Source organism: Proteus cibi, from assembly GCF_003144405.1.
Classification (GTDB): Bacteria; Pseudomonadota; Gammaproteobacteria; order Enterobacterales; family Enterobacteriaceae; genus Proteus; species Proteus cibi.
In genome coordinates this window covers 57,672-115,342 of sequence record NZ_PENW01000020.1, presented here as the reverse complement: position 1 = coordinate 115,342, position 57,671 = coordinate 57,672, and the positions used below count along the sequence as shown (strand labels likewise).

The 57,671-nt window shown below is 38.8% G+C and carries 51 protein-coding genes and 2 pseudogenes (2 of these 53 cut by a window edge); 27 read left to right on the top strand and 26 right to left on the bottom strand.

Annotated elements, in window-relative coordinates:
• From DK865_RS12845 to DK865_RS12815, 7 genes are all read left to right on the top strand, one after another.
• Positions 1–1,987, top strand: the 3' portion of a protein-coding gene (locus DK865_RS12845) for a vWA domain-containing protein (protein WP_109392100.1). The gene continues 17 nt to the left of window position 1, outside the view; the window shows 1,987 of its 2,004 coding nt (coding positions 18–2,004); its start codon lies beyond the left edge, outside the window; its stop codon occupies positions 1,985–1,987.
• Entirely contained in the window at positions 1,987–2,679 is a 693-nt protein-coding gene (locus DK865_RS12840) for an ABC transporter ATP-binding protein (RefSeq protein WP_109392099.1), read from the top strand. Before DK865_RS12845 ends, DK865_RS12840 begins: the two co-directional genes overlap by 1 nt.
• A complete protein-coding gene (locus DK865_RS12835) occupies positions 2,660–3,895 on the top strand; it encodes an ABC transporter permease (RefSeq protein WP_036914323.1) in 1,236 nt (411 codons plus the stop codon). Before DK865_RS12840 ends, DK865_RS12835 begins: the two co-directional genes overlap by 20 nt.
• Positions 3,885–5,438: a formylglycine-generating enzyme family protein gene (locus DK865_RS12830; RefSeq protein WP_194295203.1), complete on the top strand. Its 1,554-nt coding sequence runs from the start codon at positions 3,885–3,887 to the stop codon at positions 5,436–5,438. The genes DK865_RS12835 and DK865_RS12830 overlap by 11 nt, the downstream gene beginning before the upstream one ends.
• Positions 5,439–5,462: 24 nt before the next feature.
• Positions 5,463–6,146, top strand: coding sequence for a hypothetical protein (locus tag DK865_RS12825; protein ID WP_023583180.1), 684 nt, complete (start codon positions 5,463–5,465; stop codon positions 6,144–6,146).
• Positions 6,147–6,163: 17 nt separating this feature from the next.
• Positions 6,164–6,652 carry a hypothetical protein gene (locus DK865_RS12820; RefSeq protein ID WP_228407782.1) on the top strand — a complete coding sequence of 163 codons (489 nt, stop codon included), beginning with the start codon at positions 6,164–6,166 and terminating at the stop codon, positions 6,650–6,652.
• Between the two features lie 257 nt (positions 6,653–6,909).
• On the top strand, positions 6,910–7,461 hold the full coding sequence (locus DK865_RS12815) for an Ail/Lom family outer membrane beta-barrel protein (RefSeq protein WP_023583178.1): 552 nt from the start codon (positions 6,910–6,912) through the stop codon (positions 7,459–7,461).
• 85 nt (positions 7,462–7,546) lie between these two features.
• On the opposite strand, the pseudogene DK865_RS12810 reads toward DK865_RS12815, so the two are convergent.
• The 4 genes and pseudogenes from DK865_RS12810 to DK865_RS18670 all read right to left on the bottom strand — a co-directional run.
• Positions 7,547–7,849, bottom strand: a pseudogene (locus tag DK865_RS12810) (GNAT family N-acetyltransferase); the annotation flags it as partial.
• Positions 7,850–8,046: 197 nt separating this feature from the next.
• Complete coding sequence (locus DK865_RS12805) at positions 8,047–8,481, bottom strand: hypothetical protein (protein WP_109392097.1); 435 nt, start codon at positions 8,479–8,481, stop codon at positions 8,047–8,049.
• 108 nt (positions 8,482–8,589) lie between these two features.
• A complete protein-coding gene (locus DK865_RS12800) occupies positions 8,590–8,907 on the bottom strand; it encodes a hypothetical protein (RefSeq protein WP_109392096.1) in 318 nt (105 codons plus the stop codon).
• Positions 8,908–8,928: 21 nt separating this feature from the next.
• Positions 8,929–9,081: a hypothetical protein gene (locus tag DK865_RS18670; RefSeq protein WP_162556632.1), complete on the bottom strand. Its 153-nt coding sequence runs from the start codon at positions 9,079–9,081 to the stop codon at positions 8,929–8,931.
• A 21-nt stretch (positions 9,082–9,102) separates the two neighbouring features.
• Here DK865_RS18670 and DK865_RS12795 point away from each other — a divergent pair, with 21 nt between their 5' ends.
• Entirely contained in the window at positions 9,103–9,519 is a 417-nt protein-coding gene (locus DK865_RS12795) for a hypothetical protein (protein ID WP_109392095.1), read from the top strand.
• A 97-nt stretch (positions 9,520–9,616) separates the two neighbouring features.
• Here DK865_RS12795 and chbG read toward each other — a convergent pair whose 3' ends face one another.
• The 6 genes from chbG to DK865_RS12765 all read right to left on the bottom strand — a co-directional run bounded on the left by chbG (position 9,617) and on the right by DK865_RS12765 (position 14,978).
• Positions 9,617–10,378 carry a chitin disaccharide deacetylase gene (gene chbG, locus DK865_RS12790; protein ID WP_109392094.1) on the bottom strand — a complete coding sequence of 254 codons (762 nt, stop codon included), beginning with the start codon at positions 10,376–10,378 and terminating at the stop codon, positions 9,617–9,619.
• A gap of 36 nt (positions 10,379–10,414) precedes the next feature.
• The gene (locus DK865_RS12785; protein ID WP_023583176.1) at positions 10,415–11,770 is read right to left on the bottom strand and encodes a 6-phospho-beta-glucosidase; all 1,356 of its coding nucleotides are present in this window, start codon (positions 11,768–11,770) and stop codon (positions 10,415–10,417) included.
• Between the two features lie 160 nt (positions 11,771–11,930).
• Entirely contained in the window at positions 11,931–12,788 is an 858-nt protein-coding gene (gene chbR, locus DK865_RS12780) for a transcriptional regulator ChbR (protein WP_109392093.1), read from the bottom strand.
• A gap of 1 nt (position 12,789) precedes the next feature.
• Entirely contained in the window at positions 12,790–13,137 is a 348-nt protein-coding gene (gene chbA / locus DK865_RS12775) for a PTS N,N'-diacetylchitobiose transporter subunit IIA (protein ID WP_023583174.1), read from the bottom strand.
• Between the two features lie 61 nt (positions 13,138–13,198).
• Positions 13,199–14,557 carry a PTS N,N'-diacetylchitobiose transporter subunit IIC gene (gene chbC, locus DK865_RS12770; protein ID WP_023583173.1) on the bottom strand — a complete coding sequence of 453 codons (1,359 nt, stop codon included), beginning with the start codon at positions 14,555–14,557 and terminating at the stop codon, positions 13,199–13,201.
• 94 nt (positions 14,558–14,651) lie between these two features.
• A complete protein-coding gene (locus DK865_RS12765; protein WP_006534491.1) occupies positions 14,652–14,978 on the bottom strand; it encodes a PTS sugar transporter subunit IIB in 327 nt (108 codons plus the stop codon).
• Positions 14,979–15,431: 453 nt separating this feature from the next.
• Between DK865_RS12765 and DK865_RS12760 the strand changes: the two genes are divergently transcribed.
• The 4 genes from DK865_RS12760 to DK865_RS12745 are packed head-to-tail and all read left to right on the top strand — an operon-like array spanning position 15,432 to position 19,114.
• A complete protein-coding gene (locus DK865_RS12760) occupies positions 15,432–16,391 on the top strand; it encodes a siderophore ABC transporter substrate-binding protein (protein WP_036914314.1) in 960 nt (319 codons plus the stop codon).
• A 9-nt stretch (positions 16,392–16,400) separates the two neighbouring features.
• Positions 16,401–17,363 carry an ABC transporter permease gene (locus DK865_RS12755; RefSeq protein WP_036914311.1) on the top strand — a complete coding sequence of 321 codons (963 nt, stop codon included), beginning with the start codon at positions 16,401–16,403 and terminating at the stop codon, positions 17,361–17,363.
• Positions 17,350–18,357 carry an iron chelate uptake ABC transporter family permease subunit gene (locus tag DK865_RS12750; protein ID WP_109392092.1) on the top strand — a complete coding sequence of 336 codons (1,008 nt, stop codon included), beginning with the start codon at positions 17,350–17,352 and terminating at the stop codon, positions 18,355–18,357. The genes DK865_RS12755 and DK865_RS12750 overlap by 14 nt, the downstream gene beginning before the upstream one ends.
• Before the next feature lies 1 nt (position 18,358).
• Entirely contained in the window at positions 18,359–19,114 is a 756-nt protein-coding gene (locus tag DK865_RS12745; protein ID WP_023583168.1) for an iron ABC transporter ATP-binding protein, read from the top strand.
• An 80-nt stretch (positions 19,115–19,194) separates the two neighbouring features.
• Here DK865_RS12745 and DK865_RS12740 read toward each other — a convergent pair whose 3' ends face one another.
• Positions 19,195–19,749 carry a TetR/AcrR family transcriptional regulator gene (locus tag DK865_RS12740; RefSeq protein WP_109392091.1) on the bottom strand — a complete coding sequence of 185 codons (555 nt, stop codon included), beginning with the start codon at positions 19,747–19,749 and terminating at the stop codon, positions 19,195–19,197.
• An 87-nt stretch (positions 19,750–19,836) separates the two neighbouring features.
• Here DK865_RS12740 and DK865_RS12735 point away from each other — a divergent pair, with 87 nt between their 5' ends.
• A complete protein-coding gene (locus DK865_RS12735) occupies positions 19,837–21,339 on the top strand; it encodes an MFS transporter (protein WP_023583166.1) in 1,503 nt (500 codons plus the stop codon).
• 69 nt (positions 21,340–21,408) lie between these two features.
• Here DK865_RS12735 and DK865_RS12730 read toward each other — a convergent pair whose 3' ends face one another.
• Positions 21,409–22,194, bottom strand: a complete 786-nt coding sequence (locus DK865_RS12730; RefSeq protein WP_109392090.1) for an AraC family transcriptional regulator — start codon at positions 22,192–22,194, stop codon at positions 21,409–21,411.
• 446 nt (positions 22,195–22,640) lie between these two features.
• On the opposite strand from DK865_RS12730, the gene DK865_RS12725 reads away from it, so the two are divergent.
• From DK865_RS12725 to DK865_RS12710, 4 genes are all read left to right on the top strand, one after another.
• Entirely contained in the window at positions 22,641–25,061 is a 2,421-nt protein-coding gene (locus DK865_RS12725; RefSeq protein ID WP_109392089.1) for a DMSO/selenate family reductase complex A subunit, read from the top strand.
• Positions 25,058–25,699 carry a DMSO/selenate family reductase complex B subunit gene (locus DK865_RS12720; RefSeq protein WP_109392088.1) on the top strand — a complete coding sequence of 214 codons (642 nt, stop codon included), beginning with the start codon at positions 25,058–25,060 and terminating at the stop codon, positions 25,697–25,699. Before DK865_RS12725 ends, DK865_RS12720 begins: the two co-directional genes overlap by 4 nt.
• Positions 25,696–26,595, top strand: coding sequence for a dimethyl sulfoxide reductase anchor subunit family protein (locus DK865_RS12715; RefSeq protein ID WP_109392087.1), 900 nt, complete (start codon positions 25,696–25,698; stop codon positions 26,593–26,595). The genes DK865_RS12720 and DK865_RS12715 overlap by 4 nt, the downstream gene beginning before the upstream one ends.
• Before the next feature lie 79 nt (positions 26,596–26,674).
• A complete protein-coding gene (locus DK865_RS12710) occupies positions 26,675–27,244 on the top strand; it encodes a molecular chaperone TorD family protein (RefSeq protein ID WP_023583162.1) in 570 nt (189 codons plus the stop codon).
• A 99-nt stretch (positions 27,245–27,343) separates the two neighbouring features.
• Here the strand turns inward: DK865_RS12710 and norR are convergent, their stop codons facing one another.
• Positions 27,344–28,861, bottom strand: a complete 1,518-nt coding sequence (gene norR / locus DK865_RS12705) for a nitric oxide reductase transcriptional regulator NorR (protein ID WP_109392086.1) — start codon at positions 28,859–28,861, stop codon at positions 27,344–27,346.
• Between the two features lie 190 nt (positions 28,862–29,051).
• Here norR and norV point away from each other — a divergent pair, with 190 nt between their 5' ends.
• The 3 genes and pseudogenes from norV to DK865_RS12690 form a co-directional block, all read left to right on the top strand.
• Positions 29,052–30,500 (top strand): anaerobic nitric oxide reductase flavorubredoxin, encoded by a 1,449-nt coding sequence (norV, locus tag DK865_RS12700; protein ID WP_109392085.1) that lies wholly within the window; start codon positions 29,052–29,054, stop codon positions 30,498–30,500.
• The gene (norW, locus tag DK865_RS12695; RefSeq protein ID WP_109392084.1) at positions 30,497–31,651 is read left to right on the top strand and encodes an NADH:flavorubredoxin reductase NorW; all 1,155 of its coding nucleotides are present in this window, start codon (positions 30,497–30,499) and stop codon (positions 31,649–31,651) included. The genes norV and norW overlap by 4 nt, the downstream gene beginning before the upstream one ends.
• A 25-nt stretch (positions 31,652–31,676) precedes the next feature.
• Positions 31,677–31,781 (top strand): annotated as a pseudogene (locus DK865_RS12690) (DUF542 domain-containing protein); the annotation flags it as partial.
• A gap of 127 nt (positions 31,782–31,908) precedes the next feature.
• Here DK865_RS12690 and DK865_RS12685 read toward each other — a convergent pair.
• Positions 31,909–34,116 carry an extracellular solute-binding protein gene (locus DK865_RS12685; RefSeq protein ID WP_109392082.1) on the bottom strand — a complete coding sequence of 736 codons (2,208 nt, stop codon included), beginning with the start codon at positions 34,114–34,116 and terminating at the stop codon, positions 31,909–31,911.
• A gap of 345 nt (positions 34,117–34,461) precedes the next feature.
• Here DK865_RS12685 and DK865_RS12680 point away from each other — a divergent pair, with 345 nt between their 5' ends.
• The 3 genes from DK865_RS12680 to DK865_RS12670 are packed head-to-tail and all read left to right on the top strand — an operon-like array spanning position 34,462 to position 37,297.
• Positions 34,462–35,283: an MBL fold metallo-hydrolase gene (locus DK865_RS12680; protein ID WP_109392081.1), complete on the top strand. Its 822-nt coding sequence runs from the start codon at positions 34,462–34,464 to the stop codon at positions 35,281–35,283.
• 13 nt (positions 35,284–35,296) lie between these two features.
• On the top strand, positions 35,297–36,544 hold the full coding sequence (locus tag DK865_RS12675) for an MFS transporter (RefSeq protein WP_109392080.1): 1,248 nt from the start codon (positions 35,297–35,299) through the stop codon (positions 36,542–36,544).
• 39 nt (positions 36,545–36,583) lie between these two features.
• Positions 36,584–37,297, top strand: a complete 714-nt coding sequence (locus tag DK865_RS12670; protein ID WP_023583157.1) for an MgtC/SapB family protein — start codon at positions 36,584–36,586, stop codon at positions 37,295–37,297.
• Positions 37,298–37,377: 80 nt separating this feature from the next.
• Here DK865_RS12670 and DK865_RS12665 read toward each other — a convergent pair whose 3' ends face one another.
• The 11 genes from DK865_RS12665 to DK865_RS12620 all read right to left on the bottom strand — a co-directional run bounded on the left by DK865_RS12665 (position 37,378) and on the right by DK865_RS12620 (position 48,230).
• Positions 37,378–39,360 (bottom strand): acyltransferase family protein, encoded by a 1,983-nt coding sequence (locus DK865_RS12665; RefSeq protein ID WP_109392079.1) that lies wholly within the window; start codon positions 39,358–39,360, stop codon positions 37,378–37,380.
• Between the two features lie 101 nt (positions 39,361–39,461).
• Entirely contained in the window at positions 39,462–39,875 is a 414-nt protein-coding gene (locus DK865_RS18900) for a hypothetical protein (RefSeq protein WP_228407781.1), read from the bottom strand.
• Between the two features lie 27 nt (positions 39,876–39,902).
• Positions 39,903–40,178 (bottom strand): hypothetical protein, encoded by a 276-nt coding sequence (locus DK865_RS18895; protein ID WP_228407780.1) that lies wholly within the window; start codon positions 40,176–40,178, stop codon positions 39,903–39,905.
• Positions 40,179–40,353: 175 nt separating this feature from the next.
• On the bottom strand, positions 40,354–41,244 hold the full coding sequence (locus tag DK865_RS12655) for a dihydrodipicolinate synthase family protein (RefSeq protein WP_100158564.1): 891 nt from the start codon (positions 41,242–41,244) through the stop codon (positions 40,354–40,356).
• A gap of 172 nt (positions 41,245–41,416) precedes the next feature.
• On the bottom strand, positions 41,417–42,304 hold the full coding sequence (locus tag DK865_RS12650; RefSeq protein ID WP_109392078.1) for a MurR/RpiR family transcriptional regulator: 888 nt from the start codon (positions 42,302–42,304) through the stop codon (positions 41,417–41,419).
• Positions 42,305–42,492: 188 nt separating this feature from the next.
• Positions 42,493–42,966, bottom strand: coding sequence for an N-acetylneuraminate anomerase (gene nanQ, locus DK865_RS12645; protein ID WP_109392077.1), 474 nt, complete (start codon positions 42,964–42,966; stop codon positions 42,493–42,495).
• 13 nt (positions 42,967–42,979) lie between these two features.
• Positions 42,980–44,470, bottom strand: a complete 1,491-nt coding sequence (locus DK865_RS12640) for a sodium:solute symporter (RefSeq protein ID WP_109392076.1) — start codon at positions 44,468–44,470, stop codon at positions 42,980–42,982.
• 50 nt (positions 44,471–44,520) lie between these two features.
• Positions 44,521–45,390, bottom strand: a complete 870-nt coding sequence (nanK, locus tag DK865_RS12635) for an N-acetylmannosamine kinase (RefSeq protein WP_109392075.1) — start codon at positions 45,388–45,390, stop codon at positions 44,521–44,523.
• Complete coding sequence (locus DK865_RS12630; protein ID WP_109373764.1) at positions 45,387–46,085, bottom strand: N-acetylmannosamine-6-phosphate 2-epimerase; 699 nt, start codon at positions 46,083–46,085, stop codon at positions 45,387–45,389. Before DK865_RS12630 ends, nanK begins: the two co-directional genes overlap by 4 nt.
• A 211-nt stretch (positions 46,086–46,296) precedes the next feature.
• Positions 46,297–46,992 carry an oligogalacturonate-specific porin KdgM family protein gene (locus DK865_RS12625; RefSeq protein ID WP_109373765.1) on the bottom strand — a complete coding sequence of 232 codons (696 nt, stop codon included), beginning with the start codon at positions 46,990–46,992 and terminating at the stop codon, positions 46,297–46,299.
• 80 nt (positions 46,993–47,072) lie between these two features.
• Entirely contained in the window at positions 47,073–48,230 is a 1,158-nt protein-coding gene (locus DK865_RS12620) for an N-acetylneuraminate epimerase (protein ID WP_109392074.1), read from the bottom strand.
• Positions 48,231–48,849: 619 nt separating this feature from the next.
• On the opposite strand from DK865_RS12620, the gene fdnG reads away from it, so the two are divergent.
• The 3 genes from fdnG to fdoI are packed head-to-tail and all read left to right on the top strand — an operon-like array spanning position 48,850 to position 53,490.
• Positions 48,850–51,894, top strand: a complete 3,045-nt coding sequence (fdnG, locus tag DK865_RS12615) for a formate dehydrogenase-N subunit alpha (RefSeq protein WP_109392073.1) — start codon at positions 48,850–48,852, stop codon at positions 51,892–51,894.
• A 10-nt stretch (positions 51,895–51,904) separates the two neighbouring features.
• A complete protein-coding gene (gene fdxH, locus DK865_RS12610) occupies positions 51,905–52,834 on the top strand; it encodes a formate dehydrogenase subunit beta (protein ID WP_109392072.1) in 930 nt (309 codons plus the stop codon).
• On the top strand, positions 52,831–53,490 hold the full coding sequence (gene fdoI / locus DK865_RS12605; RefSeq protein WP_109392071.1) for a formate dehydrogenase cytochrome b556 subunit: 660 nt from the start codon (positions 52,831–52,833) through the stop codon (positions 53,488–53,490). Before fdxH ends, fdoI begins: the two co-directional genes overlap by 4 nt.
• A gap of 86 nt (positions 53,491–53,576) precedes the next feature.
• On the opposite strand, the gene fdhF is transcribed toward fdoI, so the two are convergent.
• Entirely contained in the window at positions 53,577–55,745 is a 2,169-nt protein-coding gene (fdhF, locus tag DK865_RS12600; protein ID WP_109392070.1) for a formate dehydrogenase subunit alpha, read from the bottom strand.
• A gap of 613 nt (positions 55,746–56,358) precedes the next feature.
• Between fdhF and DK865_RS12595 the strand changes: the two genes are divergently transcribed.
• Positions 56,359–57,671, top strand: the 5' portion of a protein-coding gene (locus tag DK865_RS12595; protein ID WP_023583151.1) for a sodium-dependent transporter. 4 nt of this gene lie beyond the right edge of the window; the window shows 1,313 of its 1,317 coding nt (coding positions 1–1,313); its start codon is at positions 56,359–56,361; the stop codon falls past the right edge of the window.

Below are 57,671 nucleotides of genomic sequence, written 5' to 3'. Positions count from 1 at the left end.
GCTTACGCTTATTCTCAGCGGTTTAATTCTAACAGCGCCAGCCCGTGCTGAAGAGAAAAAGCCGCTATTACAAGAGGGTAAAAAGACCCTCTATCAACGTGTATTAACTTATCCGGGTTGCCAAATCGCTGACACTGTTGGCGCAAAAGGTAAAGAGCAACCTGCATTTAGCCGTTTTTATGTTTACCAACGCCAAAAACAGGGCACTAATGAGTGGCTACAAGTTGGTCCTGATAGCTTAGGTCACATTAGCGGTTGGATGAATGCAAGTTGTACCTCAGAATGGAAAATGCAGTTAACACTCGCATTTACTAACCCTGCGGGTCGTAACCCAATGCTGTTTTTCAAAGATAAGCAAACAGTTGAAAGCTTACTTGAAAGCCCAACGCCTGAAAAACAATACAAACCCTTTTTAACCGACATTAAAAACCAAAAAGTCAATCCAGCTGTTTTAGCAAAAGAGCCGGATTATATGATTGATCAGAAAAGTAATTTCTATCTACTGCCTGTATTAGGATCGGATGAAGTCTTTACTGATGCGGGCTATAAAGTGCGAGTGCTCAATGTGGCATCTGTTTCTTCACAAACGAAAGACAGCAAAGATGCACAGAATACGAACGCAACGGCAAACAGTACAAAACCAGCAACACCTAACAGCAAAGATGCTGACAATATGATGCAAGGTTTTTCTGCGGCTGTGGTGTTTGTTATCGACTCAACAATATCCATGGACCCTTATATTGATAGAACCAAAGAAGCGATCCAAAAGGTTTATGCACAAGTCGAAAAAGACAATATGTTGGATAAGGTCAAATTTGGTTTAGTGGCGTTTCGCTCTAATATCAAAGCGGTACCGGCATTGGAATACGACAGCAAGATGTTTGTAAATCCCAATGATGTAAAAGATGGTCCTGATTTCCTAAATAAAGTTAAAGAATTACGCCAAGCTAAAGTCTCAAGTAGCCGTTTTGATGAAGATGCTTATGCTGGTGTAATGCAAGCCCTTGATGATGTTGATTGGACACGCTTTGGTGCGCGCTACGTTATTTTAATCACTGATGCAGGGGCATTAACGGGAGATGATCCTCTTTCATCAACTAAGCTCGATGCAGAACAAATCCGCCAAGAAGCCGCTTATCGCGGTGTTGCACTTTATACACTGCACTTAAAAACCCCATCAGGGGCAAAAAATCATGCTTCTGCGCAAGCACAATATGAAGCATTAACGCTCAATCCGTTCTTACACAAATCCCTTTACTACCCAATCAACTCAGGGGATGTAAATAGTTTTGGTCGGATGGTCGATAGTCTAGCAACCGCGGTAACCACTCAAATTCAAACGGCTTATCGTGGTGAAGCGGCGGTGGGTAGCGCATTAAATGCTGATCCTGCTTATAGTAAAGATAAAGAAACAGATACCTTACTTAACGATGCACACGATTTAGGCTATGCCATGCGTTTAGCTTATTTAGGTGAAAAACAAGGTACAAAAGCGCCGCCGGTCTTTAAAGCATGGATAAGCGATCGGGACTTATTACAGCAAAATATCCCAACCACAGAAGTGCAAGTTTTGCTGACGAAAAGTGAGCTTAGCGATTTAAGTGATGTTATGAAAAAAATTGTTAATGCGGCTAATGAAGGTTTGATCTCACCTGACAATATGTTTGCGGATTTACGCTCAATTGCCGCCACAATGGGTAACGATCCAAATCAAATCAAACAAGGTTCAGCGACTAAATTAGGCGAAATGGGCTTACTCGGTGAATACGTCGAAAACCTGCCTTATTTAAGTGAGGTGCTTGGGTTAGATGAAGAGACTTGGAAAAGCTGGGATGGACTAGAGCAAGAGAAATTTATCCGCCGACTCAATACCAAGTTGCAATATTATCAACGTTATAACGAAGATGTTGATCGTTGGATATCCCTTGCACCACAAAGCGATCCACGCGATCACGTTTATCCTGTCCCACTGGAAAACCTGCCTTAATGATCCAGATTGAAGGCATGGCAATTACGCGTGGTGATGCGCAACACGGCTTTCGTGTTGCGCTTCCTTCATTGACCCTTGAAAAAGGGGAGATCGGCGCACTAACTGGGTTAAGTGGTTGTGGTAAAAGCACCTTGTTGGAAATGATCGGGCTAATTTTACGTCCTGATGAATTAACCCATTTTCAGCTCAATGACGATGTCATTATCACCCAAGCGGTGTTAAGTAATGAACAAACGCAACTCGCATCATTACGTGCTGAAAAATTGGGTTTTATGCTCCAAAGTGGCGGATTACTTCCCTTTTTAACCGTCATGCAAAATATTCAATTACCTCGCAAGATGCTGGGATTAACACCGCACTCCACTTGGCTTGATCACGCCATTGACCATCTGCAATTACGCCCTTTACTTAATCGCCTTCCTCGCCAACTCTCCATTGGTGAACGCCAACGTGTAGCATTTATTCGCGCAATCGCCCATGAGCCTGCTTTATTACTTGCCGATGAGCCTACTGCCGCTCTCGACCCTCATAATGCACAAGCGTTGTATACATTAATAGTGGAGATGGTAAAGCAACTCAATATCTCTGCGCTGGTCGTTAGTCATGATTGGTCTTTAGTCGAGCGTTTTGAATTTAGTCACTATCATGCACAACTACAAGGGGGCGGTAGTGTCTTTATCAAACAATAATACCCGTCCTAATCGCCTTGGCTTACTCAGCTCTCTTGCTTGGCGTGACTTAATTTATGATCGCAAAGTCGCGCTCTGTATTGTGTTCTCTTTAGTCTCCGTGATTGCGCCATTGTTGCTACTGTTTGGGCTAAAAAACGGCATTGTGACGCAGCTTCACAACCAACTGCTAAATGATCCTCGTAACCTTGAAATTCGCATGTTAGGTAATGGCAACTACCCTCAAACTTGGTTTGATGAAATTGCGCAAAAAGAAGAAGTCCGTTTTGTTATTCCGCTAACTCGTAGCCTAAATACACAAGCCGATATTGTGATTGATGGGCAACGTTTTATTGATAATGCTGAAGTGATCCCAACCGCAGAAAACGATCCTTTATTAGAAGGTGTTACTATTCCCGAAAATGCAGACACCTTAGTACTCTCTGCCAATGCGGCACAAAAACTACAGGCGAATGTAGGCGATAATGTACGCTTATTTATCAGCCGTAAGCTTAATGGCGTCAATGCGCGAGCCAAACGTACCTTTACTGTCGTTGCCATTATCAGTGATAGCAAATTTCCAAGAGCCGCCGCTTTTGTTTCTCTTGATGTTTTAGTGGCAATGGAAGATTACCGAGATGGTTATCAAGCACCTCTTTTTGGCGTCACACAAGGCACTGAAGCGAAACCAAGAACTCAGTTTGCCAAAGCACGCCTTTATGCAAAAAATTTAGATGCTATTGCACCACTCGATGATTGGTTTAGACAACAACACATTGATGTGATGACACAAAAGAGTCAAATAGAGTCTGTAAAAGCTATCAGCTACGTCCTTAACGTTATTTTTTCTGTGATTGCTTGGGTATCACTATTAGGCTGTATTGCCTCATTAATTGGCGCATTCCTTGCCAATATTGACCGTAAACGAAAAGACATGGCGGTATTACGCCTATTGGGTTTTCATCAATTTGCAGTCACTCTATATATTGTGTTGCAAGCGCTGTTATTAACCAGTGTTGCCTTTATTTTAGCCCTTGGGCTTTATGGCGTCGGTAGCACCTTATTTACCACATTATTAGGCACACATTTACCTGAACAAGCCTTTGTCTGTCAGTTAACATTTTGGGATTTATTCATCGCTATGTGCAGTGCCTTACTTGTGGCATTACTAGTGGCAAGTATTGGCGCATTACGTGCCGTTTCGATTGAACCTGCGGAGAGCTTACGTGAAATTTAATTTATCGCTTCTAACTTTATCATTCGCGCTGTTATCTAGCAGTTTTACCGCATCTGCCAAATGGGATGATAAATTCGTTAACCCAAAAGCCCTGCCTGATGATGTGATCTTGCCTTTCCCTTGTGAAGGCTCAATGGTTTTTCGCCAAGTCACCATCCCTTTAAGCCAGCCATTACAAGATTACAGTGTAACCCTAGGGCAAGAAGGCGATGAATGGGGCTATTTAGAACAATCACGAGCAGAACATATTGCGGGTAGTTTTCCATTAAAAGGTAAAGAAAAAGGCCGTTACTACCTTATGGCAAAATACCCCGTTACCGATCTGCAATATAACGCCATGCAAAGCGTGAGTAACGGCAAAGAGTGCCCTGTTGCTTCCAATAAATTACGTTTACCAAAGGTGAACATCAGTTGGTATGAAGCGATGCAATTTGCAGATCAATATAACCAATGGTTAAGAAGCAAACATCCTGAAGCACTCCCTGTTGAAGATGGCGCAAAAGGTTTTGCTCGATTACCAACAGAAACGGAGTGGGAATTTGCCGCCCGTGGCGGTTTAAAAGTCTCAGCCTCCGAATTTCGTGATGTGCGCTTTCCAATGCCAGAAGGCACCAAAAACTATATTTGGTCAGCAGGTAGTCAATCCGCTAATGGTTCGTTACAACTCACCGGTTTGTTATCACCCAATCCTCTAGGCTTACATGACATGTTGGGTAATGTCGCTGAAATGATGTTTGAACCTTTTAGACTCAATAAACTCGATCGCTTACATGGACAAGCGGGTGGCTTTATTGTGCGTGGTGGTAGTTATCTCACCCCAGAAAGCGATATGCGCAGTTCATGGCGTCAAGAAGAGCCTTATTACACCAACACCGGTGCAAATAAAAACAAATACACAGGCTTCCGTTTAGCGATTGTTGCCCCAGCATTAACATCACGCGACAAAATCAAAGAGATAGAAAAAGAGTGGCAACAATTAGGTAATGAGAAACCCGCTAATAAATCAAAAACCCATAGCGATAATTCCATTAATAGCCTGAATACGCTATCAACCCAAGTCCAAGATGAAGCATTGAAAAAACAATTAGCTGAATTGAAAAATACATTACGAGCAAATGCACAACTGCGTGATGAACAACGAGATCAAGCTATCCGTACTTCACTGCAATTAGGTGCTTTTTTATGTACCAAATTAAAAGATGATGGCGAGTTCTATGATCGATTAATCGCACTACATGAAAAAAATTGTCCCGCAGGCACCAAAGATGCCACATGTGAACGACGTCAAGAGCAAGTCAACGAACATAAGAAAACCCTCGACTTTGTCGTGAGTTATTACGCAGACACATTAGTGGATATGGCAACAACGTATGATGCTTCTTTAGTAAAACCTCAGATTGACGTTGTACGTCAATTGATGGAGGCAAGAGGAAAATCAAATTTAAATACGTATCTTTCAACGTATATGCAAGGACTCCAAGGATATTGGGCTAACGGTAAAGTTTCACGGAATGAATGGCTTGAAGCGTGCAAAAAACAATAACAGAGACTTTGAGATAGGTGTGGTATGAACAAACAACTCATGGCGGTACTTAGCATTAGTGCATTACTTGCCTTATCAGGATGCCAAAGCAATAACGGTACAGATCCTCGATTAAAAAACAACAGTGACATGGAGTTTTTCAGCAAATCAGGTATTACGGCTTGTGCGGGTGGTGCGGCGATTGGTGCATTAGGCTGCTTAGTTTCAAATTCCAGCAATAAAGGGGCATGTATGCTCATTGCTGCGGTCGCAGGTTGCGGTGTTGGTATTGGTGCAAATGCCTATTTAGACAACAAACGCCAAAATTACGCGACAAAAGAAGAGATGCTCAATTCTATGATTGCTGATATTCAAAATGAAAATCAGCGCTTACAAAGTGCCTCTAATACAGCGAAAGCGGTTATTGCTGATGATAAAAAAGCGATTGCAAAAATTCAGCAAGATATGAAACAGCAACGTTTAAATAAAGAAGCGGCAGAGAAACAACTCAAAGGTATTGATGCCAATATTGCAGCACTTCGCTCGCGCTTAGCAGATATGAAAAAACGTGAAGCTGAATGGCGTGATATTGCAGCTCAAAGTCGTCAAGATGGCTTAAAAACAGCACAGCTCGATAAACAAATCAATGGGATGAAGCAACAAGTTGCCTCTTTACAAGAAGAGCTTGATAGTCTTTATACTCAACGCACTGCAATAAGACTTAGTTAAAATTAAAAAGGACGATGATGAAATTTTTACCACTTTCCCTTGTAGGAATGACCTTACTTCTAAGTGGATGTGTGACTAATCCAGCGGATTGTGATCCGACAGCCGGTGATGTCAGCATTATCACAAAATTTAATTGTAATTACTCAGGGACTTACGATAACCGTATTGAGCAAAAAAAAGCGATTCTAGGTAACGAACAAGCATTAAATAAAGAATTTAAAGCTGTTTTAGCTGCGATTGAAAAAGAAAAGCAACAAACTAATGCGAGCCTCAAAACCCAACAAGCAAACCAACGCGCATTGAATCAATCAATGACCAATCTGTTAAATCAAATTCGCCAAAAAACGAAAGGGCAAAATGATATTCAAAAACAGATCAATGACATTGACAAACAGATGAAAGCGGCACAAAACAATCCATCAAAATCAGTGATGGAAAAACAACTTGAATTAGAAAACTTACAAAATCAGGTTATTAGCTTACAAAGCGATTTAGGCCTTAAATAAACCTAAAAAGGCTCTCTATTATTATTTAGAGAGCCTTCTTTTTTATTTTCATTCTTATTTTCTATTTTTTACATAATCATTTATATTACCAAAATATTATTATTCATATAACATCAATAACAATCAATAGACCTTTTTAATAAAACAACCGTATTTAAGCTAACGTGTTATTTTTTATTCCATTAAAAATAGACTCATTATTATAATCCCCTCGCTTAATAACACATTCTTATTATTTAAATTATGGGATATAACTAATGAAAACAAAATTACTATCAACTTTATTTATAACTGGTTTATTGACGACTTCTTCTGTTTATGCTCAAAACGATTTTAAATTAGAGAAAACCACGCTTTCAGCAGGTTATGCACAAGTCAAAATGGCGGGGCAAAACCCAATGCACGGTGGTGTTTTTTCTATTCGTCAAGAAATTAATTCACAATTTGGTATTTTAGCAACAGCAACTTATGCCCAAAATGAATATGATTTAAATAAGCCAGTTAATACTTTCTTTAAAGATGTAAATGCGCGTTATTACTCTGTTATGGCGGGTCCAACAGTACGTTTAAATGATTTTATTAGTGTTTATGGCACCGCAGGTATGAGCCAAATTCAATTTAAATCTGAAAGTTCAGAATTAAAAAAATTAAAGAAAAATGCATTTAGTTGGGGTGCAGGTTTAATCATTAATCCAGCAGAAATGGTGTCTATTTCTCTCGGATATGAAAATAGCCGTTTTAAATTTAAAGATACCGATAACCGCATTGTTTTAGATGGTTTCGTAGCTAATATTGGTTATCGTTTTTAATTAAATTGAAGCACATATTATTTTATAATATGTGCTTATTTTCTAATGACATTAGAAGAAAAGAAGTATTTTTAATTTCCAATTTTTATCTTAAATTAAAAAACAATTCTGTACTCTCTGGTCTATACATTCCTTTAATTGACGCAGTACAAACAAAACCTTTTGATTTTAATATTGGCGCTAATTCTATCAACTTTTCTTGTGCAACCGTAATAAGTACATCTGGTGAATCAAAGTATTGCAATGATAAATCGACCAATTGGCTACCTATCCCTTGCCCTTGATGAAATGGTGAGGTGTAAAGGGTACAAATCTTATTTTCATCATGACTTTTTTTCAGTAAGGCTACACCTAAGAGCATAGTACCATTATGAGCAATAATAATTTTCCGCTGACTTTCATAAGATGGTTGATAAAATTTATATTAAAGCCAATCATTAAAATTAGGATATAACGCAGAGATGTTACTTAAAAAGTGATTGATCTGTACCCCAAACACTTGATTATTGCATGAAAAAAAAGAAGAATAATTTATATTTCTCATATCATTCTCCTTATTTATATAAAACCAGTTTTAAATAGCATTTATCCAAGTCTCCATACTTTAATACATCGATATAATACGTCAATGATATTGATGAGACTTGTCGCGATTAAACTAGAAAACACCCCTAAGATAATAATAAATAGTATAACGTATATAATTTCCTTCAGCCCTACTTTTCTTGTCGAAAATCTAGCAAAAGCAGAAAAATACTCTATTTTTTTATCTGATTTCGTTTTCCAATGATAGATCAACATTTTTGTTTTTACTTGTGTATCTTTATTATCACAGAGATAGGTATCCCACAGCTTATCTTCTAATATTCGACAGCGATCATAAGTTGTATGCCCTATTTTAAATTCTGATGATTCATTTCTAATAAGAAAAAAATGGACTTTATGAACATTTCTACATATTGCTACTTTTTCTCTAATTGTTTTCGGTAAATTACGTGATTCATTAACTCTAAAATCCACTACTTCACTTTTTTCAAAATAATACGTGATTAGTGAATCTTTTGATTTATACTCTCTCGAAATATTATCTATATCTTCTTTTTCTAAAACATATCTAAATCTTAAATACTAGTTTTTTTCTTTATATTCTTCTGAGCAATTAAATATTTTATTAGAAAATTTTATGATTGTTCCTACTTTATCTCCTTCACAATGTTCTTCAATTAAAACTCTATTCTCTGATGTTCCATAGGATAAATTAGTAAAAAAAACGATACCCTCACTATCTTTTTGTTCTGAAAAAACAATATACTTAGCACTGCATTCTCTTATTGGTTTTATCTTGCTTACATCATTATTAAAAACAGTTGAAATTAATTCTTCACTTTCAACAACGTTATCACCTAAAGTTGAAATATAACTTTTTATATTATACCTAAAAGGCAAGTAAACATTGATTGAATCAAATTACTTATTTTTCCCACTAATTAATACACCAATATCTAAATAATTTATTTTATCATTAGGAAGATGCCAATAATTAAAATGCAATTCTAGCGCCACACTGCTAGGTGCATCTTCACTTGAGTTTTCAACCCAAAAAGCTAAACTTTGTGTCATTTATAATCATTCCTGATCAAGATGAAAAAAATTATTATCAGTATCAAACCTAAATATGTTCAGAAAATCTATGATGGAAATAAAATCATTGAGCTTCGTAAATCGATTGGATTGAGTTTTATACAAAACAATAAAATGTATATTTATAGCTCTTCCCCTAAAAAAGCGATCACTGGTCATGCTTATATCGATAAAATAGAACGAGTAAGTAAAGATGAGATAAAACAATATTATTTAGATAAAATTGCCATATCAAACGAAGAATTAGAAAACTACCTTACTGATGGCAAAAAAGGAATGATGATTTGGTTAAAAAATATAGTTGAATACCAAAAACCGATCTCACTCGCAAAACTTAAAGAAACGGGCTTCACTGCACCACAATCTTATTGTTATGTTTCAGATGCACTGACATTATTACTTAATGAAAACACTTAAAAATAAAAAGCCTCTGTTTGATTAAAACAGAGGCAAAATAACGCAATAAAAGACTCACACCAGGGAATAACACAGACTCCGATTGTCTCAAAACCCTCTACATTAAATCTTGATACGTGCCTAGCTGATAATCTCTTTCCAATATCTCATGTTTTAATGCGCTATCTGTTAATACTTCAAGCTCCGTTAAACGCTGAAAACAATAACCACTTGCACGCAATGGATTATCCACAAAAGCAGGATGTGTCATCACTTCAATAGAATGTTCATGGCGCGCTTTCGACTCATCAAGTACCTTTAAAAACAATGCTTGAGTGATTTCATCTCCATAAAATTGACTATCAAAACCATCACTGCTTATCACACCTTGGGTATTAATCCCTTCTTTATGCGCTAGCAGTCTATCAACACGCACTGGTAGCGATTTTTCTTTAGCAAACTCCGCCACAATAGGAAAAATTTGTTTAAACATATGCACATGATGGTGACTATCAATATGGTCTGGCTCACAACCAAAAATCTCAATAAAACGCTGATATTGTGCTTTAAGCTCAACACGAATTTCATCAAGTGGCAAATTGCCCTCATCTGCCATTTGCCATACCCATTTCCCTAGTACACCTTCACGCGTTAAAGAAGGCAAAGGAGACAGCGGTTTACCCATCGTCAGCGTAAAATGAAGCCCAACACCTAACCCAGGCAACTCATGACGTAATTGTGCTGCGTGTTTAATTCCTTCAGCATTGACAAGTGCTGTTGTTGAGCTAACTACGCCATAACGAAAACACTCTGCAATACCGTAGTTTTGCCCTTTACTCAACCCGAAATCATCCGCATTCACAATTAATAAACCAGCCATTCTGTCTCCTTATTACTTATTTTTATTCGCTGACAATTAATGAGAGGCTTTTTCTAACTCAGCAATTGCTTTAGCAAAATTAGGTAGATGTGCTTTATGCGCTAATAACATTTCACGCGTAAGGACTTCTGCATCTTTATCTGAAAGTACTAACGGTGTTAAGTTCATTGCTAATAAAGCATCATTTAATTCACCACTCATAGCCGCTTTGCTAGCAGCTATTTCAAAGCCTTTAATGGTATGAATTAATCCCATCACTTTCTCATCAAAGTGTGTAATACGTGGATGTGGTTTTGCACCATCACGCCCTAAAATAGCGGTCACCTCAATTGACCAATCAGCGGGAATATTATCGATATGACCATGATGAGGAATATTCACATAATGCTCAGTTTGTTTATCATTATAAATAGCATTAATCACTTCACAGGCAGCATCAGAGTAATAAGCTCCTCCACGTAATTCCAACTCTTTCGGTTTGATATTTAAATCTGGATCTTTATATAATTCAAATAGTTGTTTTTCGACTTTTTGTACTACTTTAGCGCGAGCGCCACCTTTATAGTATTCCCCCATTTCAATCGCTAACATCTCTTTTTGCTTGAAGTAATACAGTAAATAAGAGCACGGCAGCATATTAAGAGAGCGGATCAACCCTTCACTAAAGGGTAGATCAAAAATATTTTTCACAGAGCCCGCAGTTAATGTGCCTGAAGCCACACCGTCCAATAATTCAGGAAAACGGGATTGACCATTTACGATAACGTCTTTAATAAACACCATGTGATTTAAGCCAAATAAATCAATAGAGAGTTCATCTTTATCCGTTAACTTCAACACATCTGTAATAAACATTTTCATACCAATTGGAATATTACAAACGCCAATAAACTTCTTAAACTTGGTATGACGGTAAACGGCTTCTGTTACCATGCCGGCTGGATTCGTAAAGTTGATGATCCACGCATTAGGGCAAATTTCTTCAACATCCTTAATAATATCGAAAATAACAGGAATAGTACGTAAGCCTTTAAATAGCCCCCCTGCACCATTGGTTTCCTGTCCTAAATAGCCGTGACTTAAAGGAATAGATTCATCAAGTTCCCTTGCTTTCAATTGACCAACACGCAATTGTGTTGTGACAAAATCAGCTTCTTGTAATGCTTCACGACGATTAAGGGTTTTATAAATGGTTAAAGGAATACCCGCTTTTTTTACCATGCGCTGGCAAAGCGCAAAAATAATATCGAGCTTCTCTTTTCCTTCTTCGACATCCACCAACCATAATTCAGTGATCGGCAGTTCATGATAACGTTTAATAAAACCTTCTAATAATTCAGGCGTATAACTGCTTCCACCACCAATGGTAACGACTTTTAATTTATGACTCATAAAACACTCCCATACAGCGTAATAGTGCTGTTATTTGTGTATTAATGGCGAAATTAAGGCGTAAAGAGCCATGAAGGAAATAAGGTTATTTTCTTCTTTCTCTCTATTTTCAATAAAATTAATCTTTATTGTTGATTAATTTCTTTCGCTTAATAATGAATTAGTTTGTTTCTTTAATACTGTATAAATTTTTCCGATAACTATTTGGGGTGAGCGAGGTTATTTTTTTAAATGTCTTAATAAATAAACTTGGGCTACTGTAACCTGCATCAAAAGCAATATCTGTTATCGAATAGTTTGTAATTTCCAATTGTTTTTTTGCAAAATTAATTCGAATATCATGAATAATTTGCATTGGTGTTTTATCGTAATAACGCCGAGTTGCTCGGGTTAAATATTCTTGAGATTTCCCTGATAACATCACCATATTAGCCAGTGCATTTTCACCAAACTTTTGTTTGTCATGCATCTCGCTTACCGTGTCTCTCAGCCATAAGGGAATATCATCTTGTGTTCTATTTTCTCGATGGTGTCGTAATCTATTCACCACATTAAAGGTGACAATTTCAATAAATTCATTAAATTCGGTATGGCGGAAATTCAATGAGCCAATAACGGATTCAATATAGGACAGAAACTCATTTTTTAATTCATACACTTGAGATGCGATAAAATAAGAAGGCAATAACGAGAGGTAATGTTTATCAAAAAAGGCTTTACTAATTCCCACATTTAAAATGCGTGTTGCACCAAAATCATAAAAACTTTGATGATGAGAGCCTATAGGGATAAAAACAAAATCTCCTCGCTCTAATAAAACCTTTTTACCATTAATCTCTTGATAATAACGCCCTGTTAAAACAATGGTGAATTCATAATAATCATGTTGATGCAGACCACTGACACTTTCTGTTTTATTATAAATAAAGACATGAAAGTTTTTGCCATTAAATAGCTGATCTTCATAGACCATGCGTATTTCGCTTTGTGCTCTCAATGACTCCACCACGATATTCATCTTATTTTATCTTCTCATGTAACTCGATTAATTCTGTCACTAACTCTCTGGCTAACATCGATGTCATTAAATGATCTTGCGCGTGAACTAAGACCAAGCTGACTTTCGTTTTTCCAACACCTTGGTCATCACCAATTAAACGTGTCTGTATTTTATGTGCTTCATTTAATGCTTCGCGAGATTGTTCCATTAATTTTCTAGCGCCTTCAAAATCACCTTCTTTGGCTTTCTTTAATGCGCCATAAGCCACACTACGAGCTTGTCCTGAGTTAATGATAAGTCCCATGATGATCTCTTCAAATTCATCATCAGTTGCACTGCTATCAACAGCATTTTCAATATCTAACATCTTATTTCCTCTTTGACACTGACAAGTGCAGAGCCGCCTCTGCACTTGTGTTTTCTATGACTTAAAATTTCAATGCATTGGCAATATCTTCTTCACTTTCTTCTTTTTCAATTTCAGTTTGAGCTTTATTTGAAATAATCACGAAAGGAAGATAAATCAGTGTAGCAACCCCCAAGTTAAACAGTGCTAATAACAGCGCCGCAATACTACCGTTGGTATTAAAGAAGGCACCTAGCCCAGTAGGCATTGTCCACGGTGCAATATTTGTCACTGGTGGGATTATCCCTAAGTAATAAGCAGTCACAGTAATAGCGGCAAGGATAGGTTGAATAAGAATAAAGGGGATAAACATCACTGGATTCATAATCACAGGCAGACCAAAAATAATCGGTTCGTTAATTTGGAATAAACCTGCTGGTAATGCCAGTTTTGCCACTTGGCGATGATCGGCGCGACGCGATGCGATAAAGATGGCCAGAATAAGCCCCAGTGTTGCCCCTGTACCCCCTAAGAAGATAAAGGAATCTAACATTGGTTTTGCCCAGAGGTGGAACGTTTTACCTGCGGCGAGCGCCGCTTCCACTGAGCCATATTCAGTATAAATTGAGACGTTCTCTAATGCCCAAGGCGTCATAATACCACTATCGAGCGCAGCCAGTGCGAGCGAACCATGAATACCAAAGAACCACAGTAGAGACGTGAAGATAACGTAAGCCCAACCCACTACAGAGCCCATGGATGCTAATGGTGTCGAGATAGAATCTAAAATAATTTGATGGAAGTTCGTTTCATACGTTGCTAATCCCCAAGAAACTATCCCCATCACGGATAAGATAATAAAGCCGGGAATTAATGCAGAGAATGAACGTGAAACAGAGGCTGGTACGCTATCTGGCAAACGGATAACCCAATTGCGACGCACAATAAAGGTAAACATTTCAGCCACAACAAGACCAATAATGATACCAGAAATAATATTGGCACCACCTAACCAATTAGCGCCTACTGCATAGGCACCACCTGCATTATAAGGTGTGACTGTCATAAAGGCCGCAATAGAAAGTAAACCTGCCGCAATCGGGTCAACTTTACGTTCTTCTGCTAATGCCATTCCGATAAAGAACGGCGCCATCAACGACATAATACCCAATGTACCATTATAGACATTCCCCCCTATGGCTTTAAAACCATTGAGCGTTTCTATTGTTGATGCATCAAGGCGGATACCTAAAGAATAAAAGAAGGAGCCATCACCAAAACTAAGAAAGACGTTATTGATAAGTACAAACATTGCCCCTGCAAGGGTTAACGGCATTAAACGAATAAAGCCATTTTTAATCGCATTAACGTGAGGTTGCTTTCCAATTTTAACCGCAAAAGGAAGGAGTACCTTTTCAAGTGAACCAATAAACTTACTCATAGAAAAATACCCTTAAAATGCCGCTAATTGCTCGGCTTGCTGAAAAATTCACTCTTTGACTGGAATAAAAATAATAAAAAAATAAAAAATAGAATTAATTTGTTGTTGCAGATGCTTTTTTAATAGAGGCGACAGCGGCTTTTAACACACCTAAGCCATCTACTTTTCCGTATAACAAAGAATCGATCACTTCGACTGGTTTATTAGGGAGTAATTTTTGGATATCAGGCAACATCCAGCTAATTTGTGGACCCAGTAAAATCAGATCCGCATCCTGTCCTTTTTGTGCCGCTAAAGTTTCAGGAAATGCTTCAATAACCACAGGCACTTGATATTTTTCTGCTTGTGCTCGCATTTTGGTCACGAGAAGAGATGTTGACATGCCAGCAGAACAAAATAAGTAAATATATTTCTTTTGCATAAAACCCTCTTGAGTTGGCAACGATTTACCCTAGAGATAACAAGGCTTTCTCTTGTGCATTCATTACTGTGTCAGTACAGAAACCGAAGTAAGATTAAAATAAGGATTGTTTCTGCTTGAATGAAGTATACGCAATGATACTAGTTAACGATATTTCTTATCGCTTCAGAATTGTCTCTCCTTGACCTACTCTTTTGACACTCTTCACAAATTGAGCAAATAATCTGAAGAGTTCTTTCACGTCACGAAATTTGTCTTCCTTATCAATATCTATGACCCTTCGTAAAATTTCGCCATTTTAGTCAAGTTAATCCTTTATTATTATGAGAATGTGAATTAGTATCATTACTCTTTATGTTTTTGATGGTATTATCGTCTTCTTTGTGGATCGAGATTTAGGCCATTGCTGTGAAGATCCGTATTATTTCGTGTTGCAACAATATGGGAAAAAGAATGTTTAAAAAGTCATTAAGCCCACTGTTTTTACTGCTTTCTTCACTTGTTATCGCAGGTTGTGATAACGCTCAAGACACATCAACAGCGCAATCAGCAGAGAAACAAACTCTCACGATTGAACATTTCCAAGGGACAACTGAAATTCCTGCACATCCACAAAAAGTGGTTGTGATGAATATGGAAACGCTCGATATTATTGATGCACTAGGCGTTTCTATTGTTGGTCTTCCACAAACGAATGTTCATTTACCAAAATTCTTAGAGAAATACACCAATCCGAACGACTATATCAATGAAGGCGCATTATTTGAGCCAAACTATGAAAAGCTCAGCACAACCGCACCTGATTTAATTTTAAGTGGTAGCCGTGCTCGTGATGCGTATTCAAAATTAAATGAAATTGCACCTGCAATTTCGATGGATATCGATCCTAAGCGTTTCGTTGAAAGCCTTGCTGAACGCACCACAACATTAGGTCAAATTTTTGGCAAAGAAGAACAAGCTAAAAAACTACTGGCTGATTTCAATAGCAAAATTGATACCGTAAAAGCCAAAACCCCAGACGCAGGTAAAGCCATGGTCGTTTTAGTCAGTGGCGGTAAAATCTCAGCTTATGGTCCAAGCTCTCGCTTTGGCTTTATCTATGATGTATTAGGTTTTGAACCGGCTTATGTTTTTGATAGCCCAGGCTCACACGGCAACATCGTTAACTCTGAATTACTGTTAAAACTAAATCCAGACTGGATGTTTGTCATTGACCGAGATGCCGCTATTGGTCGTGAAGATTCACAACCTGCTCAACAAGTTCTTGATAATGCTCTGGTTAGAAAAGTAAATGCTTGGAATAAAGACCAAGTTATCTATCTTGATGCAAGTTCCATTTATATCTCTGGCGGGATCCAAACCTACTCTCGCTTAATGGATACAATTAATCAGGCATTAGATCAAAAAAAATAAAGTAACTGAATGAAAACGTTCCATTTATCATTGGGGATAGGTGTTATCGCTATCCTCTCAATGATCAGTCTATTTGTCGGCGCAGGAGATATTACTCCTGCTTCGCTTTTTTCTGATCCCGATATGCGCGATATCTTCTTTATCAGCCGTGTTCCAAGAACCCTATCATTATTACTTGCCGGCGGTGCCATTAGTGTTGCAGGTTTAATCATGCAACTGCTCACTCAAAACCGCTTCGTTGAACCCTCTCTTGCTGGAACAACACAATCTGCAAGTCTTGGATTATTAGTCGTCATGCTGCTCTTTCCAGCAGCGAGTATCTTTACCAAAATGATGGTCGCAACTGTTTTTGCCCTTATGGGGACCTTGTTGTTTATGTTGCTTCTGCAAAGGATCACCTTAAAAACAACCCTGATAGTTCCTTTAGTCGGCATTATGCTCAGTGCGGTTATTGGCGCGCTCACCATCTTCTTAGCCGTATATTTCGATTTACTGCAATCATTAGATGCATGGACAAGTGGCGATTTCTCAAGTGTATTACAAGGCCGTTATGAGCTGTTATGGCTTGTGGGGGCGCTTGCTTTAATAGCATGTTGGGTCGCTGATAGTTTTACTGTTGCCGGAATGGGACGTGAATTTTCCATTAACGTAGGACTAAATTACCGCAAAGTGATGATAATAGGATTATCGATTATCGCGCTGATCAGTGGCGTTGTGGTTTCTGTTGTTGGTGCATTGCCTTTCCTTGGTTTGATTGTGCCCAATCTGGTGAGCTTAGTGATGGGGGATAACATCCGCAAAACCATCCCTTGGGTTTGCTTAAGTGGTGGGGCGATTGTTTTACTGTGTGATGTGATTGGTCGCCTTATTCGCTACCCATTTGAAATTCCTGCCAGTGTTATTTTAGGCGCTGTGGGTGCCATTATTTTTCTTTTCTTACTACTAAAGCAGCAACGTTATGCAAAAAGTTAATTCATCCATAATTAGCAAATGTACTGGCGCTGTCGAACATAAGAAAACGCGCCTCTCACCCATGTCTCGTATCTGGTTATTATTAGGGGCATCGTTATTATCTATTGTGCTATTTATGACGATAAACCTAAACGGTAATATCTCGTATATTCTGACTCACCGCGCTTACATTATTCTTACGATGATTGTTGTGGCTTTTGCCGCCGGTGTTTCCACAATATTGTTTCAAACTATCGCGAATAACCGTATTTTGACACCTTCACTCATGGGGTTAGAAGCCCTGTTTGTGTTGCTGCAAACCGTGTTTGTCTTTTTTGAAGGCGATATGCCAGCCTCGTGGATGCTAAACCTATCAAAGTTCTTCTTAGAATCGACATTGCTGGTCTTGTTTTCAGTTGTGCTTTATCGTTGGTTATTTAGCTCAGTGCGCTTTAACATTAATTTAGTCCTGATGATTGGGATTATTTTAGGAACGCTATTTCGTAGTTCAGCTACGCTATTACAACGCTTGATGGACCCTAATGAGTTTTCCATCTTACAAGGTCGCATGTTTGCGACTTTCACTCGTGCCACTCCTGATCTTATCTTTTGTTCCTTAGCCATTATTGTGGTTGTTGGTGTTTTACTTTGGCGTATGCGTTATAGCTTTGATGTCATGGCATTAGGACAAGCCAATGCCATTAACCTCGGTATTAATTACCGCAAACAGACCACTTATATTCTATTACTGATTTCTGTTTTAGTTGCCGTTTCTACCGCTTTAGTCGGACCGCTAACCTTCTTAGGGTTAATTGTGGCTAACCTTGCTTATCATATCAGTGGCAGTAGCCAGCACCGTTTTTTGATGCCCGTAGCCTTCCTACTGGGGACTATCGCCTTAATCGCTGGGCAACTGGTTTTAGAATATGGCTTAAAAATGACAGGAACACTTTCTGTTGTGATTGAGTTTGTCGGTGGGATGTTCTTTATCTATTTGGTGTTAAGAAGACTTTAATATGATTGAAATCAGCAAAATATCAAAACATTATCAAGACACAACGGTTCTCGATAATATTACAACAACCATTCAACGTGGTGGTATTACTTCGATCATAGGCCCTAATGGCGCGGGTAAATCCACACTACTTTCAGTTATTGGGCGTTTATTACTTCCTGAAAGTGGCATGGTGAGCGTTAATGGTATGGATGTTGCCGCAACTGATAGCGATGTTCTTGCCAAAAACCTCTCCATACTGCGTCAAGAAAACCAGTTTGTTAGTCGTTTAACCGTAGAAGAATTAGTCAGTTTTGGGCGCTATCCTTACAGCAAAGGACGTTTAACGCTCGATGATAAAAAAGTCATTGATGAATCATTAGCCTTTCTAAATTTGACTGAATTTCGTCATCGTTATCTAGATGAATTATCGGGTGGGCAACGCCAACGTACCTATGTTGCGATGGTGCTATGCCAAGACACAGAATATGTCATGCTTGATGAACCACTGAATAATCTTGATATGAAACATGCAGTGATCATGATGAAACTTCTGCGAAAAGCGGCAGATCAATTAGGAAAAACCATTATTATCGTTATTCATGATATCAATTTTGCCTCTGTTTATTCTGACTATATTTTAGCCATGCGTAACGGACAACTGTATTATCATGGTTCACCTAAAGAGATCATGAAAGCGGATATTATCGAAGATATTTTTGATACTCCTGTTGACGTTAAAGAGCTCGATAATAAGCTCATCGCTATGTATTACTGATGACAAGGTATTACTCATTCCATTTAGCGCAATATCTTCAATAAAAAGCATGTTGTTCTTCTCATTAACAATATGCTTTTTTATTGCCCTTTCCCTTGCTGAAGTAACTCCGAATCAATATCTTCAAAGATAGATTGCCATTCATTATCATCAATATCCATTAATCCAAAATAACGCAGTAAAAAGGTACCTTCTGTCGCTAAAAATGCCAATCGTGCACGTTTTCCGGCTTCTGTTGTCGTATCTACACCCGTTAATCGTTGCTGATACCACTCTTTTGTACTTTGTAGATATTCAGGCGTTTGTAGCAATGCTGCCATCAAACTGGCACCTTTGGCAAAAGAGACTTTGTCATGATGATGTGTGGCGTGAATATGCGCAACGACACGATTTTCAGGTGAGTTATCATTTTCAACGATTTTTTTAAATTGCGTTTCATAACTGCCTTCCCAGTGTTCAAACATGGCATCAATCATTGCCTCTTTACTACTAAAACAGTATTGAACCCCTCCTTTTGAGATCCCCATTTTTTTGGCAACAGTATCAATCGTTAATGCTGCTGCTCCTTGCGCCATGACAATGTCGAAGATCGCTTCTAACAGTTTTTCTCTATCAATGGTTCTTTGACGTCCCATAAAAAAACCTCTTTTCAATACGGTCGTATGGATTTATATTGTAGCCGCTAGTAAAAAATAATACACATAAAAATAACTGAGATTTCTATGATAAAAGATTATAAACGTTGGATAGTATTACTTCTGGTATCTAGCATGCTATTTCTCATTGTTGTAGATGTAACAGTGCTTTATACCGCATTGCCACGTTTAACTCATGATTTAAATGCAAGTGCTTCAGAAAAACTTTGGATAATGAATGCTTATCCATTAATTGTTGCTGGATTATTACCTGCCGCAGGTATGCTTACAGATAGAATAGGTCATAAGACATTATTTATTGGTGGATTACCACTATTTGCGCTTGCTTCATTGTGTGCCGCATTTTCACCTTCAGCTACCGCGTTAATTGCTTCTCGAGGCTTTTTAGCCGTAGGCGCTGCAATGAGTATGCCAGCAACGCTATCAATAGTGCGCCAAGTTTTTAGCGATCCACAAGAGCGTGCGGTTGCAATTGGTATTTGGTCTGCAGTTGCTTCTGGCGGTGCAGCTCTAGGACCTTTAATTGGTGGTATTTTATTAAATAACTTTTGGTGGGGTTCGGTCTTTTTAATTAACGTTCCCATTGTTCTTTTTGTACTACCATTTTCTATTTGGCTTATCCCTAAGTTTTCGGGACATGGTGATCATAAAATTGATTATTTAAGCTCCGTACTTATTTTAGTGGGGTTGATCAGTGCCATTTATGCCTTAAAAGAGATAGGAAAACCTTATACACAGTGGAGTGAAGCGACGATTGCCACCATTATTGCCGTTGTCTTTCTCACTCTATTTACTCTACGACAACGTAAACAAACTCACCCAATGATTGACTTTAGGCTATTTAAAAACCGCTTTTTTAGTATTGGTATTTTAATGGCTGTACTTTCTATGGTGATCATAGTGGGCATTGAATTATTGCTTAGTCAACGTTTACAGCTTGTTGCCGGTTTTACCCCTCTTAATGCAGCGCTGGTCATTTTACCTATTCCTATTGGCTCTGTACTGGCTTCTCCATTGGCAGGTTATTTTTTGGTACGTTTAGGTGAAGTTCGCTTAATTATTGCTGGATTTATACTTACTTTAGTGGGAAATCTGTGGTTAATTGCCGTTTATCAAACAACCTCACCCATGGTGTTAATAGGTAGCTTATTCTTAATTGGCTTTGGTTTAGGTATTATTTTTACCACAGCATCGACGTCAATTATGTTGAGTGTAGCCGATAGGCAAGCTGGAATGGCGGCATCAATCGAAGATGTCGCTTATGAGCTAGGTAGTGTGATTGGCGTGACATTTATGGGCAGTTTGATGAGTACGGTATACACCTTAAAACTGATGTTACCTAATTCATTAACCGTTGATGATGCGGTATATGACAGTTTAGATGAGGCTCTTATTGTGGCAGAAAGATTGCCAATTGACGTGGCTTCTCTTGTGATATCTCAAGCGAATATCGCCTTTGAAAATGCCTTTTTTGTCGTGTTAACTGCAACTGCAATTATTACCGCTCTCAGTTTACTCTTTTTGCCTTATTGTTTACGTAATGCAGTGAGGAAAACCAGCTTAAATTAACAAAGATATTATGCAAAATAAACGCGCCGAAATGGCGCGTTTTTAATGACTAACGAATATCTTTATAAACTAAAATCTATCAATATCCAGTGCATCCATACTGAAGTGCGATGGCGATTGCCCCATCTGTTTTTTAAACATGGTTGAGAATGAACCGGCACTGTTATAACCCAACTCAAAGGCAATTTCGGTAATACCGCGTCCTGATAAGATCTGTGTTAATGAATTCAATAAACAGACTTGTTGTCGCCATTGTGAAAATGACATCCCTGTTTGTTGACGGAAAAAACGACTAAAAGAGCGCTCACTTTTATGTAACTTATCTGCCCACTGTTGGGGTAAAGAATCTATTTTAGGATCACGAATAAAATCACGGCATAATTTCGCTAATTTACTGTCTTGTGGAATAGGCGCAAAAAACGGTAACGGTTTTGCTTTCGCTAATTCACATAAGATTAACTGCATTAAAAGACCATCTCGCCCTTTTTTATCATATTCTGCGGGCACATCTACAGCTTCAAGCAAGAGTTGACGAAGAAGAGGAGAAACATTGACTACTTCACATTGTTTGCTATGACGAGGAGCAGCTGAAGGCTCGATATACAAGCTTCGAGTACTCACATCTAACATACGTGTTTCGTGACCCGTTTGCGGTGGGATCCAGACACCGCAAGAAGGTGGAATAACCCATTCACCATCGTCAGTGCTGACTTCAATAAGCCCTGTTGCAGGATATAAAAATTGCGCTCGACGATGTTGATGCGTTTCTAACAATGTATTGGGCAAATAGTCTGTACCCAGCGCAATAACATCTCGGTCAAGTGAATCAACGCTTTTTAAAGGTACATTTCTCACAATTTAGGTCACTCTCTTTTTATTTTCGTCCTTTTAATATAGCAGTTATCCCATGCTCGACACACTGGCAAATAATGACCTATATAACTAAAATCGCTATATATTCATATAAATAACGAATGTGACTTATGTGAAATTTAAACCTTCTTGATATCTATTTAACAAACCTTATTAACAAACAAAAAACGCACTTTTAACACCCTTCATAAATAGGCTGAAATTCAAATGTCATTGTCTGGTTTTAGAATGTTGGCAAAAGATTAATCAACTACTATCCCTCTCGCAGAGGTGATTTCGAGCGCTCTGCAATTATCTATGCATTCAATAATAATGCAGCGGATACCAGACATTCCCTTTATTCATAGCCTAGAAAAATCACGCACATTCTTTATATCAAGTATCGGGTATATCGGGATCCGCCTATTATGTTTAAGGTAGAGTTCATTATGAGCAATCAGTCCGATCACGATAGTGATACAAAGAGTATTCTCAGCGATGTTAGCCGCCGTCACTTTATTCAAGCGAGCTCAGCATTAGTCACCCTTCCTTTTCTCGCATCAAACACTTTTGCTGCGACAACAGATAGCAACATCCCAGTAAAATCAAGAATAAACGATGATGGTGAGCGTGTTGTTTCAACTTGTAGTAGCTTTGACTGTGGGGGTAAATGTGATATTCGTGCCCATGTAAAAGATGGCAAAGTCACCCGTATCAGCACACGCCCAGATGCTGATTTAGATGAAGATATGCCAATCATGCGAGCCTGTGTTCGTGGTCGTGGCTATCGTAAATTTGTCTATCACCCAGACCGCTTAAAATACCCAATGAAACGTGTAGGTAAACGAGGTGAAGGCAAATTTGAGCGCATTAGTTGGGAAGAAGCAACCACGCTTATTGCACAAAATATGCAACGTATTAATGATCAATACGGCCCTGCATCGCGTTTTGTTAGCTTAAGTACGGGTGTTACGGGGGGGATTTTCTCTGGCGCTAATATGCTACGCCGTCTATTTAACATCACGGGTGGATTTCTCGAAAACTATCACTCTGTCAGTAATGGTAACACCATGGCGGTTACCCCTTACACTTATGGCACCGCCGCCAGTGGTAGTACACTCGACACGTTAGAAAATACCCCTCTAGTGATTTTATGGGGTCATAACCCTAACGAAACTATTTTTGGTCATTCAAACCACTTCTTCCAAAAAATGAAGAAAAACGGCACTAAATTTATTGTCGTTGATCCTCGTTATTCTGATACAGCGTCTTCATTAGCAGATCAGTGGATACCTTTATTACCAACTACAGATAACGCCATGATGGATGCGATGATGTATGTCATCGTCAGTGAAAATCTGCACGATCAAGCTTTTATCGATAAATACACGATCGGCTTTGATGAACACCAAATGCCTGAAGGCGTGGGTGAAAATGAGTCTTTAGTCGCCTATTTAATGGGTAAAAAAGATGGCATTAAGAAAACACCTGAATGGGCTGAAACCATCACTAAAGTACCCGCAGATACGATTAAACAATTAGCTCGTGAATACGCATCGACAAAACCGGCGGCATTAATGCAAGGCTGGGGGCCTCAGCGCCATATTTGTGGTGAACGGACGGCGCGTGGTGCAACATTACTTGCGACTATCACTGGTAATGTGGGTGTTCGTGGTGGTTGGGCTGCTGGTTATGGGATGGCATTAAACGCCGAACTTCGTAAAACCATCGCAGGACCAAGCTTATTAACCAACCCAGTAAAAGCGAAAATCAATATCACCAACTGGGTACAAGCATGTGAAGATAAAAATTTAGTTACACCACAAAATGGGTTACTGAATGCAGAGAAACTGGATACTGAGATCAAGATGATTTTCTCAATGGCCGGTAACTACATGACAAACCAAAATACCGATATTCTTCATGCTGCGAAAGTCCTTGAAGATGAATCGAAAGTTGAATTTATTGTTTGTAGCGATCTCTATCTGACACCAAGTGCAAAATACGCCGATATTTTACTGCCAGAAACCAGCTTCTTAGAACGCTGGAACATCGGTGGTACATGGAGTTATGGCGACTACATTATTCTTTCTGAAAAAGTGATTGAGCCTGAATTTGAGCGTCGCACTGACTACGATTGGTTACGTGAAGTTGCCGATAAATTAGGGGTAGGTGAACAATTTAGTGAAGGTAAAGAGACTGACCGCGATTGGATTGAATATTTAGTCGATGACGCGAGTGTTAAACGTCCTGAAGACGGTATTCCAACCTTTAAAGAGCTATTGGTGAAACGTCGTCATCTATTAAAACATCGTCCGCATACTCAAAATGTAGCGTTTGAGAAAAATATCCAAGATATCGAGAATAATCCATTCCCAACGCCATCAGGTAAAATTGAGATTTTCTCTAAACGCTTATATGACATGAATAATGTCGATATTCCTGCACTCTCTCATTATGTACCTGCCATTGAGGGTCCTGAAGATACGTTAACGGATAAATTCCCATTACAACTTATCACATGGAAAGGTCGTAACCGCGCTAACTCGACACAATTTGCTAACCCTTGGTTACAAGAGGTTCAGCGCCAAGAGTTATGGATCAACCCACTTGATGCACAAGACAGAAATATCAAAGAGGGTGAGAAAGTCAAAGTGTATAACGATCGTGGGATCACGGTGGTTCCCGTCAAATTAACACAACGAATTATGCCTGGTGTCGTCGCCTTGCAAGCAGGTGCTTGGTGGCAACCTGATGCAAAAGGTATAGATCAAGGTGGATGTGCCAACGTATTAACATCATCCCGTAGCACCGCAATGGCACACGGCAATGCTCACCAAACATTATTGGTCGAGGTAGCAAAAGCATGAGTAAATTTATCGTTTATCCCGCTGTGAGCAACAAACAGTTAGGATTTTATATCGACAGCGCTCGCTGTTCAGGTTGTAAAGCGTGTCAGGTGGCTTGCAAAGATAAAAACAATCTTGATGTTGGACGCAAATTTCGTCGTGTCTATGAAATCACGGGCGGTGGTTATACCCGTAATCCTAAAGGCGCACTGATCAATAATGTCTTTGCTTACACATTATCCATCTCTTGTAATCATTGTGACGATCCGATTTGCGTTAAAAACTGTCCAACAACAGCAATGCATAAGCGTGAAGGTGACGGCATTGTCATGGTAGATACAGATAAATGTGTCGGTTGTGGTGCTTGTGCGTGGTCTTGCCCTTATGGGGCGCCACAGATGAACCCTGAAACCAAACAGATGTCAAAATGCGATTTTTGCATCGATTTACAACAAAAAGGTGAACAACCCGTTTGTGTCGCCACTTGTCCGCTAGGGGCAATCCAATTTGGCCCTATTGATGAACTTCGTGAACGCTATGGTGATTTAGATTATGTCACGGGTTTACCTTCCCCTGAAATAACGCATCCCAACCTTGTTATTAACCCACATCAGGGTGCCAATAATGACGGAATTAATAATAAGGGAGAAAGAAAATGAATGAATGGTCATTATTAATTTTCACATTTATGATGAATGCGACCATTGGTCTTGCACTAACAACAGGGCTTTTTGCTCGTCGCCTTTCTCATTATCTCAATACAGAAAGCTACTATCGCTTTATGCTATTGGCCTTATTTATTATTTGTGGATTAGCAGGTTTAGGCTCTATTGCCTCAATCACTCACTTAGGTGTGCCATTAAATGCCCCTAATGCGATTAGAAATATTTTTTCTGCTTGGCTAAGTCGTGAAGTCGCCGTCACAGCTATTTTTGTTGGTTGTCTAGGCTTAACCTTTTTATGGCTCTGGCGCACTCGCAAACTCTCAATGCTGTTATTAAGTACCAGTATTCTGATTGGGCTATTTGATATTTACTGCATGGCATCGATTTATCGCCATACCTCCATTTTGACATGGATGGACCCAAACACTTACGTGATGTTCTTCGGGGCAATGTTAACACTCGGTGCTGCTATTTTCTTTTTGCTGATCAAAGTATTACAACGCATAGGCAGTAAGTTAGGTATTGAAATACCACAAGCCTCTTTCCCAATGCGCTGGAAATGGCAATTATGGGGAATAATGGCATTTAGCTTAATCGGTCGACTACTGTATCAACCTTTTTATGAGCAATATTTGACTAGCACGCTCTATAGCCAAAAATCGGTGACATTTCCGTTATCACCTATTCAAGTCTATTACTCCATGGGTTCGTTACGGACGACATGCTGGATCTTAGCCACCTTTGCAGTATTGACTTGTGGCTATAGTTTAGTGAAATTCCTAACACCCAAAAACCAAGATAAATCAACTGAGTCAATCTTTGCACTTGGCTGTGTGATCGCAATTATCGCTGACTTTATGTTGCGCTATGTTTTCTACTCAATTCACTAGTTGTCATTGAGCAAATCGTTTAAATAATAAAAAAACAAACCTCATTCATTGGGGTTTGTTTAAGGAAGTATCAAAAATTATGAGCAGACTCTCTTATTATGCGGCTGCATTTAATTTATTGGGAATTTGTTATTTATTCCCACCTGATGATGATACCAATAAAACTGCACTCAACTTTTTTAAAACTGGGGATTTTGCAGCGCAGTGGCCTTGTAAAATTGAAAGCCGTCTGTGTGAACGTTTAATTGATTCCGTTTCTATCGAGACAGAGCAATTAAAAATCCAATGGCAAAATCTTTTTGTTGGTCCTAATGCGTTACCCGCTCCTCCTTGGGGGTCGGTCTATTTAGATCCTGAAGGTTTATTACAAGGGGATTCTACCCTTGCACTGAGCGAATTTTTAAAACGAGAACGTTTAAAAGTAAACACACCTTTTCCTGAGCCTGTTGATCATATCGGTTTGATGTTATTTCAAGCGGCAGTATTGGCATCAGAAAAAAGAGAAGACGCGGTTAATGAATTATTATCCCTTCATTTGACCACATGGCTACCTCACTATTTAAATAAATTAAAAATGAGTGGATATAGTCAATTTTATAGCACGTTAACAGAACTGGTAACCATCACGGTGAACGCATTCAGAAAATAGAAATTTATTAACAACTTATCATCCTAACATAATTATGTAAGGTAATTTGGACCACGCACCCAAATTACCTTTTTTCATTTAAGACATTCCTTTTTAAAATTAGGATAATTTTAATCCTAAACGTTTTGTTAAACGACGTAAGTTAGCCGGATCAAGTGATAATTCTCGCGCAGTTGCCGCCCAATTTTGATTATTACGTAGTAATGCTTGTTTGATTAAGTCTCGCTGAAATTCATCCGTTGCTTCTTTTAAATTTTTTTCTTCAGAAGGTAACATTTGAGAATCCGAATGAACTGAGTTTTCAGCCCCCAAAGCAAAATGGCTGACTTGTAAAATAAGACTATCAGTTCTATTTCCCGCTCTTGCTAAAATAATTGCTCGATGAATAGTATGTTCTAATTCACGCACATTACCCGGCCAAGAATAGTGCAATAAATAAAGACGTAATTCAGGACTAATAATGACTTGAGTCAGATTAAAACGTTGACGATATTGCTCACAAAAATAACCCACTAATAGCAAAATATCTTCGTCTCTTTCTCGTAATGGCGGAACATGTAAAGGAAAAATACTTAATCGATGGAAAAGATCGGCTCGGAAATTCCCTGCCAAGACTTCTTCCCATAAGTCACGATTGGTTGCTGCTAATACACGCACATTAACACGCAAATTACGATCATCACCAATCCGTTGAATATCGCCATATTGTAAAACACGTAGCAGTTTCGCTTGGAGTGATAATGATAACTCCCCTATTTCATCAAGAAATAAAGTACCATTATCTGCCATTTCAAATTTACCACTACGATGACTAATTGCGCCGGTAAAAGCGCCTTTCACATGCCCAAATAATTCACTTTCCGCTACGCTCTCAGGAAGTGCAGCGCAATTTAAATAGACTAATGGATTATCTGCACGATGAGACATTTCATGAATGGCTTTTACCACCAGCTCTTTACCGGTTCCGGTTTCACCACTCACTAAAATATTCATCTCTGCGGGTGCAACAATGTCTATCTCTTTTTTCAGTTGCATCATCGAAGGCGATAAACCAATAATTTCTGTTTTTACTGTCGGCTTAAACGTATTGGTTGGCGTCAATAACATATTTTGATTTTCGAGTTGCTCAATCAATAACGCATTATTTAATGCCCCAGCCGTTAATGCTGCAATTAAACGTAATTCTTCATCACTAAAGGTATCAAACTGATAAGGGTCCATACCATCAAGCGTTAACGTACCGATTAAATCTTGCCCAGCAAATAATGGTAATCCGACGCAAGCATGCACTTTTAAATGTTCTCTCTCTGGAATAAGCCCATCATAAGGATCGGGTAAATCACTATCCGCTGGGAAACGAACCACATCACCTGCGCGCGCTATCGTTTCAAGGCGAGGATGCCCCTCAAGCAAAAAACGACGCCCTAAAACATCAGGTACCAGACCATCTATGGCTAATGGAATAAATTGGTGAGGCTCATAACGAAGTAGTGCTGCGGCATCGCAATTTAGCACTTGTCGTAGTGTCGTCACCAACCGCTGAAACCTATCTTGATGACCGACATCTTTTTGTAATTCAATGGCAATTTTAGCCAGCACATCAACGGAAAAACCCATAAAAACACCTCATAGTCATTATGACTGTTATTATGGTCATTTTGACATGATAAAGATAGTCATATTGACAATATACAAATAGCCAACAAAACAAAAAATGTTATAAAACAAAAAGTTAAAAACTGGCACGCTTCTTGATTATATCAATACATATCCCTATGAAAAGATTAATGAGAAGGAACAATACAAAATGGCTATTCATGTTAAAAATAATGTTAATTGGGTTGGGCAACGTGACTGGGAAGTTCGGGATTTTCATGGCACTGAATACAAAACATTATTAGGTAGCAGCTATAACAGCTATTTAATTTGTGAAGAAAAGAATGTGCTTATTGATACTGTTGATCATAAATTTAGCCGCGAATTTGTACAGAACCTACGCACACAAATTAATTTAGCAGATATCGACTACATTATTATTAACCACGCAGAAGAAGATCACGCTGGCGCACTCACTGAGCTAATGTCTTTTATTCCTAATACTCCAATTTACTGCACAGCAAACGCCATTGATTCAATCAATGGTCATCACCATCATCCTGAATGGAATTTTAATATTGTTAAAACAGGCGATAGTCTAGATATTGGCAATGGTAAGCAACTCATTTTTGTTGAAACGCCAATGCTACATTGGCCTGACAGCATGATGACTTATTTAACAGGTGATGCGATTTTATTTAGTAATGATGCCTTTGGTCAGCACTATTGTGATGAACGTTTATTTAACGATGAAGTTGACCAAACGGAATTATTTGAGCAATGCCAACGCTATTACGCCAATATCTTGACGCCTTTTAGTCGTCTGGTAACACCGAAAATTAATGAAATTTTGGGCTTCAATTTGCCTGTCGATATGATTGCCACTTCTCACGGCGTAGTATGGCGTGACAATCCAACCCAAATTGTTGAATTATATCTAAAATGGGCAGCTGATTATCAAGAAGATCGTATTACTATTTTCTATGACACTATGTCTAACAATACCCGCATGATGGCTGATGCCATTGCGCAAGGTATCAATGAACTTGATCCTAACGTGTTTGTAAAAAGCTACAACGTCGCCAAAAGTGATAAAAATGACATCATTACCAGTGCATTTCGTTCTAAAGGCGTGCTTGTTGGTTCATCGACAATGAATAATGTAATGATGCCCAAAATTGCTGCGATGTTAGAAGAGATGACGGGCTTACGTTTTCGTAATAAAAAAGCCGCTGCTTTTGGCAGTTATGGTTGGAATGGTGGTGCAGTAGATCGCATTCAAACTCGCTTGATGGATGCTGGATTTGAAACCGCACTGGCGCTAAAAACGAAATGGCGTCCAGATATGCAAGCACAAGAGATTTGTCGTGAATATGGTCGTGAAATTGCACGCCAATGGGCTTTAGCACCACTGCCTGCCACTCAATCTCATTGTACAACCTCATCACACTCTGAAGTTGCCATAAATGTTGAAGCGGTCGATTTAGGTCCACGTATGCAATGCAGTGTGTGCCAATGGATTTACGATCCGGCAATAGGTGAACCAATGCAAAACGTTCAACCTAATACGCCATGGTGCGACGTCCCTGATAGCTTCTTATGTCCTGAATGCTCATTAGGAAAAGATGTCTTTGATGCGCTTGCAACGGAGGCAAAATGAGTACAAACCTTCTCAATCATGGGGTTGTAATTATTGGTGCAGGCTTTGCGGCGCGCCAATTAGTCAAAAACATTCGCAAATTTAATGCCGATATTCCCATTACCCTCATTGCTTCAGACAGCATTGATGAATATAACAAACCGGATTTAAGCCATGTTATTAGTCAAGCTCAATGTGCGGATGATTTAACCAAACAAACAGCTCAAGAGTTTGCACAGCAGTATCAATTAGCGATTTTTCCTTACACGCAAATTATTGATATTAATACGGATGAAAAACGTATTCAGAGCATCCAAGGTGAGCAATGGTATTACGATAAATTGGTATTAGCGACAGGAGCCAAAACTTATTTCCCAGCGATTTCGGGTCATGAGTTGATGTTTACGCTAAATAGCCAACAAGAGTACCGGACTTATGAAGCACAACTTCATCACGCTAAACGTATATTAATCTTAGGTGCTGGATTAATTGGCACTGAATTAGCCATGGATTTTAGTCGCGCAGGTAAAGAGGTGATCCTTGCCGATATTTCAGGGCAATTATTATCCTCCCTGATCCCCGCCGATCTTAGTGGTCGCTTACAATCGAGCCTCGCTGAGATTGGTGTTCGTTTAATGCTTAAGTCACCGTTACAGTCATTAACACAAACAGACAATGGTATTTTAGCCATATTTAATCAACACCATCAATTAACGGTTGATTGTGTGATTGCCGCAACAGGGCTCACACCGAATATAGAGCTTGCTCATCTTGCAGGTTTACATACTGATCGTGGGATTATTGTGAATGAATATCTGCAAAGCAGTCATCACGATATTTATGCCTTAGGCGATTGTGCACAAATCAACGGTAACTTATTGCCATTTTTACAGCCAATACAATTAAGTGCGATGCATTTAGCAAAATCACTTATAGGTGAAAACCATGTGCCACTTAATTTACCGCCAATGATTATTCGGGTGAAAACACCGTTAATGCCTCTCCATCTTGCCGGTGAAACTGCGCGTAATGACTTAACGTGGAATATTAATACAACACAATTGGGTGTTATCGCTAAAGGCTTTGATGAAAACGACGTATTACGCGCCTTTGTGGTAACAGAAGCACAAATCAAAGAAGCTTTTACGCTATTAAGAGCGCTGTCCGCTTAATTTAAATAACAGACGAGATATCAATATGAATTTACGCGACAAACCTCTCGGTCAACTAGCCCTGTCTATGTCTGGCGCCAGTGCCATATTCCGTCAATATAACCTCGACTTTTGCTGTGGTGGAAAAAGAATATGATAATGCAGGAGAAATTGTTGCAGTAATTAAGTTTATTACCAAAAACGTCACACCACCGCCTGAAGCATGCACCACAGGGGATCTCATCATCCCCTGCTATTTTTATAGTGACCCGTAAAACCTACCGCTCACCTTGTGTATCGATTAACAAGCGCTGATTTATATATTCGATAGTCTCGTCTATCGTCATAATATTATTAACAACATTAGTAATGCCTTGTCCGATAATAATTTCGGCTTGGCGTAAATTAAATAACTTACCATTAGGTACCGAAGATTCTCGTATTCCCTTATTAATTTCTTGATAAGCCAATGTCATCCATGGATAACGATGACTAATTTCTTGATTATGATTGAAATTTTGATGATTACTGTTTCCACCTAATAAAATAAGGTGATCCATAACTATTGGGGAATAAAGCCAACGATAAAATTGCTCTGCATATTGTGATTTTTGGCTATAACGTGAAACCCCTAATACGCCACCACCTAGTTGTGGAATACTTCCGGGTACAGGTGCAAAACCTATTTTAGGTAAAATATTACTATGAGCGACATCGTTAAATAAATTCATATAAGCGATCAGCATTGCAAGATGCCCTTGCTCAAATTGCCTAACCGACTCACTCCACCACTTATTATGAATATTCTCAGTGATCGACAACTGTTTTAAATATTCTTCTAATATTTCACCCGCTAAAGGCATTTTTAATCTAGGAATATTATCGTTTCCTATTAAACACCCACCTTTGGCGTAATAACGTAATAGATACTCTGTTGCAATCAACCCCGCACTGCCCAATGTTGTTGAAGCGCCCATTGGTCGACTTAATTGCCCTTCTTCATGTTGTTCAGTAAAAAACTGCGTCACATTATCATATTCTTCAAATGTGGTTGGTACAGTTAGCTCATTACCTGTTTTCTCGTAATACATTCTTTTTAAAATAGGATCTTCAAACAAGTCTTTTCGATAAAACAGCAGTTGCGCACTGGCATCAAAAGGCATCGCATAAGCAACATTATTCACTAAACTGAATTTCTGCTGAGTAGGCAGTGAAAAATTATTTAATAAGTCCGTTAGTCCATTACCGATCTTATCTAATGGCTGTAATATTCTTTCGGCAAACCAAGGGAAACAGGCCATATCAATACGCAATAAATCATAATAAGGATGCAAATGTAACTGGCTTAAAATCTGATAAACTTCATCGTAAGGATGTATCGCTAAATTAACTTTAATCCCGGTTTGACGATAAAAATGAGGCAACAGCTTTTTTAATGCACTGGTTGAAGGACTAGGTAAAATCAGTAAGTTAAGACTTATATCTGCTTTATCCTCACTCATAACTGCTGGCGTTAAAGTATAAAGATGGTCACTTTGATTACGCACACAAGTCACATTAATTTCAGTTATTTCACTTTCATCTTCTACTTGCATTAATGCATCTACGACTTCTAATCCAAGTTGAGCGTAATTCATTGGAAAGTAATACAACCCTTTTAATACAGGGGGAATATTATCGCTTAATGCAAAAATAGGAGGACAATCATTATGACTACCGAAATAACTCGCTTGCGTTAAATAACATGCTTTCTCTATATCTTGAGCAATAAATATGTCTGGGATTTGCTCCAAAGAAAAGAAATCAAACGCAATTTTATAACTCTCTTCATCTGATGCACAAAGCACCACATTTTTTTTATTGGGCGCATTCTGTAAAAGTCGATTTTGTAATTCATTGGCAAAGTGTTGATTATTTAGATAATCGCTACTCCCCATAAAAATGCCCACTAATTTTCCTGGCGTTTTTGCAATCTGCTGGCAAATAGCGTCGACGGCTTGAGCAAAATCGAGTGTAAAAAAACGTTGTGCATTGAGTGGTTGGCGATAAACAAACGCAACTTGGGCAGGGGCTAATTTTAACGTGTCAAAATAGATATTCGCATCTTTGAGACAGCTAACGGTGATCACTTGTTTATAACCCCCCGCAGCAATTTTCTGTAATGCCTCTAATTCTGTTGTTTCGAGATCGTCCGTTAAAAAAAGATCGTAAGTGACCTCAGGAAAATGAGCAATAGACTGCCTTAACGAATTAAAGAAAACTGCATATTTTTCAGAAACGAGTTGAGGTAAAAGTATCGCAATTTTATGGCTTTTACTGGTTCTTAACAGTTGAGCCTGTGTATTTAATTGATAGCCCATTTGTTTGGCGGCTTGATACACAGCTTCAATTTTCTCAACGCTCACATTTCCACGTTTATTCAATACGTTAGAAACCGTTCCATGAGAGACACCTGCTAGTTTTGCAATATCTTTAATCGTTGCCATTGGCCTTTTTCCATCTCAATTTCTGCTTTCACTAGCATACCTGAATTATTTATCGCGACTACTGCTAATTGATTTGAACGTTCCATTTTAAATTTGTTTATAAAACAAGCATTTGTCAATTATCACAAATAAATAATTATCAATCTCAATTAAAAATTATAATCATATTAATCAACCATATAGCAAATTTAATTTGAATAAGATCACTGATCTGATCTTCATTTATTGGCAAACGATCTTCATCATTTTATTATTGGAACGTTCAAATTTATCTATACTTTCTAGATAGCCAACACCAGATAATTAATAAAATCATAATAAAACAATAGGATAAGGGGATTTCTTATGAAACTTCATTTTTTAGGGACGGCTGCCTCAGAAGGCATACCCAATCCCTTCTGCCGTTGTGAACACTGCCTGAAAGCAAGAGAAGTTGGTGGGAAAGAGATCAGAACTCACTCCTCTGCCATTGTCGATGACATTATGTTAATCGATGTATCACCGACATTTAGTTACCAGTTAATGCGTGATGGAATGGATGCCACTCATTTTGAAAGCCTTCTATTCACTCACACGCATCCTGATCATTTCAATGTTGGCGATCTGTTTAGCCGAATGGAAGGTTATGGTTTTGAGATAAATCATCCTCTTCATATTTTGGGTAATGATCGCGCTATTAATGGTTGTATCGAAGTTTTACCCGGTTACAGCAAAGAGCGTTTTGCGTTTCACTGCTTAATTCCTTTTGTTACTGTCGAAAGAAACGGTTATAAAATTACGCCATTACTTGCTAATCATGCGAAATGGGAACTTTGCTATGTTTATCATATCGAGAAAGATGGCAAGGTGATTTTCTATGGTCATGATTCTGGTTGGTTCCCTGAATTAACCTGGAAATGGTTAGAAAACAAACCTCTTGATATCGTTGTTTTTGAATGTACTTATGGACTCAATGGTAAAGATCGTACTGATAATCATATGAGCCTAGAAACCGTATTTGCAGCGAAAGAAAAACTGCAACAGCAAGGTTGTTTACATCAAGATACACAAATTGCCGTTTCACATATTTCACATAGCGGTAAATTGCTTCATCACGAATTAGAAGCTGTTTGTGCTCCTCACAATATCCGCGTTGCTTACGACGGGTTAACGTTAGAAACACATTAAGAGGAGAACGATGATGGATATGAAAATAACCTCTCGCTTACTGATTATGATGTTTGTGCAATATTTCATGCAAGGTGCATGGAATATGACCATGGGGCTAGTATTAAGCAGCTATGGTATGGCAAGCATTATTGGTAATGCTTACGCTTTATTAGGTGTCGCAACCATTATCTCCCCATTATTTATTGGTATGGTCGCTGACCGTTTCTTTGCTTCACAAAAAGTCATGGGCATTCTTCATTTAATTAATGCCGCAGTCATTATTTGTGTTCCTCAATTTATTGAAGCACAAAATAGTGGTATGACTTTATTCTTAATTTTCATTATTGGATTATTGTTTTATCCAACGACTGCGCTTTCAAACAGTATTAGTTTCTCTCATATTAACGGCGTGAAATATTTCCCTATTATTCGTGTATTCGGTACGTTCGGTTTTATGGCTATCGGATTTATATTAGGAGAAATGGGTTACTCTGGTAGTACGATGACTTGGTATATCGCTTCGGCTGTAGGTGTTTTATTGGGTTTCTACTGCTTTACATTACCTAATACACCACCTAAAGCGAAAGGTAAGCCATTCTCTGCACGTGATATTTTATGTTTAGATGCACTTTCATTATTTAAAGATCGCTACTTCGCTATCTTAATGTTTAGTATCTTTATTTTAATGATCCCTAAAACAGCTTATTCCGCTTATATTCCGGTATTTATTAAAGCATTAGGTTTTAATAATGCAGCGTCTATTATGCAAATAGGTATTGCCTGTGAAGTGCTGTTTATGTTTGTCTTGTCATTCTTCTTAATGAAGTTTGGCTTCAAAATCACCTTACTTTTAGGTGCTGTTAGCTGGATCATTCGCTCAATATTCTTCTCTTATGCAGCGGTAAATACAGAGTTTTATTTTATCGTTATCGGATTAATGTTGCAGGGATTATGTTGGGACTTCTTCTTTACTGCTGGTGATATCTATGTTGACCGCAAAGCCAAACCAGAAATTCGTGCTCAAGCACAAGGTCTACGCTTTATTGTCTCTAATGGTTTCGGCTTATTATTTGCTTCCACTATTTGTGGTCAAATCTTTAATTCAACCGTAACAGAAACAGGCGATGCCGCTTTACCGCAATGGTCAACATTCTGGATATACCCAGCGATTGTTGCCGCCGTTGTGACGATATTCTTTATCTTCTTCTTTAAAGATGATGTGAGTAAAAAGAAAAATAACGAAGATAAGAAAGCACAAGAAAGTATTGCAACACCGTAGTTTTAAAATAAAGGAACAAGCCAACGTTAGGAGCAAACCATGGACGCATTAATACAGTTTGTTGACAGCATTGGCCCTTTATCACTTTCAAGTATCGCTAAATTACTGGCCGCCTTTATTTTAGGCGGCCTTATTGGCTTAGAGCGTGAATCAAAGGGAAAACCTGTCGGTTTTAAAACGTGTGTCATTATTGCTGTTGCCAGTTGTTTATTAACTATCGTTTCTATTCAATCCGCGGAATATTACGCCAATATCTCCGATAATATTCGTAGTGATCCCATGAGATTAGCGGCACAAATTATCAGTGGTGTTGGCTTTCTTGGCGCGGGTGTTATATTGCATCGGCGTGATGATGCCATTTCAGGTCTGACAACAGCGGCGATCGTATGGGCGTCCGCGGGTGTTGGTATTGCTTGTGGCTCAGGTTTTTATTGGCATGCCATGATTGTCACTGTTCTCTTTTTTATGGCTATTCAACTTAGCCCGCAAGTGGTGCTCTTTCAGATGAAAAACCAACGTTTAGGTAAGATAAAAGTGCGTATGTTATTTACTCATGAAAGCGGTGTTCCTCTGTTAATTGAGTATTTAAAAAGCCATAAAGATGTGATTGAAAATCTGACTATTCGCGATATTAAAAAAGAACGCGTTGAAGTGAATTTGAAACTGTTAGTGAGACAAAAAATTACTTTACCTGAATTTTATTGTTCATTAAAACAGCTTGAACATGTTCATTCTGTTTCTCTAGATCATTAATATATTTAAAAATAAAAGGTGCGCTTTATTTTAGATAACTGCGCACTTTTTATTATTTTGATGGCCGATTAAGGGTCATGTTAAGGATTGTCTATCACTAATGGATTACCAAAGCGTTCTAGATACATCATGCCAAAGATTGTTGAAGCATAATCTGTAATATGCCCTACATCACGATAAACTGGGACACCGTCTATATCGGTTAAGCAGATGTTTTTATCACACTGCACATCTTTAGGATCGATGATAATTAAAGTGGGATAGTCTTTTTTTAATTTAGCAAATAATTGATTCATCCATGTATTCCCCTCACCTTTATAGTTTTTGGGGTTACAGTGATTATCCGCAAAATCTTTTCTTAATTTTGCATTTTCATAAAAACAGGTCATAAAACCACTTGGCATTGAATTAACTGTTTTAATAAAAACAGGTTTAGCACCTGTGGCAATAATAATATCAAGTGCTTCACGCATCGCTTTTTCAACACGTTTACGAGACGCTTCGACGGTTCTAATATCACCTAATTTATTAATGACATGATTTGACGCGTAATTATTCCAAACTTGCCCGAATATGACATAATCAAAGTGGTTATTCTTGATAAGTTGATAATATTTCGCTGTTTGATCGTAACAACGTTGATAAACTGTATTTTTATGATTAGACCAGTCATAAAGATAAATATTAGGAAGTGTAATACACGATGACGTTGCTTGTGCATATACATCTAACTTGGCGTCTTTACCTAATATATCCATAAAGCCCCAATAATGATTCGCATGAGAATCACCCAATAAAAATGCTTTTCTCTGACTTCCCACTTCACCAATATGGCACATTTTATCTGGATCAGACGCTTCAAAATTCATACATTTCGTTCGATTAGGATAATCAAACTGATTCAATTTAGCTTCTAAATTAACGTAGTTTTGCCCAAGCCTTGCTCCAATACCTTGATATTTTTCATTAAGTGCATTTAACCCAAAAGCACATAAAATAGGAATAATTAATAAAAGTGTAATGGAATATTTAAAGGCTAAGCGCTTTCTTCTAAGCGGTTTTTCAATAAGTAAATAAGAGGTCATTGAAAGCAATAAGGTTAATGCTAATAGTGATCCTTTTTGTAGTTCTGTATTAAACACACCAACATAACGCGCAACTGCAAATAATGGCCAATGCCATAAATAGAGTGAGTAAGATAATAATCCAACGATCACGATTGGCTTTAATGAAAGTATTTTTTTAATAATACTTTCATGCTGTCCAGTATAAATAATAAGTGCGGCACCAAGGCAAACATACAACGTATTAAGGTTAGGATAACCTGCAATAATATCGTTTTGAAATGCCACCCAAACAATCACACCTAACGCAATTAAGCTAATAACATCATTTATTCTTCGATTAGGTTTTATCTTTGTTGGGAAGTAGGCAACACATGCACCCAACATAAATTCAAAGATCCGCGTACTAAAATAGTAATAATTTTTCGGTTGGTCTTTCTGGTAATAAAATACCAAAATAAATGAAATAGCGGTGACTAACACCACCGGATAAAAATGTTCAACTCTTTCTTTTACATTGATTTTATGTAGCAAATAAAGTGCAAAAGGCAAGAAAAGATACCATTGCCACTCTATCGCCAGAGACCATGTATGCAATAACGGTAAAAAGAGTGCATCTTGTGCTGCATAGCTGGTTGTTGCTCTCGCAAAATATTTATTAGAGAGAAAGGCTGAGGCGTATTTTTCACTATTTGTAATATCAAGATAATCACTAGGGAGATAAAACAGTCCGGATATCACTAAAACCGCAATTAGAACAACAAGGTAAAGAGGTTGTAATCGCCATAACCGACGATGATAAAAATCGCAAAATGAAAAATGACCTTGTGATAATGACGTTTTAATTATCAGCGAGATCAAAAAACCAGAGATCACAAAGAAAATATCGACGCCAATAAACCCTGAAGGAATTAAGCGATTATCCAAGTGGAAAAGGATAACCAAAATAACGGCAACAGCTCTTAAACCATCTATATCAGCACGATATTTTACATTCATAATTCAAGTACATTATCCAAATAAAAAGAATTGCCGGATTATATACCAATTAGCCATATCGCTTTAGTCACAAAAAGAAAAAGACTATTTAATATTGCCTATTAATAACATCTAAATGGCCATAACTGATTAAATTCCATCGTTAACCCCAATTTCACCTCGGATGAAAGCGAACCTTTACTCACCACAAATTTTGGATGTCGAATAACGATAGAGGCATTAATATCATAAAACATTAATGATGATCGGCTCTGTGCTAACTCATCATAAAGCGTCTTCATTTCTGCTGATGACGCATTCTCACATAATCGCCCTAGCGTAATATGAATAATATTTTTATGAAGAGTGTTATCAATGGGGATCTGCTGGTAAACCTTTTGTCTAAATTGTTCTAACTCCTTTGAAATCCCCGTTAATATCACACTACCATTAGACGTTAACACAACGTTATTAAATAAAATTTCAATGCATTTTGTTTGATTAAAGATTTGAGCAATCTCATGACACCATGCCAATAATACAGGTCGTTGCAGTTTAAACTGTTAATTTTGTTGATTAAAAATCGTTAATAATGTGGAATGAAATTCTTGTGGCTGAGCAAATTCAATAAACGGAAACTTAACAGCAAGCTGTTCACAATAAGCACTTAGTTTCTGACTAAAGGGAATAAAGCTTTCCTCAATTTCAGGCTGACAAATCATTAATTGCCCCGCATTTAAGCTGACATCAAAAATACGTTCATCATTGATTTGTCGTTGCCAAGTTTCGCCCGTTGACAATTTTTTGAGTGTTGCTTGTGTCAGGAATTCGCATGCCATAAATACACCTAAGTAAAGAATATAATTATTGCTATTACTTTGGTTGGAGTGAAATTTAAAATCAAGTTGCAGAGTGAATAATAAAAAGTGGCTTTCATCTAAAAGCCACTGTCACATCAATGGGGGAGATGTTAAAAATGGGCTATCTATAAATACTCAATCAAAATCAAATCAATTACAGAAAATTAGCAGCTTTAAACTTCGCGAGAGCATCTGCTGTTTGCTCTGCGGTCATTGGGCGTAATGGGCGACGAGGAGAGCCCACATCAATACCATGTAGTTGCATTGCCACTTTTCCTGCCGCAACGCCACCGTACTCGACTAACACACGAATAATCGCAATCACTTTATCCATGCAAGCGGTCACACCTTCATGATCACCCGCTTTGAATTTTTCAATGATTTCAAGGTATAAAGGAGCTGCATAGTTATAAGTACTGCCGACTGCGCTTAATGCACCGCAGGCTAATCCAGCAGGAATAAATTCATCAACACCAAATGGGATGTCATATTTTCCACCATCTACACGTAAGCAACGCTGGAATTCATACATATCAGGAGAGTTAAATTTCATACCTGATAGATTTGGAATAGCTTTACCCGCAGCTTGTAAGAATTTTTCCATATCAATGCTTAAGCCTGACATCGTGGAATGATAATAATAAAAACCTTTTGATGGCGCACTGGCGGCGGCTAAACGGCAATATTCAACCAAATCATCAACATTGCCTGGCTTAAAGAAACAAGGACCAATCACTGATGTTGCTTTGATATCTAATGTCTCAGCATGGCGAGCAAGTTCTAGTGTATCCGCAATGCTTAATGCACCCGTGTGAATAATAAGGTCTAGTTTACCCTGACTGGCATCAACCCAGCGTTCGGCTACCTTCTTGCGTTCTTCAACAGAGCAATGAATACCTTCACCCGTTGTTCCTAATACATAAGCACCCGTCACACCGCTTGCTATAAGGTGTTTTGCTATCTCATCAATGACAGGATAATTAACGCTACCGTCAGTCGCAAATGGGGTATGAGGCGCGGCAATCAGTCCAGAGAGTTTGTTCATGATCACTTCCTTTGGAGGTTAATTTCTTTATTGTTTAATTTATGGAGTTTGACTCTATATTAGAGAGCTACACTTCAGAACGCAATAACGAAATGAGCGTTAAAGGAAGAGAAAAATGAAAGTGTGATCTTTCGCCAATTTTCGCAAAAAATCACACATTGCAGAAATGAGCTTACGCGGAATGAGTCTGTTTTAACGCATTCAGTGTTCGTAGTTTTTGCTCCTTGACCATTTCTGGTTGAACTTGAACTAACAAGGTATAGAGGAGATCCAACACAAAGAGTTGTGCTGTTTTTGTACCAATAGAGTCGCCTTGCAGCTTCCCTTGTCGATTACCATTAATCAAATGGTAGTCCGCATGTTCCATAATCTGTGAACCCAAATTATGAGTCAGTGCAATGGTATGGGCTCCCGCTTCTTTTGCCAGTTTAAGGGAATGAACCGTTTCTGGTGAGTTACCTGAGTGGCTAATACCGATAGCAACATCACCCGGTTTTAATAACGAGGCTTGCATATACATAAAATGGTTATTTGTCACTGCATCAACACGATAACCAATTCGCATTAATTTATTTTTTAGATCTTCCGCCGTTATACCTGAAGAACCAACACCACAGATAAAAATATAATTTGCTGACAATAAAGCATCTACAGCGCCTTGAACTTGCTTCATATCGAGCAGATTCAATGTCTCTGATAGTACGTTATTAATCGTTGCTTGAAGTTTTAAACCAATGGTATGGATATCGTCTTGATGAGTGACTTCTGCATCAAGAATAGGTGACTCTTCATTATCAGAGGTCGCCATTTCAATCGCCAAATCCATTTTAAAATCTTGAAACCCTTTATAACCCAATGTGCGGCAAAAACGCACAACTGTCGCTTCACCCGCTTTTGTCGCTTGTGAAAGTTGGGCAATAGAAAGTTGAGTAACTTCTGTAGGATGGAACAGGATATAGTCTGCAATACGCTGTGATACTCGCGTTAGACTATTTTTCATTGCGCCTAGCGTATCAAGTATTTTACCCGGCTTTAATCGGGTCGTTGCCTGTTCTGTCATGGAGATTATCCTTGGTTGCAGAAGATACACGGAAAAAAATTCTGCTAACAAGAGTACCAATTCCAACAGGTTAAAAAAAGCCTTGCTCATACAATAATGTGATAATAAAAAACGCTTTATTCCTTATGTCATCAGAATACAACTTACTGATACATCAGAAATAAAGCGCTTAATAAAAACAGTAATTGTTAGTCAGTCAATGCGGCGACATCCAACTTAACGACCACTTTCTTCAGTGTATTTGCACCCTTTTCAGCCGAAATTCCCGGTTTATGAGGTTCATAAGGCATAAAAACAGCAAACATGCTTGGTGTAAGCGTTAAGGTCTGTTGACCTATTATTGTATCGGTTAGTTGATAATCATCAGCTTCATTATAAGGTGTCGCATCTTGAGCTGAGCCTTGTAGGCCAAAATCGATGATCTCTTCACCAGATAGTAATATCTGAATATCAATATAACGCTGATGTAACTCTGCACGTTTTTGCTCACGAGGCTGCGTGTCAAACGTCATCACATTCATAAACAACGTTTCACCGTCAATTTTATAACTACCCGGTGCGAGAGATACAGGATCAAGTGCGAGTGCTTTTTCCATCGCGTTACGTAGTGCTGAATTCATTTCTGGCATCAAAGCCAAATCTGATATGTGTCCAAATAACATAGGTTATCCCCTATTAATTCCTTGATGTTTCATTGTCATCTAATGAAATTTGTTTTGCTGAGGCGAAAAGAGGCGCTGTGATTGTTCCTGCTATTACCACAGACATTGCACCGATCACGCCGTAAAAGAAGAAGTTCAGATCACTGCCATAACGAGCCGCTAATACCGCAATAATACTGACGATAATACCCACCACGGCACTGCCTGCATTGGCACGTTTAACAAAAATACCCAGCATAAACAGACCTGTCATTGGGCCGCCCATTAAACCAATCAGGCTGTTAAAAGCATCCCAAATTTCAGACTCATCAGATAAAACTAGCCAAATGGCTGCAAGGCTGCTGAATACACCCGCTACGATAATCACTAATCTCGCGACTTTCATTTTTTGTTCAGCACGGCGTTCAGACTTACTTAAACGTGTGTAAATATCAGAGTTAAAACAGCTTGAGATACTGTTTAAGCTACTCGAAATACTCGATTGAGCCGCAGCAAAAATAGCAGCGATAATTAATCCAGCAATACCGACAGGCATTTCGGTCACAATAAATAGGGGTAGAATACCACCTGTATTAAAGCCTTCAGGTAAGAAGCTAGGATTCTGTTTGTAATACACAAACAAAGCCGAGCCGATAGCGAAGAAGAAAATAGGAATAATGGCAACTAATTTAGCGTTTGTTATCAGTGTACGCTTAGTTTCTTCAATGGAATCCGTCACAATATAACGCTGTACGACATCCTGACTTGCAGTAAATTGCTGAATATTCGCGAATAAAAATCCGATCATCAAAACAGGAATGGTGCTATCAGTCCAACTCCAACGTAATTGTGTCGCAGGGAAGAATTTATCTGCCTGTGATGTTGCTGTGAAAATTTCACTAATTCCGCCATCAACTTTAAAGCAGATCATAATAAAGATAAGCACTGCGCCACCTGATAGTAATAACCCTTGAATAACGTCAGTCCAAATAACGCCTTCAATGCCACCCATCCAAGTATAAACAATACATAGCAAGCTAATCAGCACAATTAATACAACGGGATCGATACCCATAAAAGGACGCAAAGCAAGTACAGTTAAATAAGTAATAATTGCCACTCGACCAATATGGAATAACATAAATGAAAGGCTGGCAAATAAACGGCTGCGTATATCAAAACGCGCTTCTAAATATTCATAAGCCGAGGTGATTTTTAATTTTCTAAAAAACGGAATATAGAAATAAAAGACTAATGGCAAAATAGCGATAGCTAAATATTGCCCAATAATGAAAGTCCAGTCTGAGGTATAAGCCTTTGCAGGAATAGACATAAACGTAATTGAGCTTAATGTGGTTGCAAAGACGGAAACACCCGCAGCCCAACCTGGAACGCGACCACCGCCACGGAAATAATCATCCGCAGTTTTTTGACGTTTAGAGAAATAAACACCAACGAGTAGCATTGCTGCTAAATAACCAAACAGCACTGCATAATTAATGAAACCAAAATCATGTAATTGCATTTTTTAGTCCTGCCATATGTAGGGTAAAAGGTAAGTTTTACGACAGTTTTTTATTGCTCTCTAGCCCACAGGACAGCGCCCCAGAGCCCGGCATCATGATGGTAGTGAGCCGATAATATCGGCACTTGTAATGCTAATGGCTGTTGTGTCATGGCTGCTTGAACGAGTTCTATATACCCTTTCGCTAACCCAACACTACCGCCAAGAACGACACAATCGGCATCGGTTGTTGCTTTAATATCTGTCACCAAATTTGCAATTGTGTTTGCTGAGTGCTTAATAATTGATTTTGCTTGTGAATTTCCCTGATGAAAGGCAGCAAAAATCGCTTTAGCATCTTTTCCTGCAAGCTCTCCAGTTGCCTGTGCGGCAATCGCACGACCTGAAGCGATGGCTTCAACGCAACCATAGCGACCACAGCCACAACGTGGACCATGAGGATCTGCTAAGGTATGACCTAAATGGCCAGCAATACCTCGTTTTCCTGTAAAAAGTTGTCCTTGTTGAATTACGCCACCGCCAACACCTGTCGATACAGTGATAAACGCCATATCAGAAATAGTTTCTCGACGATAATCATATTCAGCCCATGTTGCGGCTTGAGCATCATTCAGTAACCAACATGGCAACCCCGTGATCGCAGATAACGTTTCTTTTAAAGGAAAATCCTTTAATCCGCCTAAATTATCTGGATTCAGAGCCGTTAAAATGCCATTACAAATAATGCCTGTTGATGCAACGGCAACACTATCAGCATGGTTTTTTAGTGGTGTCGTAATAGCAACGAGTGCTTCATAAAGTTGTGTTGGTGATGCACTTGCGGGTGTAGTGATCTGCGTATGTTGTGTCAATTGGTTATCTCGGCTAATTAATGCTGCCGAAATTTTTGTTCCTCCAATATCAATGGCTAATGTATTCATTTATCTAACTCCTGCTGCCACTTTAATGCTTGAGTGAACCAATCACAGACATGCTCAAGACGTGTTAATGCAGAGCCCACAGTGACAGCCCAAGCACCCGCGTGCATACCTCTTGCTGCCATCATCGGTGTGTTATAACGCCCTTCAGCAATCACTCGGCATCCTTTTTCAGCCAATGCAGTGACCAGCTGTAAATCAGGCAGCTTTGGTATTTCGCCACCGGTATAACCCGACATCGTTGAGCCAATAAATTCGGTGCCCAACTCTTGGCAATACATGCCTTCGTCAAAGGTGGCGCAATCCGCCATCGCCAATTTTCCTAAACGATGAATATGAGCTAATAACGTTTTCACGGGTACAGGACGCACACGATCAGTACCATCAAAAGCAATAATATCTGCACCTGCGGTGGCTAATTCTTCAATATCACTGAGCCACGGTGTGATCCTTACAGGGCTATCAGGCAAATCACGCTTCACAATGCCAATAATCGGCACATCAATAAGAGGACGCGTTGCTTTTAAATTATCAATTCCCTCAATACGTACTGCGATTGCACCTGCATTTACTGCGGCTTGAGCCATAGCAGCGACAATTTCGGGCTTATCCATTGGACTATTATCAACTGGCTGGCAAGACACGATTAATCCGCCCTTTTGCTGAATATCCTTAGTCATTTTTTCAATTAGCGCCATTTTGAACTCACTGTTCTCTTCTTTTGAAATGCAACTCCAAATTATAATATTTTACGGAGTTTAATTTCTCAATCAAAAAAACAACAATTTGTGAAGAAGATCAAACAATGACCACATCCATATAACCAACTGATAAATAAACAAAATAAAAAGGAAGAATGATGTTTCCACCACTCTTCCTGTTTTTTTACTTTGTTTTCATTAAGTAAAATCAGAAATGGAACTGCAACCCAACACGATAACGCGTCTGACGAGCATCACTCAGTGGGCTTACTGCCATGTTGCCAATTTCAATATAAGGCGTGAATGTGCTGTTGATTTGATAAGAGAAAGCGACGTTATGCTCATAATTACGTTTTTTATTATCGTATTTTATGGCATCGCTATACATTTGCGTGTAATCATATTCCACTTTAAATTTGTTATATTTATAGCCAATAAAACCATCAAAACGATTTGTCTTTTCGTCATCAACACCTTGTTTTGTTTTACGGGCATAATCAAAACGATAACGCCCTGCAATATATAAACCACTATCAAAATTATATTGTGCTTTTAAATAAGGTTTATATATAGAAGTATCGGTCACTGTTTCGAAAATAAGACCGGGCTGTAATGTGACATTATTATTTAATTTATGGTTGTAGCTTAATCCCATTTCAATGGCATTATTAACAACATCACTAAATAATTTATCTTTTTCACCATCAACACCACCTGATTTGACACTCGCATCAATATAAAAACCAATGCCATTTGAAAAAGAATGAATAAATGCAATTCTATCTTTATTAATTCGTGTCGAATCTGCATATTCATGACGGAAGTCTAATGTAGTCGCATATAATTGAGATGACATTAATAAAGTACAGCATGCCAATAAAAGCTTTTTCTTTTTATTTGCCATAATATTTACCTAAATAGGTAAGACTCCCTGAATAAATCAGGAGTCTTAATGGGTTATTTTAATTTATATGTAGGGAGAGATTATTCAATAATTAATTGTTTATCTTTCATCGTTAAAGTAATAACTGAATTAACAGCTTCACCTTTATTTGTTTCACCTCCAATTAAATAAAGTGAATTATCATGTGAGATAGTGACACCATAGCCAAGAGGAAGCGGTAATTCGCCAATGACTTTCCATTGATTATTAATAAAGCCATAAATTTCTTTATGCCACGTTTTTTCTAGTCCTTGATGCGCAAAATAATGTTGCTGTGCATAGTTTGCCTGAGAACCCGGAAAATTTGCCCCTCCAGCAACCAGCAAGGTGTGCATGCTGTAACCCGCAAATGCACCTGCTAAGCCGTCTTGTTGCTGATCAGGTGTAGGATTTGGTAGCTTTTGTGCTACCGTGTTCCATTGTAATTGGTTGTTTTTAAATATCGCTGTTTGCACTTCACTGGTTCGTAATCCCGGTTTTATTTCACCATTTATTAAGATGATTTTATTACCATCATAAGCTAATGCCGAACCCGCCGTTCCATTAAATGGCATAACACCTAATAATCGCCATTGATTATTTTCAGCGTTATATTCCATTATATTTCGATTAAAGAAGTAACCTTCCGCAGGTTTATTAAAATAATCACTGATGACTTTTTTATTTTCAGATCCATTCTCTTTGGTACGGTTTAAATCAACAAAGTAACCATCAAAAATTTGTTGATTAACACCACCAAGAATAATAGCTTCATGGTTGTTAATATTGATACCAGCATGCCCAACTAATCCGTAAGGCGCTCGCGTATTCACTTTTTCCCATTTATTTTCTTTAGGTAAATAACGATAAACTTCTGTGAGCGCACTAATAGTTTCACTCTCTTTATTTTCTTTTCCCGCACCACCAAATACATAAATATCGTTATTTAATGCTAGTGCAATGGCCTGATCTCTTTGTGTACCAGGAAAGTCTGCTATTTTTTCCCATTGTTTTGTTTGATTATTAAGATCAAGCTTATACCAAGATTTTCCTGCTGTGCCTAAACCAATATAAATAACATTTTTGTTGATTGTTCCTGCCCCACTTTTAAATGTGACAGGTAAGTTAGGAAGTTTTTCTGCAAAGCTAGTAGAGGTGAATATTGCTGACACTAGCATTACAGAGAGACAGGCGTAAGATATTTTCTTTATTCTGTTCATACTTATTAGCTCTTATTTTTGTCATCAAGGAGGGTATTTTTTGTATATTGAAGATCACTCCAATATATAATTATTTTCGGAGTTAAACTTCAAATCAATCTTTTCTGAATTGTGAAGACGATCAAAATGTCTATTTTTTAGCCTTATATTTTTATAACTTTCTTTAAATCAAATTTAGGAATAAAAATCTGACATTAGAATAAAAGTAGTCATAATAATTTATTATTGAGATTTTATGCAGAATATAATGTCACTTCTTTTACAGTAAATTTTTTTATAAAAGAGATAAAAATGGAGTTTTATTTCAAGAGCCCTTTTAATCGATTTAATCCCCATTTTCACCTTGTGTGCTAATTGAAAAATTGGTTATTTAACATGATGGAAATCAAACTAAATTGTTATTTTTTAATATAATTTGTATCCGCATTGTTAGTATGGATTTATTTTTTTTCCTCGTTATAATCACCAACGTCATTTTAAGTAGTAGTTCATCACATTGAGTTCACAAAACGATACTCAGGTCTGTCTTGAATGATTGAAAAATGAATTCTTATCCTTTACTGGACGTTTTTTAAATGCCCGGTACGGATGTTATTTATCAATTAACAAGGAGACTCTGATGCAAATCAGTCGGAGGTCGTTCTTTAAGATCTGTGCTGGCGGTATGGCTGGCACTTCTGCTGCATTACTTGGTTTTTCGCCAGAAGTTGCGGCAAGCTCTCGCCAATATAAATTATTACGTTCCGTTGAAACCCGTAATAACTGTACTTATTGCTCTGTGGGTTGCGGTATTTTGATGTATAGCCTTGGGGATGGCGCGAAAAATGTGGATAAAAGTATTTATCACATTGAAGGTGACCCTGATCATCCTGTAAGTCGTGGCTCTTTATGCCCGAAAGGGGCTGGGCTTGTCGATTATATCCACAGTGAAAATCGCCTGAAATATCCTGAATATCGTAGACCTGGTTCAGATAAATGGGAACGTATTTCATGGAATGAAGCGATTGATAAAATCGCCCGTTTAATGAAAAAAGACCGTGATGAAAACTTTGTCACCCATAATGAAAAAGGGCAAGAAGTTAACCGTTGGCTAACAACTGGGATGCTTTGTTCTTCTGCCGCCAGTAATGAAACAGGCATTTTAGATAATAAATTTTCTCGCTCATTAGGCATGATTGCTATCGATTGTCAGGCAAGACTTTGCCATGCGCCAACCGTCGCCGCATTAGCACCAACCTTTGGTCGTGGTGCAATGACCAATAACTGGGTTGATATTAAAAATGCTAACGTTGTGCTGATCATGGGTGGTAACCCTGCTGAAGCACATCCTGTGGGTTTTAAATGGGTTATCGAAGCTAAAATTAAGAATAATGCGAAGGTTATCGTTGTCGATCCCCGTTTTAACCGTAGTGCCGCGGTTGCTGATCTCTATTCCCCTATTCGTGCTGGCTCTGATACTGCGTTCTTATTAGGGGTGATTAATTACCTTATCGAACACAATAAAATTCAGCATGAGTATGTGAAAGCCTATACAAATGCGCCTCTCATTGTGCGTGAAGATTACAGCTTTGATGACGGTCTTTTCAGTGGCTTTGATAAAGAAAATCAAAGCTATGATAAAACCTCATGGCATTATGAACTCGATGAAAATGGCTTGGCATTAAGAGATGATTCTCTGCAACATCCTCGTTGTGTGTGGAATCTTTTAAAACATCATGTCTCGCGCTATACCCCTAAAATCGTTACTACTCTTTGCGGTACGCCATCAGAAGACTTTGCCTATATCTGTGAAGCGCTTGCGTCTACCAGCGTAAAAGACAGAACCTCTACCATTCTTTATGCCTTAGGTTGGACTCACCATACGGGTGGTGCGCAAACTATTCGTGCAGCAGGTATGATCCAGTTATTACTAGGTAACGTAGGTATGCCGGGCGGTGGTGTCAACGCATTACGTGGACACTCTAATATCCAAGGTTATAGCGATCTGGGTTTATTATCATTAAACCTACCAGGTTATATGCCGCTTCCTAATGAAAAACAGACTTCATTAGAGAATTATTTATCCCAAGTGACACCCAAAACCGTTGTTGCAGACCAAGTTAACTATTGGAAAAGAACCCCTGATTTCTTTATTAGCTTATTAAAAAGCTTTTGGGGAGATAGCGCGACAGAAAGTAATGAGTGGGGTTATCACTGGTTACCAAAATGGGATAAAAGCTACGATATCATGGCGCAAACCCAGTTGATGATCGATGGCAAAATGAATGGCTATATCGTTCAAGGTTTTAATCCATTAGCCGCGTTTGCGGATAAAAATAAATGCAGTGCCGCATTAGCCAAACTGAAATATATGGTTGTTATCGATCCGTTAGTGACCGAATCTTCCAATTTTTGGCAAAACCACGGCGAGATGAATAATGTCTCACCAACAGATATTCAAACAGAAATTTTCCGTTTACCTTCATCGTGTTTTGCTGAAGAAAATGGCTCGATTGCAAACTCAGGTCGCTGGCTTCAATGGCACTGGGCTGGTGCTAAACCACCTGCACAAGCATGGCATGATGGTAAAATTTTAGGGCATTTATTAATGCGCCTGCGTGAACTTTATCGCGAAGAAGGCGGTGTTTGCCCAGAGCCTGTGATGAATCTCTCTTGGAATTACGTTGACCCTTACGATCCTCAGCCTGAAGAAGTGGCGAAAGAAGCTAATGGTCAAGCAATGCGTGATATTTACGATGATTCAGGCAAATTGTTGTTTAAAAAAGGACAACAACTTGACGGTTTCCACCAGCTTAAATCCGACGGTTCAACCGCCAGTTTCTGTTGGGTCTATTCTGGTTGCTGGACTGAAAAAGGCAACCAAATGGCGAACCGCGATAACGCCGATCCTTCAGGATTAGGCTGTACACCGGGTTGGGCATTTGCATGGCCTCAAAACCGCCGTGTGTTATATAACCGCGCATCGGTTGATCCACAAGGTCAACCGTGGGATGAAAAACGCCAATTGATCAAATGGAATGGCAATCAATGGGTTGGTCCTGACGTACCAGATTATAGCAATGCAGCACCTAATAGCGGTGTAGGTCCTTTTATTATGCAACCCGAAGGTATGGGACGCTTATTTGCTGTTGATAAAATGGCAGATGGCCCTTTCCCTGAATTCTACGAGCCATTTGAATCACCAACAGAAGAGAATATTCTACACCCGAACGTCTCTCGTAACCCAGTCGCACGTTTATACAGTTATGATGCAGAACATTTAGGCAAAGCCGATGAATTCCCTTTTGTGGCGACAACCTATTCAATTACTGAGTTATTCCGTCATTGGACAAAACATTCATTAATCAATGCCATTGCACAGCCTGATCAGTTTATCGAAATTGGCGAACAACTAGCGTTACGAAAAGGCATTGTGGCAGGTGATGAAGTCAAAGTCAGTGCCAAACGTGGCTATATCAAGGCTAAAGCCGTTGTCACTAAACGTATTAGACCGCTGACGATTAATGGCAAAGTAGTCGATACTATCGGTATTCCGTGTCACTGGGGCTTTGAGGGCGCGACTCGCAAAGGTTTCCTTGCCAATACATTAACACCATCAGTGGGTGATGCAAATTCATTCACACCTGAATATAAGGCGTTTTTAGTCAATATCGAAAAGGCATAAGGGGAAACTGATGTCATTGCAATCTCAAGATATTATTCGTCGTTCTGCCACTAATTCCCTCACGCCCGCACCACAGGTACGTGATTTTAAAGAAGAAGTGGCAAAACTTATCGACGTTACTACCTGTATTGGCTGTAAAGCCTGTCAGGTTGCCTGTTCTGAATGGAACGATATTCGCGATAAAGTCGGTCTTAACGTCGGTGTTTACGATAACCCAATGGATTTAACGGCTAAGTCGTGGACAGTGATGCGTTTTTCTGAAGTAGAAGAAAATGGCAAGCTGGAATGGTTAATTCGTAAAGATGGTTGTATGCACTGTGCTGATCCGGGCTGTTTAAAAGCATGCCCAGCAGAAGGAGCCATTGTGCAATACGCTAACGGTATTGTCGATTTCCAATCAGAGCACTGTATTGGTTGTGGCTACTGTATTGCCGGTTGCCCTTTCGATGTCCCTCGTATTAATGAAGAAGATAATCGCGCTTCCAAATGCACATTGTGTGTTGATCGCGTTGAAGTCGGTCAAGAGCCCGCCTGCGTGAAAACTTGCCCTACGGGTGCCATTCACTTTGGCTCTAAAGAAGCAATGACGCATCTTGCAAATGAACGTGTTGCTGAACTCAATACACGGGGTTATGACAAAGCGGGTTTATACGATCCTCAAGGTGTTGGCGGTACGCACGTCATGTATGTCCTCCATCATGCGGATAGACCTAACTTGTATCATGGCTTACCAGAAAACCCAGAAATTAGCTCAACAGTGAAATTCTGGAAAGGTATTTGGAAACCGTTAGCCGCAGTGGGTTTTGCTGCTACCTTTGCGGGTGCCATGTTCCATTATTTAGGTATTGGCCCTAACCACACCACCGAAGAAGATGAAGAAGAGGCACAAAAAGAGATGGAAGCATCACAACATTCAGTGAATAAAGAGGAGCAGAAATAATGAAGAAGAAAAGCGATAAAATCCTTCGTCATACTGCCTCAGAGCGAATCAATCACTGGGTTGTGGCGATTTTCTTTGTCTTTACCACCTTTAGTGGATTGGGCTTTTTCTTCCCATCTCTAAACTGGTTTATGAATATTTTAGGCACCCCACAACTTTCGCGTTTACTGCATCCATTTACGGGTGTTGCGATGGTATTTTTCTTTATCTTTATGTTTTTTAGATACTTCAAGTATAACTCTGTTGATAAAGATGATTTAGTGTGGGCAAAAAACATCCATAAAGTGCTACAAAATGAAGAAGCAGGCGATATTGGGCATTACAACTTAGGCCAAAAAGGAATTTATTGGACATTAAGTCTCAGCCTTATTGTTCTGACCATTAGTGGGATAATTATTTGGCGACCTTATTTTGCCGATTATTTCTCTATTCCTGTTATTCGCATTGCTTTACTGGCTCACTCACTGTCCGCCATCTTACTGATCATTACTGTGATTGTTCATGCTTATGCCGCGTTTTGGGTAAAAGGTTCAATTCGTAGCATGATTGAAGGCTGGGTAACGCGTGGTTGGGCGAAAAAACATCACCCGCGTTGGTATCGTGAGATTTTAGAAGAAGAGAAAAAAGAAGCAGAAAGCCAATTAAACAAAAAATAATAAACTACTTTTATTTCTATAAAATAGATGTGAGAAAAAAATGGAGGCTTAATTGCCTCCATTTCTATTTTTAATCTACGCTCAACTTAATGTGTTGCTGTTTTTGCTTGTTCCACTAAGTTAATTAAACGGCTTCTCATGGTGTGATAATGTTGAGAAACTTGGCTTTCAGCCCATTTTTGGTCATCTATTTTAATCACTTTAGCCGCACAATATTTGGTTTCAGGTGTTTTTGAAACAGGATCAAGATTATCCTGAGTCAGTTCATTACACGCACCAATCCACCATTGATAGGTCATATAAATCGCTTGCTTGTTAATTGTCTCATTCACATTACAGCGTGACATCACCTTACCGCGACGAGATTCAACCCAGACAATTTCCTGATCACGAATACCCGCCTCTTTAGCAATCTCTGGGTGAACTTGAACATAACCCGGTTCATCCGCAAGTGATGCCAATGCTTTACAGTTACCCGTCATCGAGCGACAAGAGTAATGCCCGACTTCACGCACTGTCGATAGAATCATTGGATAATCCGCATCAGGTAATTCAGCGGGTGCGCGCCACGGTGTCGCAAACAACTGCCCTTTGCCTGATGGTGTGGTGAATTGGTTACCTGAATATAAATAAGGTGTACCCTTATCTTCAATATCGGTACAAGGCCATTGGATATGTGCTAAACCTGCCAGTTTTTCATAAGTGACACCAAAAAATAGTGGGCATAATGCTCTCACTTCATTCCAGATCTCTTCGTTATTTTCATAAGACATCGGGTAGCCCATTTCTGTGGCGAGTAAACTGATAATTTCCCAATCACGTTTGACATTACCTTTAGGCTCAACCGCTTTTTCAAAACGTTGGAAACCTCTATCAGCGCAGGTAAAGATGCCCGCATGTTCGCCCCAACTGGTTGAAGGTAAAATCACATCGGCTTGCTCTGCGGTTTTGGTCATAAAGATATCTTGAACCACCACAAAATCGAGCGCTTCAAAACCTTTTCTCACTAACCCTAAATCAGCTTCGGTTTGGAGGGGATCTTCACCCATGATGTAATAGGCTTTTACTTTGCCTTCAATGGCTAAATGAGGCACTTCAGTAATGCGATACCCAACTTCTGGATCAAGTTGTTCAACAGGAATATTCCATGCTTGTGCAAATTTTTTACGTGTTTCTTCGTCAGTTACATACTGATATCCCGGAAACATATTCGGTAAAACCCCCATATCACAGGCACCTTGCACGTTATTCTGTCCACGCACAGGAGCAACACCAACATGCGGTTTACCTAAATTACCCGTTAATAAAGCAAGACCTGATAACCCTTTTACCACATCAACCGCTTGACCAAATTGTGTTACACCCATGCCCCACATAATCGTTGCGGTTTTAGCGCCAGCATAAGTACGCATTGCTTTACGAATTTCAATAGCAGGAATGCCAACAATATCTTGCACAGCTTCAGGGCTATATTCTGCGAGTTGTTTTTTATATTCTTCAAAGCCTTCTGTGTATTGGTTCACATAGTTTTTATCATACAGATCTTCATCAATTAGCGTGTATGCGAAGGCATTGACTAACGCCATATTAGTGCCGTTTTTTAACGGTAAATATTGGTTAGCAATTTTGGCTGTTTCGATTTTACGAGGATCACAAACAATAATTTTGGCGCCCTTTTGTTTCGCTTTAACCACTCGACGCGCCACAATAGGATGAGAATCTGCACAGTTATAACCAAAAACTAATAAGCAATCTGAATCTTCAATATCAGCAATTGAGTTGCTCATGGCGCCATTGCCTAATGTTTCTTGCAAACCTGCAACAGAAGGGCCATGACAAACACGCGCACAACAATCGACATTATTATTACCTAATACGGCGCGCACAAATTTCTGCATCACAAAGTTAGTTTCATTCCCTGTGCCACGAGAAGAGCCTGTACACATGATGGATTTCGCACCGTATTTTTCTTTTATTTCCAGTAATTTTTTTGCCGTAAATTGAATAGCTTCATTCCAACTCACAATTTCAAAATCAGCCCCTTTTTGTCGGCGGATCATCGGCTCATGAATTCTGGCTGTCAGCAATTTGTTGTCATTAAGAAAATCCCAACCATAGAGCCCTTTTAAGCAAAGTTCTCCTTGATTGGTGACACCATTGGCACCTTCGGCTTTGATTATGCGACCATTTTCGACACAGAGATTGATTTTGCAGCCAGCGCCACAATAAGGACAGACGGAGTTGATTTTGTTCATTTGATATCCTTTCCCCTAACTAGGGAGTAAAAGAGTCATAAAGAACTTTCAACTAAGCAGGAATTATGCCAATTAATAATTTAATAATTATCAATGAGATATAAAAGCAAAATGACACTTAATTATCGTTTCGACATTTTTGCCGACACTATCTTACACAAATAAGATCCATACCATAACCTATTACTTCTTTTATCATTAGCACCAGAAAAACATTTTGAAATAAAAACCAACACCCAATTCCAATAAAATTTATTTCTTTAGTTTGCATTTATGGTATAAATAATAAATACGCATTTTGAAACACAAGATTTCATACTGCATTGCGATGATATCCATTTCAATAAAGAGCAAAAAGATGAACATAAACACTAACAACCGACTTTTAGGCCTAAACCTACTACTACTTCGTTAGGTGGCCGCGCTTATTCATCTTTTGCAAAAGCCACCAGTAAGGTGGCTTTTTTGTTTGTAACCTACTGGTGGAACTGATTTTTTAGGGGAGTTCTATGATGTTTAGTGTCACCATTAGGATGATGAGTTACAACGCCTTACCAATAAGCCACTGTATGGCAATAGCCTCTATCACACATTCAATAACTCAGGGGGCAAAATGAGCCAACAATGGACATCACGAATTGGTCATATCTTAGCAGCCGCAGGCTCTGCAATAGGTATTGGCGCAATCTGGAAGTTTTCTTATGTCGCAGCCAATAATGGTGGCGGTGCATTTCTAATTGTCTTCTTGTTATTTAGTTTTGTGATCGGGCTTGCGGTATTGCTGGCTGAGAATATTTTAGGAAGTAGCACACACGCTGAAGCCGTTAACGCATTTAAAAAAATGATGGGACGCAATTGGGTCATCATTGGCGTTATTGGTGTATTCAGTTCCTGGTGTATTTATAGTTTCTATAGTGTTGTCGGTGGTTGGACAATTGGCTATACCGTTATGGCAGCAACAGGTCAGTTGAATATTACCGATAGCGCTGAATTAACAGGTATTTTTACTCGCTTTATTAGTGATCCTTTATGGCCTATTTTGGCACACCTTACTTTTGCTGGATTAACCTGTTTTGTGGTTTTAGCCGGTGTACAACGCGGATTAGAAAAAGCCGTTAAAATCATGATGCCAATGTTGTTTATCATTATGATTTTATTGATTATTGTCGGCATCAGCTTACCCGGTTCTTCCGAAGGTTTAAAATTATTTTTATACCCTGATTTCAGTAAGTTAACACCGCAAGGCGTATTAGATGCGTTAGGGTTAGCTTTCTTCTCACTGTCTATCGGTTTGGGTATTCATATCACTTACAGTGCTTATTTAGCTGATAATAAAGGCATCGCTAACGCCAGTATGTGGGTCGTCATTCTGTCTTGTATGGTGTGTGTACTTGCTGGATTAATGATTTTCCCTGCATTATCTGCCGCAGGCTTAGAGCCTAATGCAGGCCCTGGTTTAACCTTTATGACCATGCCGGTTTATTTTGCCAACTTGCCCGGTGGTAATATTTTAGCAGTGACGTTCTTTGTCTTATTATTAATGGCTGCGTTAACCTCTGCAATTTCATTACTTGAACATATCGTCGCTTATGTGCAGATGCGTTTTCAGTGGACGCGCCGTCGTGCCGGGTTAGTCGTAACCGCATCGATTATGTTGATGGGTATTCCCGTTTCATTATCTTTTGGACCGATGAGTGATGTGACGCTGGGAGGCAAAACCGTCTTCGATTTATTGGATTACCTGACTTCTAATATTTTGATGCCACTGTTTGGTATTGCAATGTGTTTGATCTTTGGTTGGTCACGTAGAGCAAATGCCTTTATTCCTGAAAATATCACGGGATTAAAACGTCAAAGCTTATTATTGGTATGGCGTTATATTGGTCCTATTTGTATCGGTATTATTTTAGTGCATGGATTGATTGG

Excerpts from the sequence above, each read along its gene's own strand:
- fdxH (WP_109392072.1), top strand. The coding sequence starts at position 51,905 with ATGTCATTGCAATCTCAAGATATTATTCGTCGTTCTGCCACTAATTCC.
- fdhF (WP_109392070.1), bottom strand. The coding sequence starts at position 55,745 with ATGAACAAAATCAACTCCGTCTGTCCTTATTGTGGCGCTGGCTGCAAA.
- DK865_RS12620 (WP_109392074.1), bottom strand. The coding sequence starts at position 48,230 with ATGAACAGAATAAAGAAAATATCTTACGCCTGTCTCTCTGTAATGCTA.
- DK865_RS12735 (WP_023583166.1), top strand. The coding sequence starts at position 19,837 with ATGATAAAAGATTATAAACGTTGGATAGTATTACTTCTGGTATCTAGC.
- chbG (WP_109392094.1), bottom strand. The coding sequence starts at position 10,378 with ATGGCTGGTTTATTAATTGTGAATGCGGATGATTTCGGGTTGAGTAAA.
- norR (WP_109392086.1), bottom strand. The coding sequence starts at position 28,861 with ATGGGTTTTTCCGTTGATGTGCTGGCTAAAATTGCCATTGAATTACAA.
- norW (WP_109392084.1), top strand. The coding sequence starts at position 30,497 with ATGAGTACAAACCTTCTCAATCATGGGGTTGTAATTATTGGTGCAGGC.
- DK865_RS12825 (WP_023583180.1), top strand. The coding sequence starts at position 5,463 with ATGAACAAACAACTCATGGCGGTACTTAGCATTAGTGCATTACTTGCC.
- DK865_RS12815 (WP_023583178.1), top strand. The coding sequence starts at position 6,910 with ATGAAAACAAAATTACTATCAACTTTATTTATAACTGGTTTATTGACG.
- DK865_RS12670 (WP_023583157.1), top strand. The coding sequence starts at position 36,584 with ATGGACGCATTAATACAGTTTGTTGACAGCATTGGCCCTTTATCACTT.
- chbA (WP_023583174.1), bottom strand. The coding sequence starts at position 13,137 with ATGTTAGATATTGAAAATGCTGTTGATAGCAGTGCAACTGATGATGAA.
- DK865_RS12820 (WP_228407782.1), top strand. The coding sequence starts at position 6,164 with ATGAAATTTTTACCACTTTCCCTTGTAGGAATGACCTTACTTCTAAGT.
- DK865_RS12755 (WP_036914311.1), top strand. The coding sequence starts at position 16,401 with ATGAAAACGTTCCATTTATCATTGGGGATAGGTGTTATCGCTATCCTC.
- DK865_RS12625 (WP_109373765.1), bottom strand. The coding sequence starts at position 46,992 with ATGGCAAATAAAAAGAAAAAGCTTTTATTGGCATGCTGTACTTTATTA.
- DK865_RS18670 (WP_162556632.1), bottom strand. The coding sequence starts at position 9,081 with ATGACACAAAGTTTAGCTTTTTGGGTTGAAAACTCAAGTGAAGATGCA.
- DK865_RS12750 (WP_109392092.1), top strand. The coding sequence starts at position 17,350 with ATGCAAAAAGTTAATTCATCCATAATTAGCAAATGTACTGGCGCTGTC.
- DK865_RS12675 (WP_109392080.1), top strand. The coding sequence starts at position 35,297 with ATGGATATGAAAATAACCTCTCGCTTACTGATTATGATGTTTGTGCAA.
- DK865_RS12630 (WP_109373764.1), bottom strand. The coding sequence starts at position 46,085 with ATGGCGCTAATTGAAAAAATGACTAAGGATATTCAGCAAAAGGGCGGA.
- DK865_RS12760 (WP_036914314.1), top strand. The coding sequence starts at position 15,432 with ATGTTTAAAAAGTCATTAAGCCCACTGTTTTTACTGCTTTCTTCACTT.
- DK865_RS12665 (WP_109392079.1), bottom strand. The coding sequence starts at position 39,360 with ATGAATGTAAAATATCGTGCTGATATAGATGGTTTAAGAGCTGTTGCC.
- DK865_RS12655 (WP_100158564.1), bottom strand. The coding sequence starts at position 41,244 with ATGAACAAACTCTCTGGACTGATTGCCGCGCCTCATACCCCATTTGCG.
- DK865_RS12710 (WP_023583162.1), top strand. The coding sequence starts at position 26,675 with ATGAGCAGACTCTCTTATTATGCGGCTGCATTTAATTTATTGGGAATT.
- fdnG (WP_109392073.1), top strand. The coding sequence starts at position 48,850 with ATGCAAATCAGTCGGAGGTCGTTCTTTAAGATCTGTGCTGGCGGTATG.
- chbC (WP_023583173.1), bottom strand. The coding sequence starts at position 14,557 with ATGAGTAAGTTTATTGGTTCACTTGAAAAGGTACTCCTTCCTTTTGCG.
- DK865_RS12765 (WP_006534491.1), bottom strand. The coding sequence starts at position 14,978 with ATGCAAAAGAAATATATTTACTTATTTTGTTCTGCTGGCATGTCAACA.
- DK865_RS12840 (WP_109392099.1), top strand. The coding sequence starts at position 1,987 with ATGATCCAGATTGAAGGCATGGCAATTACGCGTGGTGATGCGCAACAC.
- nanQ (WP_109392077.1), bottom strand. The coding sequence starts at position 42,966 with ATGTTATTTGGACACATATCAGATTTGGCTTTGATGCCAGAAATGAAT.
- DK865_RS12745 (WP_023583168.1), top strand. The coding sequence starts at position 18,359 with ATGATTGAAATCAGCAAAATATCAAAACATTATCAAGACACAACGGTT.
- DK865_RS12795 (WP_109392095.1), top strand. The coding sequence starts at position 9,103 with ATGAAAAAAATTATTATCAGTATCAAACCTAAATATGTTCAGAAAATC.
- DK865_RS12715 (WP_109392087.1), top strand. The coding sequence starts at position 25,696 with ATGAATGAATGGTCATTATTAATTTTCACATTTATGATGAATGCGACC.
- DK865_RS18895 (WP_228407780.1), bottom strand. The coding sequence starts at position 40,178 with ATGGCATGCGAATTCCTGACACAAGCAACACTCAAAAAATTGTCAACG.
- nanK (WP_109392075.1), bottom strand. The coding sequence starts at position 45,390 with ATGAATACATTAGCCATTGATATTGGAGGAACAAAAATTTCGGCAGCA.
- norV (WP_109392085.1), top strand. The coding sequence starts at position 29,052 with ATGGCTATTCATGTTAAAAATAATGTTAATTGGGTTGGGCAACGTGAC.
- DK865_RS12680 (WP_109392081.1), top strand. The coding sequence starts at position 34,462 with ATGAAACTTCATTTTTTAGGGACGGCTGCCTCAGAAGGCATACCCAAT.
- DK865_RS12650 (WP_109392078.1), bottom strand. The coding sequence starts at position 42,304 with ATGACAGAACAGGCAACGACCCGATTAAAGCCGGGTAAAATACTTGAT.
- DK865_RS12725 (WP_109392089.1), top strand. The coding sequence starts at position 22,641 with ATGAGCAATCAGTCCGATCACGATAGTGATACAAAGAGTATTCTCAGC.
- chbR (WP_109392093.1), bottom strand. The coding sequence starts at position 12,788 with ATGAATATCGTGGTGGAGTCATTGAGAGCACAAAGCGAAATACGCATG.
- DK865_RS12640 (WP_109392076.1), bottom strand. The coding sequence starts at position 44,470 with ATGCAATTACATGATTTTGGTTTCATTAATTATGCAGTGCTGTTTGGT.
- DK865_RS12685 (WP_109392082.1), bottom strand. The coding sequence starts at position 34,116 with ATGGCAACGATTAAAGATATTGCAAAACTAGCAGGTGTCTCTCATGGA.
- DK865_RS12785 (WP_023583176.1), bottom strand. The coding sequence starts at position 11,770 with ATGAGTCATAAATTAAAAGTCGTTACCATTGGTGGTGGAAGCAGTTAT.
- DK865_RS12720 (WP_109392088.1), top strand. The coding sequence starts at position 25,058 with ATGAGTAAATTTATCGTTTATCCCGCTGTGAGCAACAAACAGTTAGGA.
- DK865_RS12740 (WP_109392091.1), bottom strand. The coding sequence starts at position 19,749 with ATGGGACGTCAAAGAACCATTGATAGAGAAAAACTGTTAGAAGCGATC.